Origin of the sequence: Sphingopyxis flava (assembly GCF_900168005.1) — a bacterium.
Classification (GTDB): Bacteria; Pseudomonadota; Alphaproteobacteria; order Sphingomonadales; family Sphingomonadaceae; genus Sphingopyxis; species Sphingopyxis flava.
Genome location: NZ_FUYP01000026.1, coordinates 1 through 50,361, shown reverse-complemented (window position 1 = coordinate 50,361; position 50,361 = coordinate 1). Strand labels below are relative to the sequence as shown.

At 64.7% G+C, this 50,361-nt stretch carries 55 protein-coding genes, 1 tRNA gene and 1 riboswitch; of the genes, 22 read left to right on the top strand and 34 right to left on the bottom strand.

From position 1 onward, the window contains the following. Window positions 1–149 precede the first annotated feature (149 nt). From B5X69_RS16605 to B5X69_RS16595, 3 genes are all read left to right on the top strand, one after another. Window positions 150–512 (top strand): Mpo1-like protein, encoded by a 363-nt coding sequence (locus B5X69_RS16605; protein ID WP_079639709.1) that lies wholly within the window; start codon window positions 150–152, stop codon window positions 510–512. Beyond that, entirely contained in the window at window positions 509–937 is a 429-nt protein-coding gene (locus tag B5X69_RS16600) for an OsmC family protein (protein ID WP_079639708.1), read from the top strand. Before B5X69_RS16605 ends, B5X69_RS16600 begins: the two co-directional genes overlap by 4 nt. A gap of 158 nt (window positions 938–1,095) precedes the next feature. Then, complete coding sequence (locus B5X69_RS16595; RefSeq protein WP_217699144.1) at window positions 1,096–1,641, top strand: hypothetical protein; 546 nt, start codon at window positions 1,096–1,098, stop codon at window positions 1,639–1,641. On the opposite strand, the gene B5X69_RS16590 is transcribed toward B5X69_RS16595, so the two are convergent. The 3 genes from B5X69_RS16590 to B5X69_RS16580 are packed head-to-tail and all read right to left on the bottom strand — an operon-like array spanning window position 1,635 to window position 2,989. Beyond that, window positions 1,635–1,973 (bottom strand): antibiotic biosynthesis monooxygenase family protein, encoded by a 339-nt coding sequence (locus B5X69_RS16590; RefSeq protein WP_079639707.1) that lies wholly within the window; start codon window positions 1,971–1,973, stop codon window positions 1,635–1,637. The two genes, B5X69_RS16595 and B5X69_RS16590, sit on opposite strands and share 7 nt — an antisense overlap. Beyond that, window positions 1,973–2,485, bottom strand: a complete 513-nt coding sequence (locus B5X69_RS16585) for a hypothetical protein (RefSeq protein WP_139375836.1) — start codon at window positions 2,483–2,485, stop codon at window positions 1,973–1,975. Before B5X69_RS16585 ends, B5X69_RS16590 begins: the two co-directional genes overlap by 1 nt. Window positions 2,486–2,539: 54 nt before the next feature. Continuing rightward, window positions 2,540–2,989 (bottom strand): glycine zipper 2TM domain-containing protein, encoded by a 450-nt coding sequence (locus B5X69_RS16580; protein ID WP_079639705.1) that lies wholly within the window; start codon window positions 2,987–2,989, stop codon window positions 2,540–2,542. Window positions 2,990–3,182: 193 nt separating this feature from the next. On the opposite strand from B5X69_RS16580, the gene B5X69_RS16575 reads away from it, so the two are divergent. Then, entirely contained in the window at window positions 3,183–4,052 is an 870-nt protein-coding gene (locus B5X69_RS16575; protein ID WP_079639704.1) for an arylamine N-acetyltransferase family protein, read from the top strand. Between the two features lie 51 nt (window positions 4,053–4,103). Here the strand turns inward: B5X69_RS16575 and arr are convergent, their stop codons facing one another. Then, window positions 4,104–4,538, bottom strand: a complete 435-nt coding sequence (gene arr / locus B5X69_RS16570; RefSeq protein WP_079639718.1) for an NAD(+)--rifampin ADP-ribosyltransferase — start codon at window positions 4,536–4,538, stop codon at window positions 4,104–4,106. Window positions 4,539–4,754: 216 nt separating this feature from the next. Here arr and B5X69_RS16565 point away from each other — a divergent pair, with 216 nt between their 5' ends. Continuing rightward, window positions 4,755–4,997, top strand: coding sequence for a DUF2061 domain-containing protein (locus B5X69_RS16565; protein WP_079639703.1), 243 nt, complete (start codon window positions 4,755–4,757; stop codon window positions 4,995–4,997). 270 nt (window positions 4,998–5,267) lie between these two features. On the opposite strand, the gene thiC is transcribed toward B5X69_RS16565, so the two are convergent. From thiC to B5X69_RS16550, 3 genes are all read right to left on the bottom strand, one after another. Next, on the bottom strand, window positions 5,268–7,154 hold the full coding sequence (gene thiC / locus B5X69_RS16560) for a phosphomethylpyrimidine synthase ThiC (RefSeq protein ID WP_079639702.1): 1,887 nt from the start codon (window positions 7,152–7,154) through the stop codon (window positions 5,268–5,270). A gap of 41 nt (window positions 7,155–7,195) precedes the next feature. Next, window positions 7,196–7,306, bottom strand: a riboswitch (TPP riboswitch). 1 nt (window position 7,307) lies between these two features. Further along, the gene (locus tag B5X69_RS16555) at window positions 7,308–7,628 is read right to left on the bottom strand and encodes a DMT family transporter (RefSeq protein WP_079639701.1); all 321 of its coding nucleotides are present in this window, start codon (window positions 7,626–7,628) and stop codon (window positions 7,308–7,310) included. A 146-nt stretch (window positions 7,629–7,774) separates the two neighbouring features. Next, entirely contained in the window at window positions 7,775–8,806 is a 1,032-nt protein-coding gene (locus B5X69_RS16550) for a MipA/OmpV family protein (protein WP_176141649.1), read from the bottom strand. A 169-nt stretch (window positions 8,807–8,975) separates the two neighbouring features. On the opposite strand from B5X69_RS16550, the gene B5X69_RS16545 reads away from it, so the two are divergent. Together B5X69_RS16545 and dxs are read left to right on the top strand one after the other, a co-directional pair. After that, window positions 8,976–9,221: a hypothetical protein gene (locus B5X69_RS16545; protein WP_079639699.1), complete on the top strand. Its 246-nt coding sequence runs from the start codon at window positions 8,976–8,978 to the stop codon at window positions 9,219–9,221. A 75-nt stretch (window positions 9,222–9,296) separates the two neighbouring features. Further along, a complete protein-coding gene (dxs, locus tag B5X69_RS16540; protein ID WP_079639698.1) occupies window positions 9,297–11,225 on the top strand; it encodes a 1-deoxy-D-xylulose-5-phosphate synthase in 1,929 nt (642 codons plus the stop codon). 125 nt (window positions 11,226–11,350) lie between these two features. On the opposite strand, the gene B5X69_RS16535 is transcribed toward dxs, so the two are convergent. The 9 genes from B5X69_RS16535 to purE form a co-directional block, all read right to left on the bottom strand. Then, window positions 11,351–11,770, bottom strand: coding sequence for a DUF3035 domain-containing protein (locus B5X69_RS16535; protein ID WP_053555399.1), 420 nt, complete (start codon window positions 11,768–11,770; stop codon window positions 11,351–11,353). 25 nt (window positions 11,771–11,795) lie between these two features. Continuing rightward, complete coding sequence (gene lspA / locus B5X69_RS16530) at window positions 11,796–12,329, bottom strand: signal peptidase II (RefSeq protein ID WP_079639697.1); 534 nt, start codon at window positions 12,327–12,329, stop codon at window positions 11,796–11,798. Further along, on the bottom strand, window positions 12,326–15,181 hold the full coding sequence (ileS, locus tag B5X69_RS16525) for an isoleucine--tRNA ligase (RefSeq protein WP_079639696.1): 2,856 nt from the start codon (window positions 15,179–15,181) through the stop codon (window positions 12,326–12,328). Before ileS ends, lspA begins: the two co-directional genes overlap by 4 nt. A 119-nt stretch (window positions 15,182–15,300) precedes the next feature. Further along, window positions 15,301–16,347, bottom strand: coding sequence for a glycerophosphodiester phosphodiesterase family protein (locus B5X69_RS16520; RefSeq protein WP_079639695.1), 1,047 nt, complete (start codon window positions 16,345–16,347; stop codon window positions 15,301–15,303). A 33-nt stretch (window positions 16,348–16,380) separates the two neighbouring features. Then, a complete protein-coding gene (locus tag B5X69_RS16515) occupies window positions 16,381–17,316 on the bottom strand; it encodes a bifunctional riboflavin kinase/FAD synthetase (RefSeq protein WP_079639694.1) in 936 nt (311 codons plus the stop codon). Continuing rightward, window positions 17,313–18,506 (bottom strand): dipeptidase, encoded by a 1,194-nt coding sequence (locus tag B5X69_RS16510; RefSeq protein WP_079639693.1) that lies wholly within the window; start codon window positions 18,504–18,506, stop codon window positions 17,313–17,315. The genes B5X69_RS16515 and B5X69_RS16510 overlap by 4 nt, the downstream gene beginning before the upstream one ends. Beyond that, window positions 18,506–19,015, bottom strand: coding sequence for a dihydrofolate reductase (locus B5X69_RS16505; protein ID WP_079639692.1), 510 nt, complete (start codon window positions 19,013–19,015; stop codon window positions 18,506–18,508). The genes B5X69_RS16510 and B5X69_RS16505 overlap by 1 nt, the downstream gene beginning before the upstream one ends. Then, complete coding sequence (locus tag B5X69_RS16500) at window positions 19,012–20,094, bottom strand: 5-(carboxyamino)imidazole ribonucleotide synthase (protein ID WP_079639691.1); 1,083 nt, start codon at window positions 20,092–20,094, stop codon at window positions 19,012–19,014. The genes B5X69_RS16505 and B5X69_RS16500 overlap by 4 nt, the downstream gene beginning before the upstream one ends. 6 nt (window positions 20,095–20,100) lie before the next feature. Next, window positions 20,101–20,598, bottom strand: coding sequence for a 5-(carboxyamino)imidazole ribonucleotide mutase (purE, locus tag B5X69_RS16495; RefSeq protein ID WP_079639690.1), 498 nt, complete (start codon window positions 20,596–20,598; stop codon window positions 20,101–20,103). A 187-nt stretch (window positions 20,599–20,785) separates the two neighbouring features. On the opposite strand from purE, the gene B5X69_RS16490 reads away from it, so the two are divergent. The 3 genes from B5X69_RS16490 to B5X69_RS16480 all read left to right on the top strand — a co-directional run bounded on the left by B5X69_RS16490 (window position 20,786) and on the right by B5X69_RS16480 (window position 22,610). Then, window positions 20,786–21,430 (top strand): GGDEF domain-containing protein, encoded by a 645-nt coding sequence (locus B5X69_RS16490; RefSeq protein WP_079639689.1) that lies wholly within the window; start codon window positions 20,786–20,788, stop codon window positions 21,428–21,430. Window positions 21,431–21,486: 56 nt separating this feature from the next. Further along, a complete protein-coding gene (locus tag B5X69_RS16485; protein ID WP_079639688.1) occupies window positions 21,487–22,050 on the top strand; it encodes a hypothetical protein in 564 nt (187 codons plus the stop codon). A gap of 101 nt (window positions 22,051–22,151) precedes the next feature. Continuing rightward, complete coding sequence (locus B5X69_RS16480) at window positions 22,152–22,610, top strand: Dps family protein (RefSeq protein ID WP_079639717.1); 459 nt, start codon at window positions 22,152–22,154, stop codon at window positions 22,608–22,610. 24 nt (window positions 22,611–22,634) lie between these two features. On the opposite strand, the gene B5X69_RS16475 is transcribed toward B5X69_RS16480, so the two are convergent. Continuing rightward, on the bottom strand, window positions 22,635–23,666 hold the full coding sequence (locus B5X69_RS16475; RefSeq protein ID WP_176141647.1) for a phytase: 1,032 nt from the start codon (window positions 23,664–23,666) through the stop codon (window positions 22,635–22,637). Between the two features lie 121 nt (window positions 23,667–23,787). Between B5X69_RS16475 and B5X69_RS16470 the strand changes: the two genes are divergently transcribed. The 6 genes from B5X69_RS16470 (at window position 23,788) to B5X69_RS16445 (ending at window position 30,981) form a co-directional block, all read left to right on the top strand. After that, entirely contained in the window at window positions 23,788–25,431 is a 1,644-nt protein-coding gene (locus B5X69_RS16470; RefSeq protein WP_079639686.1) for a cation:proton antiporter domain-containing protein, read from the top strand. A gap of 129 nt (window positions 25,432–25,560) precedes the next feature. Next, window positions 25,561–27,333, top strand: a complete 1,773-nt coding sequence (recQ, locus tag B5X69_RS16465; RefSeq protein ID WP_079639685.1) for a DNA helicase RecQ — start codon at window positions 25,561–25,563, stop codon at window positions 27,331–27,333. 92 nt (window positions 27,334–27,425) lie between these two features. After that, complete coding sequence (locus tag B5X69_RS16460; RefSeq protein WP_079639684.1) at window positions 27,426–27,860, top strand: protein tyrosine phosphatase family protein; 435 nt, start codon at window positions 27,426–27,428, stop codon at window positions 27,858–27,860. Further along, window positions 27,857–28,264 (top strand): hypothetical protein, encoded by a 408-nt coding sequence (locus tag B5X69_RS16455; protein ID WP_079639683.1) that lies wholly within the window; start codon window positions 27,857–27,859, stop codon window positions 28,262–28,264. Before B5X69_RS16460 ends, B5X69_RS16455 begins: the two co-directional genes overlap by 4 nt. A gap of 1 nt (window position 28,265) precedes the next feature. Further along, window positions 28,266–29,171, top strand: coding sequence for a sterol desaturase family protein (locus B5X69_RS16450; RefSeq protein ID WP_079639716.1), 906 nt, complete (start codon window positions 28,266–28,268; stop codon window positions 29,169–29,171). 223 nt (window positions 29,172–29,394) lie between these two features. Then, entirely contained in the window at window positions 29,395–30,981 is a 1,587-nt protein-coding gene (locus tag B5X69_RS16445; RefSeq protein ID WP_079639682.1) for a GMC family oxidoreductase, read from the top strand. Between the two features lie 30 nt (window positions 30,982–31,011). Here B5X69_RS16445 and B5X69_RS16440 read toward each other — a convergent pair whose 3' ends face one another. Beyond that, window positions 31,012–31,539, bottom strand: a complete 528-nt coding sequence (locus tag B5X69_RS16440; protein WP_176141646.1) for a winged helix-turn-helix transcriptional regulator — start codon at window positions 31,537–31,539, stop codon at window positions 31,012–31,014. A gap of 154 nt (window positions 31,540–31,693) precedes the next feature. Here B5X69_RS16440 and B5X69_RS16435 point away from each other — a divergent pair, with 154 nt between their 5' ends. Next, complete coding sequence (locus B5X69_RS16435; RefSeq protein ID WP_079639681.1) at window positions 31,694–32,068, top strand: VOC family protein; 375 nt, start codon at window positions 31,694–31,696, stop codon at window positions 32,066–32,068. Window positions 32,069–32,610: 542 nt separating this feature from the next. Here the strand turns inward: B5X69_RS16435 and B5X69_RS16430 are convergent. The 10 genes from B5X69_RS16430 to B5X69_RS16385 all read right to left on the bottom strand — a co-directional run bounded on the left by B5X69_RS16430 (window position 32,611) and on the right by B5X69_RS16385 (window position 40,241). Next, entirely contained in the window at window positions 32,611–33,921 is a 1,311-nt protein-coding gene (locus B5X69_RS16430) for an ammonium transporter (protein WP_079639714.1), read from the bottom strand. A gap of 14 nt (window positions 33,922–33,935) precedes the next feature. Further along, on the bottom strand, window positions 33,936–34,274 hold the full coding sequence (locus B5X69_RS16425) for a P-II family nitrogen regulator (RefSeq protein WP_003043080.1): 339 nt from the start codon (window positions 34,272–34,274) through the stop codon (window positions 33,936–33,938). Window positions 34,275–34,450: 176 nt separating this feature from the next. Beyond that, window positions 34,451–35,149, bottom strand: a complete 699-nt coding sequence (locus tag B5X69_RS16420) for an endonuclease/exonuclease/phosphatase family protein (RefSeq protein WP_079639680.1) — start codon at window positions 35,147–35,149, stop codon at window positions 34,451–34,453. Between the two features lie 64 nt (window positions 35,150–35,213). Further along, window positions 35,214–35,426, bottom strand: a complete 213-nt coding sequence (locus tag B5X69_RS16415; RefSeq protein WP_079639679.1) for a putative signal transducing protein — start codon at window positions 35,424–35,426, stop codon at window positions 35,214–35,216. Further along, window positions 35,426–35,989, bottom strand: a complete 564-nt coding sequence (locus B5X69_RS16410) for a pyridoxamine 5'-phosphate oxidase family protein (protein ID WP_079639678.1) — start codon at window positions 35,987–35,989, stop codon at window positions 35,426–35,428. Before B5X69_RS16410 ends, B5X69_RS16415 begins: the two co-directional genes overlap by 1 nt. A gap of 44 nt (window positions 35,990–36,033) precedes the next feature. Beyond that, entirely contained in the window at window positions 36,034–36,609 is a 576-nt protein-coding gene (locus tag B5X69_RS16405) for a DUF924 family protein (protein ID WP_079639677.1), read from the bottom strand. Between the two features lie 4 nt (window positions 36,610–36,613). After that, entirely contained in the window at window positions 36,614–37,018 is a 405-nt protein-coding gene (locus tag B5X69_RS16400) for a hypothetical protein (RefSeq protein WP_079639676.1), read from the bottom strand. 163 nt (window positions 37,019–37,181) lie between these two features. Beyond that, window positions 37,182–38,393, bottom strand: coding sequence for a hypothetical protein (locus tag B5X69_RS16395; protein ID WP_079639675.1), 1,212 nt, complete (start codon window positions 38,391–38,393; stop codon window positions 37,182–37,184). A 129-nt stretch (window positions 38,394–38,522) separates the two neighbouring features. Then, window positions 38,523–39,965 (bottom strand): metalloprotease TldD, encoded by a 1,443-nt coding sequence (gene tldD / locus B5X69_RS16390; protein ID WP_079639674.1) that lies wholly within the window; start codon window positions 39,963–39,965, stop codon window positions 38,523–38,525. A 66-nt stretch (window positions 39,966–40,031) separates the two neighbouring features. Beyond that, on the bottom strand, window positions 40,032–40,241 hold the full coding sequence (locus tag B5X69_RS16385) for a zinc-finger domain-containing protein (RefSeq protein ID WP_079639673.1): 210 nt from the start codon (window positions 40,239–40,241) through the stop codon (window positions 40,032–40,034). Between the two features lie 94 nt (window positions 40,242–40,335). Between B5X69_RS16385 and B5X69_RS16380 the strand changes: the two genes are divergently transcribed. Continuing rightward, window positions 40,336–41,259, top strand: coding sequence for an ABC transporter ATP-binding protein (locus B5X69_RS16380; protein ID WP_079639713.1), 924 nt, complete (start codon window positions 40,336–40,338; stop codon window positions 41,257–41,259). Between the two features lie 98 nt (window positions 41,260–41,357). Beyond that, window positions 41,358–42,944 carry an L-aspartate oxidase gene (gene nadB, locus B5X69_RS16375; RefSeq protein WP_079639672.1) on the top strand — a complete coding sequence of 529 codons (1,587 nt, stop codon included), beginning with the start codon at window positions 41,358–41,360 and terminating at the stop codon, window positions 42,942–42,944. Between the two features lie 14 nt (window positions 42,945–42,958). On the opposite strand, the gene B5X69_RS16370 is transcribed toward nadB, so the two are convergent. Both B5X69_RS16370 and B5X69_RS16365 read right to left on the bottom strand, forming a co-directional pair. Next, complete coding sequence (locus B5X69_RS16370) at window positions 42,959–44,161, bottom strand: M20 metallopeptidase family protein (RefSeq protein ID WP_079639671.1); 1,203 nt, start codon at window positions 44,159–44,161, stop codon at window positions 42,959–42,961. Beyond that, entirely contained in the window at window positions 44,142–45,101 is a 960-nt protein-coding gene (locus B5X69_RS16365; RefSeq protein ID WP_139375834.1) for an acyl-CoA desaturase, read from the bottom strand. Before B5X69_RS16365 ends, B5X69_RS16370 begins: the two co-directional genes overlap by 20 nt. A gap of 84 nt (window positions 45,102–45,185) precedes the next feature. Between B5X69_RS16365 and B5X69_RS16360 the strand changes: the two genes are divergently transcribed. Beyond that, the gene (locus B5X69_RS16360; RefSeq protein ID WP_079639711.1) at window positions 45,186–45,485 is read left to right on the top strand and encodes a metalloregulator ArsR/SmtB family transcription factor; all 300 of its coding nucleotides are present in this window, start codon (window positions 45,186–45,188) and stop codon (window positions 45,483–45,485) included. Between the two features lie 20 nt (window positions 45,486–45,505). Here the strand turns inward: B5X69_RS16360 and B5X69_RS16355 are convergent, their stop codons facing one another. After that, window positions 45,506–46,678, bottom strand: a complete 1,173-nt coding sequence (locus tag B5X69_RS16355; protein WP_079639712.1) for an acyl-CoA dehydrogenase family protein — start codon at window positions 46,676–46,678, stop codon at window positions 45,506–45,508. Window positions 46,679–46,814: 136 nt separating this feature from the next. Between B5X69_RS16355 and B5X69_RS16350 the strand changes: the two genes are divergently transcribed. Next, complete coding sequence (locus B5X69_RS16350; protein WP_079639670.1) at window positions 46,815–48,086, top strand: dipeptidase; 1,272 nt, start codon at window positions 46,815–46,817, stop codon at window positions 48,084–48,086. 8 nt (window positions 48,087–48,094) lie between these two features. On the opposite strand, the gene B5X69_RS16345 is transcribed toward B5X69_RS16350, so the two are convergent. Next, a complete protein-coding gene (locus tag B5X69_RS16345; RefSeq protein ID WP_281250950.1) occupies window positions 48,095–48,532 on the bottom strand; it encodes a DoxX family protein in 438 nt (145 codons plus the stop codon). A gap of 11 nt (window positions 48,533–48,543) precedes the next feature. Beyond that, window positions 48,544–49,836 (bottom strand): FAD-dependent oxidoreductase, encoded by a 1,293-nt coding sequence (locus tag B5X69_RS16340; protein WP_079639669.1) that lies wholly within the window; start codon window positions 49,834–49,836, stop codon window positions 48,544–48,546. A 155-nt stretch (window positions 49,837–49,991) separates the two neighbouring features. On the opposite strand from B5X69_RS16340, the gene B5X69_RS16335 reads away from it, so the two are divergent. After that, window positions 49,992–50,065, top strand: a tRNA-Gln gene (locus tag B5X69_RS16335). Between the two features lie 41 nt (window positions 50,066–50,106). Here B5X69_RS16335 and B5X69_RS16330 read toward each other — a convergent pair. Then, window positions 50,107–50,361 (bottom strand): transposase (locus B5X69_RS16330; protein WP_217699080.1); only part of this gene is annotated, 255 nt, incomplete at its 5' end.

Here is a 50,361-nt window from a genome sequence, read left to right as displayed (position 1 = left end):
GCAAGACCCGATATCTCCATCAGGAGAAAACGCAAACGCTCCGGATGGTCCAACGCCTTCGCCAAAACCATCCTCGGTCAAATGCGATAGCCCTGTCCCCTTCGCCCAATACTCTTGACCCCGCCTCCTCATGTCCGCATGCTTGCCGCATGGCGCGAACCTACACGAGCTTCGCCGATTTCTGGCCTTTCTACCTGCGCGAGCATAGCAAGCCTTCGACACGGGCGCTGCACTATGCCGGGACGAGTCTCGTCGCGATGATCGCGCTCGCGGCCGTCTTGACAGCGAGCTGGTGGTGGCTCGCGGCTCTTCCCGTCGCGGGTTATTTCTTTGCCTGGCTTGCGCACTTCGCGGTCGAAAAGAACCGGCCCGCGACATTCACCTATCCGCTCTGGAGCCTCGCGGCCGATTTTCGCATGTGGCGACTGTGGCTGGCGGGGCGGCTGGGCCCCGAACTCGATCGTGCGGGCGTGACGCGGGTTTCGCGCCGAACCGGAGGAGATGAGGAATGACCGTGAACAGCGCAAGCGCCCGCTACGAAGGCTTCGGCAAGGATGGCAAGGGGCATCTCTGGACCAAGCGCGGTGCGCTCGACGGCGAACCTTATGGCTTTGCATCGCGCTTCGAGGATGGGCCTGGCACCAACCCCGAGGAACTGATCGCGGCGGCACACGCTGCCTGCTTCACCATGGCCCTCTCCTTCGCTCTGGCGCGAGCCGGCCATTCGCATGGCCAGCTGGACACGCGCGCGGACGTGACACTCGAGCGCGACGGAGATGGTTTCCAGGTGACGAAATCGGCGCTGACGCTGACCGCGACCATCCCGGGGATCGCGGCGGAAGAATTTGCAAGCCTCGCTGCGGATGCGGAGGCGACCTGCCCGATCTCGAAACTCCTCAATTGCAAGATCACTCTCACGCATAGTCTCTCCGACTAGGCGCAGGCCGCAAGGCGCGGGCAGCGCTTCCCAGTCCATCCGCGCGCGCTCCGGCGCCTGCGCGGCACCGGGCTTTCGATCTCGCCGTTCGGAAATTGGACTCGGCCGCGCGTTTCGCCCAGGATGACATCGGTTACCCCAATGGCAGGAGATCGACGATGCGCAGGCAATTGGCAGCGACGCTGGCGATTCTCTTGACGGCGGCGTGCGGCGCACCCTCCGACCAGTCCGAGGCCCGGGGCGAGGCGAGTGCGGTGCTGCCCTCAGGTCCCGAGGCCCAGATTGACGCGGTCGCGGCAGCGAATCTGCCCGCTGGCGTACGCGAGGCGGTGCTCAGCCGCGTGCCGGGCATGACAATCACGGGCGCCGAACGCAAGCAGCGCGACGGAATGATCTTCTACGATGTCGAAGGTACGCGACCGGACGGCAGCGAAGTTGAGCTTGACCTCCTCGAAGACAAGGGGCGCTTCACTATCGTCGAGGTGCAGCGCGACATCCGCTGGGCGGAGGCGCCGGCACCCGTCATCGCCGCAGCGCGCGCTGCGCCCGATGCGTTCGAGCCGGTGCGGGTTATCGAAAGCATGCAGGAGGATGGCACCGTCATCTACGAGCTGTTTGCTGCCGGAAATCCCGAAGAACCCGCGTCGGAGATCGACTGGAAGGACGGCAGGGCGGCCGTGCGGCGCGAGCGCGCGATCTATTGATCCTTTACCGCAGGGTCGGTGAGATCATCGGTGACCTCGAGCAGCAGCAGCGGCGCATCGCCTGCCTCGGCGATCGCGTCGAGGAAGGCCGCGCGCGTGGCGGGTTCGTCATAGGCCATCTTGGCATCGTACGCCGCTTTCCACGTGGCGTGGTCCGGCCACTCGGCAATGCCGATGAAGCGCGCTGTTTCCGCGGGCCCCACCTCGCGGTGGAGGCGCGAGCCGAGCGAGCCATATTTCGCGCGGATAAGCTCTGTTCCGCGGCGCCAAGCGGCGCGGAACTGATCCTCTTTGCCCGGATGCACTTTCCACCAATAGGCAGCGACGAACATCAATCCTCCCCAAACTGGCAGTTCCCGTCGCGCCATTGCTCGGTTCCGGCGGCGAAGAACCAGTGCGCGCGGGACCCGTTGACGCTCTCGTTATAATAGCAGACGTCCGTCGCGCCGTTCGATGGATCGATGAGCACCGACCACTGGTGTGGGCCGCAATTATGCGCCTCACACGCCCAGGACATGAGCTTGCCTTCATGCCTTTCAATCGGTGCCGAGGGTCCCGCAAGCGTTTCGATTGTGCGGCGTATCTCGGCATTGGTGACGGTCTTCGCAAGGCCGGCTTTGACCGCCGGATGGTCGTTCCAGGCGACCCCGTTCACGACATCGAACGGGAAATGGTCGACATAGGCTTGAAGGCCCGTGTCGGCTTGCGGCGCAGAGGACGGCGCTGCGGCTTTGCTCTTGGCGGCCGGGGTTTCGGATGCATCGGCCCTTCTCCGGCCATCTCCGCATGCGGCGAGCGTCAGGGTGGTCAGGGCGGCGAGAGTGAACAGGCGGCGGTGGGTCATGGCGATCATCTCCCTTTTGGTGATTATGCCATCGCGTCGCCGCCGCCGGAAGGCTTAGCGACAGCGCACGTCCTTGTTGCCGCCGCGATCAATCGCTCGGCCGGCAACCGCGCCGCCGATCGCGCCAAGTACGGTCCCCAGCGTCTTGGAATCGCCGGGCGCGATGACGTTGCCGAGCGCCCCGCCGGCAATCCCGCCGACGATCAGACCGGTGGTACCGTCAGAACGGCGGCAATAGTAACGGCCGTCGCGCCCGCGATAGACACGGTCGGCATTATTCAGCCGGCGCTCGCGGTAGCGACGGTCGCTGCGATAGTAGTTGTCCGCATAATAGCCGCCGTAGCGAGGGTCGGGGTTGTTGTAATCATACCGCCCGTAGCGGTCGTAATAGGCGCTGTCGTAATAGCCGTAGCCGCCATCGTCATATCCATATCCGCCTGTCGAGGCGCAGCCGCCGGCGAGCGCTGTCGCGGCGGCGAGCGAGAGGAGGGGGAGCAATTTCATGAAAAGGTCTCTCCTGTCTTCGCCGGTGTGCAATGCCCAGAGGAGGGGCAAGCCGGCAATGGACCCCGGTGAATAGACCCGCCAGTCGGTCGGGAGTTCCGTCTCCCCGCGTCCGCAAGGGGGCGCTTGACCTCAAGCGCCGTTGAGCTTTCATAAGGGTGGGCAGTGATTCGCGAGACGGAGCTCCCCGCTTATGCTATACCGCCCTCTGACGAACGAGAGCGACGCCGTTCCGGCGCCCGCAACCGACCCTTTCCTACGCCGCTATCTGGCGCGCATCGACTATGCCGGTCCGATCGCGCCGACGCTGGATGTGCTGCAGGCGCTTCAGGCGGCGCATCTTGCCGCGATCCCCTTCGAGGCCTTCGACGCGCTGGTCGACGGCGCGGTCGACATCGACCCCGACGCGGTCGATGCGAAGCTCATCGATTGCGGGCGCGGCGGCTATTGCTTCGAGCAGAACGGCCTGTTCCTCCGCGCGCTCCGCGCGATCGGCTTCGATGCCGAGGGGCTGCTCGGCCGGGTGCGCTGGATGCAGCCTTCCGGCGCCCCGCCAGCGCCGCGCAGCCATATGGTGCTGCGCGTGCGAATCAGCGGACGGCCGTGGCTTGCTGACGTGGGCTTCGGGTCGGCGGTGCCCCCTTCGCCGCTTGCCATGGACAGCGAGGCGCCGCAGCCGACGCCGCACGAGAGCTACCGCATCGTGCGGCGCGGTGATCAATGGAGCGTGCGCCTCGCGGCCGGCGGCGATTGGCTTCCGGTCTATGTCATCGACGAGGCGGTGCCGCCCGCGATCGATTACACCGTCGCCAACTGGTACACCTCGACTCATCCTGACTCGCATTTTCGCCATCAACTGATCGTGGCGCGGACGACGGCTGAGGCACGCTATGCGCTGCGCGATAACCGGCTGACGATCCGCCGCGCCAACGGCGCCACCGAGCGGCGATTTCTCGCCGCCGACGCAATTGAGGTCGCGCTCGGCGAGCTATTCGGCCTGCCCGCACGCCCGCATTGGCGCGGCGCGATCGAGCGCGCGGCGGCGGCCGAGGTGGAGATATAGCAAATTCGTGGCGCCAGAGCAGTTGTCCGGGCAAGCGGGAAAGGGAATCGGTCAGTCGATGATGACGTTCTTTCCCTCCGCGCGCAGCCGGGCGATGCCCTCTTTCATCGCCGCAAGCGCCTCGGGCGGGTGCGAAGTCCAGCTTTCGACCTCTCCCACGATTCGTAGCGGCGCACGGCTGCGATAGCTGCGGGTCGGGTTACCAGGAAATTTCTTGTCGGTGAGGTTCGGATCGTCGAACCAATCGCCGGTCGGCTCGACGATATAGATGCGCTCGCGGCCGTCGCCCGACGCGAGCTCGCAGCCCCAGACCGCCGATTCGAGCGCGGCGGAAAAATAGATCCACGAGAGCGGGGCGCCGTCGGCATAATTGCTCGCGCGCCCCGGGGCGAGCAGGTCGCCGACGGATAGGTCAGCGCGGGTGCCGTGATAGAAGACCGCGCCGGCGTCTGGACCGGTTGCGGCGGGGGTGTCGGAGTCTGTCATGCGGAGCCTCGCTTTCATGGGGGGCATTTATTCGTCGCCCTACCCTTAGCATCTTGCAACGAGCGCGGCCGGCCGGGGCGCCTGGGAGGAAAGCAATCTGCGACAACCGGCGTGCCGACGGCTGGAGATTGCGCGACGCCCTTCATCGCTCGCATCGATCACACACAGGGGCACTTTCAAATAGTATTGCGTAGCATTTGCAATAAAGTCCCGTTCATGCCACACGTCTATTCCCGAGAGGTCGCCAAGACACTCAGTTTTCTCGTGCTTCACCTCTCGGTGGGATTCACGGTGGCGTATCTGCTGACCGGGTCTTTCGCCGTTGCCAGCGGAATCGCGCTGATCGAACCCATGGTCAACGCGGTGGCGTTTTTCTTCCATGAGCGCGCCTGGCGCGGTGAATCCTCGTTCGAGCATTTGCGGGACCGTCGGCCCGAACCGTTCGGCGCGGCGCATTGAAGCTGGCCGCTCGGCCTCCATTTGAACTGTGACGGCAGCGCATCAACCTTGAAGCTGCGATCAGTCCAAGTCGGGGGCGCGGCCATATTCCGCGTAAAGTTCCGGCAGCCGCTCGGGGATGACATGGCGGGCCTTGCCCCAATAGTCCGGCGCGGGCGAGCCGAAGCCGAACTTGGCTTCATGCTCGACATCGCATGGCGCGCATTTCCAGCGGGCGGATTGAAGGATTTTCGAGCGTGGACGGCCCCCCCACCAAGCCCTCAGCGGCCCTCAATCATGCTCCCGGCCACCCGCGCCCATATACAGCTCGCGGCCCGTCTCCTCATAGACCTCGCTCATTTGCGCCATGCCCTTTTCGGCCTCTTCAGCCGCGATGAAGCCCGCGCTGTCCTGATTTTGCAGCTTGGCGAACTCGCGGACTTCCTGGCTGATCTTCATCGAGCAGAATTTGGGGCCGCACATACTGCAGAAGTGGGCGGTCTTGGCACCTTCCGCGGGAAGGGTCTGGTCATGATATTGCTCGGCCGTGTCGGGGTCGAGGCTGAGATTGAACTGGTCGCGCCAGCGGAATTCGAACCGCGCTTTCGATAGCGCGTCGTCGCGGACCTTGGCGGCGGGATGGCCCTTGGCGAGGTCGGCGGCGTGGGCGGCAAGCTTGTAGGTGACCACACCGACCTTCACATCGTCGCGGTCGGGCAGCCCCAAATGCTCCTTGGGGGTGACATAACAGAGCATCGCCGTCCCGTACCAGCCGATCATCGCGGCGCCGATGCCGCTGGTGATATGGTCATAACCCGGCGCGATGTCGGTGGTGAGGGGGCCAAGCGTATAGAAAGGCGCCTCGCCGCACGCTTCGAGTTGCTTGTCCATATTCTCCTTGATCTTGTGCATCGGGACATGGCCCGGCCCCTCGATCATCACCTGGACATCCTGATCCCACGCGCGCTTGGTGAGCTCGCCCAGTGTGTAAAGCTCGGCGAACTGCGCCTCGTCGTTCGCGTCGGCGATACTTCCGGGGCGCAGGCCGTCGCCGAGTGAATAGGCGATGTCATAGGCCTTCATGATCTCGGTAATCTCGTCGAAGCGTTCGTAGAGGAAGCTTTCCTTGTGATGCGCAAGACACCATTTCGCCATGATGCTGCCGCCCCGGCTGACGATGCCGGTGACGCGCTTTGCGGCAAGCGGGACGTAGGGCAGACGGACGCCAGCATGGATGGTAAAATAGTCGACGCCCTGTTCGGCCTGTTCAATGAGCGTGTCGCGGAAGATTTCCCACGTCAGTTCCTCGGCGATGCCGCCGACCTTTTCGAGCGCCTGATAGATGGGGACGGTGCCGATCGGGACGGGCGAGTTGCGGATGATCCATTCGCGCGTATCGTGGATGTTGCGTCCCGTCGAGAGGTCCATGACGGTGTCGGCGCCCCAACGGATCGACCAGACCATCTTGTCGACTTCGGAGGCGACGTCCGAGGCGACCGCGCTGTTGCCGATATTCGCGTTGATCTTCACGAGGAAATTTCGGCCGATCGCCATCGGCTCGCTTTCGGGGTGGTTGATGTTCGACGGAATGATCGCGCGGCCACGGGCAACTTCTTCTCGTACGAATTCGGGGGTGACATAGTCGGGGATGCTCGCGCCCCAGTCCTGGCCATCGCGAATATATTCAGCGAGGCGCTCGCGGCCGAGATTCTCGCGCGTTGCGACATATTCCATCTCGGGCGTGATGATGCCGCGGCGGGCATAGTGCATCTGGCTGACGTTTGCGCCGGGCCTGGCGCGAAGAACTTTCTTGCGGACATTGGGAAAGGCGGGGACGCCGCCCGAACGGTCGGGGCCGAGCTGGCCGTTGTCCTCGGGCCGCACCTCGCGCTGGGTCACTTCCTCGACGTCGCCGCGCGCCCGGATCCACGCCGCGCGCAGTTCAGAAAGCCCCTTAGCGATGTCGATGCTTGCATTAGGGTCGGTGTAGGGGCCGCTCGTATCGTAGACGCGCACTGGGGACTCGCCCGACGAGGGTTCGAGTAGTATTTCGCGCATCGCGACACGGATGCCGCTGCCCGTGGGTGAGGCGACATGGATCTTGCGGCTGCCCCGAATCGGGCCAGTCGTTACGCCGATCGGATCAGCGGCTTCAATGCGGGAATCGATGTCGGCCATGTCTCTCTCCAAGGGCTTCGGAGCGAGAATGGGGATTCCGCGTTCGGAACACCGACCCTCCCTCCGCCGGTATTACCCGGATCAGGTTCAACGGGTCGCGGCTTGTTCCGCTCTCAACCTGTTTCTGCACACAGGCTCCCCGGGGATGGGGCCTTATAGGACGCCCGCGATACGCTGTCCATGCGCGTCGGCGGGGTCTGCATTTCCGGGCCGAAAGGCCCCGAAGCGCGGGGTAATGAAGGTCACCGCGATCACATAGAAGACGACGAAGAATCCGCCGAAGTAAATTGCGGCGGCGCAGTCGCCGACAGCCGAACGGCGCCGAGCGATGCCGTCGCCGCGGCACCTGCAGGTGCCCTGAGCAGCGCGGTTGCGAAGAGGATGACAAAAGGCCGCCATTGGACTGCCGAGCCGTGTCCCAAGCCCTCCGTTCAGGGCGGCGAGGACCGGGATGCCGACTCCGGCCAGAAACATGATGAAGGCAAAGGCGCGGGGCGTTGTTGGCTGTTAATGACGCTCTGCTGCGGGCACGCGCGCTTGTCCCCGCTTGCGCTGGTCGCCGAAAGAAGCTTCTGATTGGAAGGTCTTGCAAAAAGCCGCGCAGCCCTCGCTCACGCTCGCTAGAATTGATAGGCGATGCCCGCGCCTCCGATCCACTGATCGGCATCACCTGCAATACGAACGATCGGCGAGGCGGCGTAGCGGCTTGCCACGCGTCCATATTGAACGCCGCCGATCAGCACGAAGCCTTTGCGCAGGTCGCCCGAAAGCGAATAGGCGCCCGCCGCGCCGATCGTATATTTGCCAGCGGTCGCCTTGCGACCAGCGCCATCATAGACCGGCAGCCCGCTCACATCGCTGCCCGCCTGGTCGATGTCGAAATAATAGTCCCCGAAGCCCTTGCCGTAGACGTTCACCGACGCCGACAGTCCGACATAGGCCCGCTTTGAAATGGGGGTGCCATATTCGATTGTCGGCGAGGCGAGCCAGCTGCCGTGGCGCCCGGAGATATCCTTGAGTGCGACAACCCGAAAGCCGATCTGATCATATTTGCTCGTGATCAGGCCTGAATAGGTGACCCCCGCCGAAATGCCTGCCTCTACCGCCAGTTTGCGCTCGCCGAGCGCTTCCACCTGCGGATCCTTGATGCGCCCGGTACGGTCGCTCCGGAGATTGATGATCGGGCCGAGCTTCCAGTCGACACGTTGGCCGCGCCGCTGGCGGATCAGGTCGACCTGCAAATTGGTGCCCCGGGTCGAGAAGGAAAAGCCCGACAGCCGGCCGCGCAGGTAAAATCCAGGAATCACGGCGCGCTGGTCCGACCCCAAATAGCTCGGGACGGTGACGACGCCGGCCGCGAGGGCGAGATAGTCGCGTGACCATTTGCGGTCCGGGTCGTCATCCTGCGGCCGCGCCGGGGGCAGCAATATGTCCTGATCGACCTCGCTATCCTGAAAATGACTGGCGGGCGCAGGGATCACCGGCACCAGCGCGGGTGCGGCCCCAGCGGCGTCTGGCACTGAAAGATCGGTGTCGGGGCCGCTGTCCCTCGCGTGTGCCGTCGCCGCGGCGGCGAGGGCTGCGGCGCAGAGTATCGCGGTGAGAAGAGCAGGAGCAGGGCGGCGGTCGGCGTGGGAGACGGGGGTGTCCATCGGCAATTGCGGTCCTATGTTATTGCCCCTTTGTACAGGGGTGTAAGAGATCGTCCGGCCGATGCAAAGGCCGCGCCTTGCGGCCGCGTACTTTTCCCGCCATCGTGGCTTTCGTGCACCAATACAGACTCTTCGCCTCTCTATGCCGCGACACGGCATTCGGTTCCGAATGAACCGCACGCCGCGCCTTGCCGGCTATGCGCTAATGGCCTCCGCTGCGCTGCTGGCGCTCGCGATGCGGCGCGGTGCGATCCTGACGTTGGGCCCGTTTCCTGTGGCCGCGGTGGCACTGCTCGTCGGCATGCTCGGGGTCATGCTGGTGTTCACTGACCTCATGGTGCGCGGGCTTTATGCGCAGGTCGAGGCGACAAAGCGGGGCAAGGAGGCGAGCGAACCCAATGAGGGCGAGGACTGATCCTCTGGGCTGAAACGAAGAGCCCAGGACGGCTTTTCGTTCGACAGTATCTGCCGTTACCGGTATGAGCTGCGGATGACCGACGTTCCGCATACGCCGCTGCTCGACACGGTGGATGTCCCCGCAGACCTCCGCAAACTGAAACCCGAACAGCTCCGCTCCTTCGCTGACGAGCTGCGCGCCGAGATGATCAGCGCGGTCGGCACGACCGGGGGGCACCTGGGGTCGGGGCTGGGCGTCGTCGAGCTGACGGTAGCCATCCATTATGTGTTCGACACGCCGCGCGACAAGCTGGTGTGGGACGTCGGGCACCAATGCTATCCCCACAAGATCATTACCGGGCGCCGCGACCGCATTCGCACCTTGCGGCAGGGCGGCGGGCTTTCAGGCTTCACCAAGCGCAGCGAGAGCGAATATGACCCGTTCGGCGCTGCGCATTCGTCGACCTCGATCAGTGCCGCGCTGGGCTTTGCGATCGCAAGCAAGCTGAAGGACGAACCCGGTCGTGCGATCGCGGTGATTGGCGACGGGTCCATGTCGGCGGGCATGGCCTATGAAGCGATGAACAATGCGCAGCAGGCGGGCAACCGGCTGATTGTCATCCTCAACGACAATGATATGTCGATCGCGCCGCCGGTGGGCGGTCTTTCAGCCTATCTGGCGCGGCTGGTCTCGTCTCGGCCTTTTCTCGAACTGCGCGAGATCGCGCGGCGCTTTGCGCGAAAACTCCCGGAACCACTGCACAAGGCGGCGCGCAGGACCGATGAGTTCGCGCGCGGCATGGCAATGGGAGGGACGCTGTTCGAGGAGCTGGGGTTCTATTACGTCGGGCCGATTGACGGGCATAATCTCGATCATCTGATCCCGGTGCTCGAAAATGTGCGCGACAGCGAACACGGCCCGGTGCTGATCCATGCGGTGACCAAGAAGGGCAAGGGCTATGCTCCCGCCGAAGCCGCCGCAGACAAATATCACGGCGTCCAGAAGTTCGACGTGATCACCGGCGAGCAGGCGAAATCGCCCCCGGGCCCGCCCGCCTATCAAAATGTCTTCGGTGAGACCCTGGCGAAGCTCGCCCAGACCGACAAGCGTATCGTCGCGATCACGGCAGCGATGCCGTCGGGGACCGGAGTCGACAAATTTGCAAAGCTTCACCCTGAGCGGACATTCGACGTCGGCATCGCCGAGCAGCATGCCGTGACCTTCGCCGCGGGGCTCGCTGCGCAGGGGATGCGGCCGTTCGCGGCGATTTATTCGACCTTCCTTCAGCGCGCCTACGACCAGGTCGTGCACGATGTGGCGATTCAGAACCTTCCCGTTCGCTTTGCAATCGACCGTGCGGGCCTTGTCGGTGCTGACGGGGCGACGCATGCCGGCTCGTTCGACATCACCTATCTCGCAACGCTCCCCAATATGGTCGTCATGGCTGCGGCCGACGAGGCCGAACTCGTGCATATGACCTATACGGCGGCTGAATATGACGACGGGCCAATCGCCTTTCGCTATCCGCGCGGGGGAGGCACCGGGGTGTCGCTGCCGGAGGTTCCGCAAAAGCTCGAGATCGGGAAAGGCCGCGTGGTGCGGCACGGCAAGGCGGTTGCGATCCTGTCGCTTGGTACGCGGCTTGCCGAGGCGCTGAAGGCGGCCGACACGCTCGAAGCGCGCGGGCTTTCGACGAGCGTGATCGATTTGCGCTACGCCAAACCGCTCGACGAGGAGCTGATCCGCAAGACGCTCGCGAGCCACGAGATATGCGTGACCATCGAGGAGGGCAGCATCGGTGGGCTCGGCGCCCATGTGCTGACGCTGGCGAGTGACGAGGGACTGATCGACGCAGGGCTGAAGCTGCGCACGATGCGGCTGCCCGACATCTTCCAGGACCAGGACAAGCCCGAGGCGCAATATGAGGCCGCGGGTCTCAACGCGCCGCAGATTGTCGACACGGTGCTTAAGGCGCTACGGCACAACAGCGCAGGTGTGGAAGAGGCTGGGGCGCGGGCTTAGGTCGGTTGGATAGCGATAGCCCAAGCTTCGCCATGTTCGTGAGACGAAGGGAAGCCCCCGCGGTATAGTCCGCTCGCCATGAGCGTGCGGGAAGGCTAACGCGAGCCACGACCTCAAGAAGAGGTTCAAGTCCCTGGAATGGCAGCCGAGGCGTCGCGGCCGTCGCCTTCGGGGGCGGCGATGATGTCGCGGGTGGCGAGGCCCTTGTCGACGACCTGGGTTTCGGGGCTTCCTACCTCGCTGCGGATGCCGGGCGCGGCGCGCCCGCCGTCAGCGGCGCCGATAATCGAGGTTTCGGTCGCGCTGCGCGGCGAGGCGCCGCCGAAGAGCGCGCGGAGCGTCTGCTCGGCGGTCGAATCATTGCCAGGGCGTGCTGCGCCGGGCGCGGGCGGGACAAGCGCGAAGTCGGGCGGCACGACGAGCGGCGCCTGGCGCGACACCGCGAATTCGTCGGGGCGGTCGCGACTGAAGAGGCTGTTCGATCCGCAGGCCGACAGGGTCGTCGCGGCGAGGGCAGCGGATAGGATAGCGGTGGTCCGGTTCACGTAAAAACTCTCCTGATGCGCCCCGTTAGTCGGTGGCGGCCGCATCGCTGGGCGAAGCGGGCGTCGCTGGCGCCTTTTCGCGCAAGAGCAGCGCTCGCGCAACCAGCAAAAGCACGCCGATTGTGATGCACGCATCGGCGACGTTGAAAATGAGGAAGGGGCGGAAGGTGCCGAAATGAAGGTCAGCGAAGTCGACGACAAAGCCGTGGCGGATGCGGTCGAGAATGTTGCCGAGTGCGCCGCCGAGGATCAGCGCGAGCGCGAACACGTCGCCACGCGCCTTCTCGCGCATCATCCACACCGCGACTGCAATCGCGACAAGCGCGGTCACCGCGACGAGGGTCCAGCGCTGGGTGTCATCGCAGCGCGAGAACATCGACAGCGAGATGCCGCAATTCTCTGCCCAGGTCAGATTGAAGAAAGGCAGCAGCTCCATCACGCGCTTGGGCTCGAGTGACAGCGGGACGATCACGATCCATTTGCTGATCTGGTCGGCGAGAAAGGCGAGCGCGGCGACGATAAGGCCGAAGCGCAGGTGCGGGGAGCGTTTGCCGGTCATTGTCCGTCCAATACCGTGTCACAGCGATTGCACAAGGCACCGTCGTCCTCGACCTCGGGCAGGTGGCGCCAGCAGCGGCCGCATTTGTGGCTTTCGGTGCGCCTTACGTCCCAGTCTCCCTTGTGAACAGTCGAGGTGATGAACACTTCTTCAAGGTCGACGTCGCCGGCATCGTCAGGCAGCCAGACTTCGGCTTCGAGGCTGGAGCGGATGATCTTCTCGCGGCGCAGCGGTTCGATGCGCTCGGTCACGAGCGCGCGAACGGCGCGCACCTGGGTCCACTTTTCGACAAGCCCCCCGGTCGCGCCCGCGAGCGCTGGAAGTTCGGGCCATTCGAGAAGATGGACGCTGCCCGCATCGGGATAGCGCGTACCCCATACTTCCTCGCTGGTGAATACCAGCGCCGGCGCGGCATAGCGCACGAGGGCGTGGAAGAGAGTGTCAAGGACGGTTCGGTAGGCCGCGCGCTCCAGGGTTTGTACGCCAGTCGCGGGGTTGATGTCGCAATAGAGCCGGTCCTTGCGGATGTCGAAATAGAAGGCCGACAGATCCTCGTTGCAGAAATCGGCGAGGAGGCGGGTGTAGGCGTTGAAGTCGAAATCATCGACCGCGCGCGCCAGCTTCGCGTCGAGATCGGCGAGGAGAGCGAGCATGTATCGCTCAAGCTCAGGCATCGCGGCGACGTCGGTGACGCGCTCAGCGTCAGTAAAGCCGTCGAGCGCACCCAGAAGGTAACGGAACGTGTTTCTGAGCTTTCGATACTGGTCGGCCACACCGGCGAGAATCTCCTTGCCGATGCGGTGATCCTCGGTGAAATCGACCGAGAGCGCCCACAGGCGGAGGATATCGGCGCCATAGTCGCGCATCAGGTCGACCGGGCTGATCGTATTGCCGAGCGACTTCGACATTTTCATGCCCTTGGCGTCCATGGTGAAGCCGTGGGTCAGCACGGATTTATAGGGCGCGCGGCCGCGCGTGCCGCAGCTTTCGAGCAGCGACGACTGGAACCAGCCGCGATGCTGATCCGACCCTTCAAGATAGAGGTCGGCGGGGTGTGTTGAACCATCGCGGCGGACGAGCGCGGGCCATTTGCCGCTTTCGAGCACAAACGCGTGAGTCGAACCTGAATCGAACCAGACGTCCAGAATGTCGGTGATCCGCTCAAAATCGGCGGCGTCATATTGATCGCCGAGATACTCCTGCGCGCGTGCGTCGCTCCATGCGTCGACCCCGCCCGCGCGAATCGCGGCAACGATGCGGTCGTTGACCGCAGGATCATTCAGATACTGGCCTGTCTTGCGGTTCACAAACAGGGTGATCGGCACGCCCCAGGCGCGCTGGCGGCTCAAGACCCAGTCGGGGCGCGTTTCGACCATCGAGCCGATGCGGTTGCGCCCCTTGGCGGGCACGAAGCGCGTATCGGCGATCGCGCGCATCGCCGTTTCGCGCAGCGTCTCGCCATCGCCCTGATGGGCACGGATTTGTGCCTCGGCAGCGCAACGCGGTGTGTCGTGATCGACGCGCTTGTCCATCGGCACGAACCATTGCGGGGTGCAGCGATAGATGACCTTGGCCTTGGAACGCCAGCTGTGCGGATAGCTATGCGTATAGTCCGCCGACGCCGCGAGGAGCGCACCAGCCTTGCGCAGGTCGCTGCAGATCGGGCCATCGGGGGCGTTGAACTTCGGGTTGATCACGCTGCCTTGTCCGCCGAGCCATTCCCAGTCGGCGCGATATTTGCCGTCGCCCTCGACCGCGAACACGGGATCGAGCCCGTTCGCCTTGCAGAGGTCGAAGTCATCCTCGCCGTGGTCGGGCGACATATGGACAAGGCCCGTGCCGCTGTCGGTGGTGACGAAATCGCCTGCGAGGAAGGGGCGCGGACGTGCGAAAAAGCCGCCGAGGGCGTACATCGGATGGCGGGCGATGGTGCCAGCAAGGTCACGGCCATACCAGCTGGCGATCTGGTGTGCATCTTCGAGCCAGCGGTCGCTGACGTGATTTTTCAGCTCGGCCGACAGCAGATATCTTCGTCCGTCCTGATGTTCATAGAGGCCGTAGAGAACGTCCGGACCATAGGCCAAAGCCTGGTTGACGGGGATGGTCCACGGCGTCGTGGTCCAGATGACGGCACGCGCGCCGACCAGTTCGGCGATCGGGCTCTCCGTGATCTCGAACGCGACGTCGATCTGGGTTGAGGTGATGTCTTCATATTCGACTTCGGCCTCAGCGAGCGCGGTCTTTTCGACCGGAGACCACATCACCGGCTTCGCGCCGCGGTAGAGCTGACCGCTTTCGGCGAATTTGAGAAGCTCGCGGACGATCGTCGCCTCTGCGTCGAAATCCATCGTAAGGTAGGGATGGCTCCAATCGCCGCCGATTCCGAGGCGCTTCAGCTGCTCACGCTGAACGTCGACCCAATGCTGCGCGTAGGCGCGGCACTCGGCGCGGAATTCCTCGACGGGCACTTCGTCCTTGTTGAGCTTCTTCTTGCGATACTGCTCCTCGACCTTCCACTCGATCGGAAGACCGTGGCAGTCCCAGCCGGGGACATAGGGCGCGTCTTTGCCCTTCAGCGTCTGGGTGCGGACGACCATGTCCTTGAGGATGTGGTTAAGCGCATGGCCGATGTGCATGTCGCCATTGGCGTAGGGCGGGCCGTCATGGAGGATGAACTGTGCCCGGTCCTTGCGACTTTCGCGGATCTGTCCTTCAAGATTCTGCTCGAGCCATTTGGCGAGAATCGCCGGCTCCTTCTGCGGGAGTCCGGCCTTCATCGGAAAGCCGGTCTTGGGCAGGAAGACGGTGTCGCGATAATCTCGCGTCTCTTGGGCGGGTGCGCTGTCAGTCATGGTGCGCGGCGCTTAGCGCAGTTTCGCGTGCGAGCAAAGAAATTGGGAGCGGTCCGAAAGCGGCTTCGTCGCGGCAGCCCCGGTCCCGGGGAAAAGAGATGGTCCGCGCAGCGGACGCCCTATTTCTGCCGCGGGCGAAGGGCAGGGCCGAGGTTGAAGATGTCGTCGATCCAGACATAGCCGGTAAAGCTTGCAGGGATGCGGGTGAGCTGCCCGACCCGCGACAGACCCATGCCCGCATGCTTGTCACCGCGCGGACCGACGAGGAGAAGGCGGGCGCCATGTTCGGCGGCGCGCGCCTGCAGGCGGTCAGGCCATCCCCAAAAGGCCCATTGGCGGTCCAGCGGCACGACGATGGTCCCGCCCGCGCAACTGGCCGGGAACCAGCCTGACCAGCCGAACTTGATATAGTCGCTGGTGCAGCGCCTGGCGCTTGCAGGGTCCATTGCCCACGCCTTCGGGGCTTTCGTACGGATCGGCCCGAGCACGCGCGCGTTGCCAAAGAAGGCGAAGCGCGGCTGGTTCGCTTCGATGCCGGCACGCGCGAAGGCGGCGAGCGCGAGTTCGGCTTCCCTCGGATCGCGTGACCTGAAACGGATCACCATCGGCAGGTGGCCAAGGTCGTCGAGGATCTCATCTAGGCTCGGCATCAGGCCGACACCAGTCCCGCGCAGCGGAAAGGTCCTGCCGCCATCGGCGGTGTAGCCATAGCCGATGTCGAGCGCCTTGAGCTCAGCCATCGTGCGATTGCGAATCGACCCCTTGCCATCGGTGCGGCAATCGAGCGTCCGGTCGTGAAAGACAGCGAGCCGCCCGTCCTTCGTTGCGGCCACGTCGAACTGGATCATCCCAGCGTCGCGGCCGACCGCTGCGCGCAGCGATCGCAGGCTGCTTTCGATATAGGGATGCTCGGGCGGATAGATGCGCGCTGCAGTGCAGGTCGTGTCGGTGACGCCCGCATGATCGAAGAGCTGCGACACGCCGCGATGCGCAATCAGGGTGCGCTTGCCGGTGGGATCGGGGGCGAGCCAGCTCGCATTGGAGAGCGTGAGCCATGCGACGAGGAGACCAAAGAGCCAGAGCAGGAATTTCGCGGTGCGCGTGAGCGGCTTTTTCTTCGGGCCTTCAAGGCCGGCCGCCCAATCGTCGCTCGTGGTCTCGCTCATGCCGTCCCCCCGTTTGCAGCCCTTCGCCGAAGGTCAAATATCCGCGAGCAAAGCCCGTGCAGCATTGCAATCGGCCGCAATCTGCGCGGTCAGCGCGTCCATATTGTCGAATTTTTCTTCGCCGCGAATGAAAGCGTGGAAGGCGACGTCGACCACCTGCCCGTAAAGGTCGCACGAAAAATCGAAAAAATGGGGTTCGAGCAACTCCTTCGGTGGATCGAAGCTTGGGCGGATGCCGAGGTTCGCCGCGCCTTTGAGAAGGCGGCCGCCTGGAAGGCGCCCGGTGACCGCATAGATGCCATAGCGAGGACGAAGATAATTGCCCATGTCGATGTTCGCGGTTGGAAACCCGAGCAGGCGGCCGTTCTTGTCGCCGTGCTGGACAATTCCCCGCACGGTGAAGGGGCGGGTGAGGAGGCGCTCTGCGGTCGCGCAGTCACCGGCCTGAAGCGCCTCGCGAATGCGGCTCGACGAGATGGTCTCCCCGCCCTCGTCGACGGGAGCGACCATTTCGGTGAAGAAGCCGTGGCGGCGGGCATGGTCGGCCAACGTTACGACATCGCCGCCGCGCCCTTTACCGAAGACGAAATCGGCGCCGGTGACCACCCCTGCGGCGCCGTAGCGATCGAGGAGGATGTCGGTGATGAAGTCTTCAGCTCTCGTGCCTGCCATCGCGGCGTCGAAGGGGAGGACCAACATCGCATCGGCGCCGGCTGCGCCGAAGAGCTCCTGCCTCTGGTCGAGCGTCGTCAGACGGAAAGGGGGAGTGCCGGGTTTGAAGAAGCGTACCGGATGCGGATCAAAGGTCGCGACAATACACGGGCGCCCGTCATCCTGCGCATGATGGACGGCGCGGCCGACGACCGCCTGATGCCCGGCGTGGAAGCCATCGAAATTACCGAGCGCGATGACGCCGCCGCGCAAGGGCCCGGCGATCCGGTCATGGCCGTCGAGGCGGGTCGCGGTCATTGCGTCGCTGCGCCTCGGCTATCCAACGGTGCGATCCCTGCGCGCAGGACACGGATCGCGTTGCCCCCCATTGCGGAGCGAATTTCATTGTCGGTAAAGCCCGCGTCGATGAGCGCCTGCGTCACCTGTACCAGCTTGGACGTGTCGAAGCGGACGGTAGTCGCGCCATCATAGTCGCTGCCGAGCGCGACATGCTCGACGCCGACGAGATCGCGGACATGTTTCATCGCCTTTGCGATTCCGGCAGGCGAGGTGTCGCACACCGCGGCGTCCCAATAGCCGATACCGATGAGGCCGCCGGTTGCGGCGACTCCGCGAATCTCGGCGTCGCTAAGGTTGCGGTTGACGCGGCACGTGCCCTGCACGCCGCCATGGCTTGAAACCACGGGCCGGCGCGCCATCTTCAGCACCTCTGCGACCCCCGCGTGGCTGAGGTGGGCAAGATCGATGATCATCCCCTTTGCCTCCATCGCGCGTACCACGCGGCGGCCGAGCGGGGTAAGTCCGCCCTTCTGGATCCCGTGCATCGAGCCGGCGAGTTCATTGTCGAAAAAATGGGTGAGCCCCGCCATCCGAAAACCCGCAGCGTAAAGCTTGTCCAGATTGGCGATGTCCCCTTCAAGATCCTGCAGCCCTTCGATACTGAGCAGCGCGCCGACCGGGGCGGCCTTTCCCCCTCGGCGAGCAGCGAGCAGCGCGTTCAAATCGACGGGATTTGCGACGACACGGAGTTGGCCGCCTGATTTTGTAGCAGCGCGGTCGAGCTTCTCGGCATGCCACAGCGAGCGTTCGAGCAGCGAGTTCCAGGTCCGCAGGGGTTGCAGCTGGGCGATCACGAGCCCCGTGATATTGTCCCCGTCTGCGCTGTTGGCGTCGTAATTCTGGTTCTTCGGGGTCTTGGTGACGCTCGAGAAGATCTGGAGGGCGACATGGCCCTCCTCGAGCCGCGGAAGGTCGACATGGCCCTGGCCCGAGCGCGCAAGGAGACCGCGTTTCCACATCAAGGTGTCGCTGTGCAGGTCCACGATCGTCAAGCTGCGGTGGAGTTCATGCGCGCGATCGCTGACCGGAGGCAGCGACCCTTCCTCGACCTTGTTCATGCTCCGCTCCACCATGCCGGGGGCGAGGAGGAAGAAGGCGGCGGCCGCGATGGCAAGCAGCGCGATGATGGCGATTACCCACCGGCGCATCAGCGAAGCCTTCCCCCGCTTGCGCGCGCCAGCGTGACGAAAGCATAGGCGGGACGTCCCCCCTCATCGGCGGGATGCTCCTCGCGCGAAACCTCGCGCCATTCCGCCGGATCGGGGACGTCGATAATGGTGTCGCCCCGAGGCTCGAGCTCAACCTCGGTGAGCTCGAGGCGGTCGGCGAGCGGCAGGAAGAGGCGGTAGATTTCGGCGCCGCCAATCACCATCACTTGCGGCGCATTTGCGAGGCGCAGCGCTTCCTCGACACTATGGGCAACCTCGGCATGGTCATCCTGCCACTCGTGGTCGCGGGTGAGAACGATGTGCCGGCGGCCCTCGAGCACTGCGGGCAGGCTGTCGAACGTCTTGCGCCCCATGATCATCGGCCGGCCCATGGTAAGCTGTTTGAAGCGGCGAAGGTCGGCAGGGAGGTGCCAGGGCATTTTTCCATCGGCGCCGATCACGCCGTTGGCGGCCCGGGCGAGGATCAACGTAATTTCGGGATGGTTCATAAAGGCCCTTCGGGAGCGGTTCCGACCCAGGTGACGTGACCGAGCTTGCGGCCATCGCGAACCACGGACTTGCCATAGTGATGGACGCGTGCGGCATCGTCAGCGAGCAGCGCGGGAATGTCATCGATAGCGCGGCCGATCAGGTTGCGCATCGTGACGGGGAGCGCAAGCGTCGCGGTATCGCCGAGCGGGAGACCCGCGACGGCGCGGATGTGGTTCGCGAACTGGCTCGTAGTCGCGCCCTCGATCGTCCAGTGGCCGCTGTTGTGAACGCGCGGCGCCATTTCGTTGAAGACGGGACCCTCGTCTGTGGCGAAAAATTCCCCTGTGAGAACGCCGACGTAATCGAGCGCGTCGGCGATGCGGGTCATGAGCGCGCGCGCGGCATCTTGCTGGTCGAGAACGGAGCGTGGCGGCGGCAGGCTCGAGGTGGCGAGGATGCCGCCTTCATGGACGTTGACGGGCGAATCCCAGAAGCGCGTTTCGCCGTCGATCCCGCGCGCAAGAAGTACCGAAAATTCGTGCGCGAAGGTGACAAAGCCTTCGAGGATTGCGGGATGTCGGCCGATCGCTTCCCACGCGGCATCGGCGTCGGCGGGGGCGGCGATACGCGCCTGGCCCTTGCCATCATAGCCCATGCGGGCGGTCTTGAGGATCGCAGGAGCACCAATCTGAGCCAGCGCCGCATCAAGTGCGCCGCGGTCGGGGACCGCGGCGAAGGGCGCGGTGCGGCCCCCAAGCCCCGCAACAAAGCGCTTCTCGGCGAGACGATCCTGCGCGACCTCGAGCGCGGCCGCGCCGGGGCGCACTGCGACATGGCCGGAGAGAAAGCGCACCGTATCAACGGGGACATTCTCGAACTCGATCGTCACCGCGTCGCAAGCGGCCGCAAAGGCGGCCAGACGCGGCTCATCGTCCCACGCCGCCTGGCTGTGCTGGGCTGCGACTTCGGCCGCGACGCTTTCCCGGTCGGGCGCGTAGACATGTGTTTTGTAGCCGAGCGGCGCTGCAGCAAGCGCGAGCATGCGGCCGAGCTGGCCTCCGCCGAGGATGCCGATCGTCGAACCGGGTGGCAGCACCTGCGATCAGCCCTCGCGAACCGGGATGGGAGCGACGCCTTCGGTCTGCGCGGCGCGCCAGGCGTCGAGCCTTTGCGCAAGATCGGGATCCGCATTCGCGAGGAGCGCTGCTGCGAAAAGGCCCGCGTTGGTCGCACCCGCCTTGCCAATCGCAAAGGTCGCCACAGGGATGCCGCCGGGCATCTGGACGATCGAGAGCAGACTGTCCATGCCGCTCAAGGCGGCCGACTGGACGGGAACGCCGAGCACCGGCACGCGCGTCATCGATGCGACCATACCCGGCAGGTGCGCCGCGCCGCCCGCGCCGGCGATGATCGCCTGGAGCCCGCGATCCGCGGCCTCCTTCGCATAGTCGACCAGCCGGTCGGGGGTGCGGTGAGCGGAGACGATCCGTACCTCATGTGCAATGCCGAACTGTTCGAGGATCTGGACCGCGTGCGCCATGGTCGGCCAGTCCGACTGGCTGCCCATGATCACGCCGACGCGTGGCGCCGTGTCGTCCATTCAAAACCCTCCTGCCCCGGCGATTCCGTCGCCGCCCCACCCCCTAGCGAGTCGAGGACGGCGGGGCAACGCCATCCGATTCCTCCCCCGTTTACCGATTAGTATGAAGTCGCGGCTATCGTCGCGGGCTAAACAAGATCGTCGGCATCCGGCCGGCGGCACTTTGGGCACGCATCGGGGGCGTCGAATGGACAGCATGGGGGGAGCGCGGATCGCGGTCGACCAGATCGACTTCGCACCCGTCGACTCCGTCGAGGACCAGCTTCGCGAGCTGCGCCGTGAACGCGATGCGCTGCGCCGCGAGAACCGTATCCTGAAGATCGCCGTCGCCGAACTCGAACGCGTGTCCGAACGCGACACGCTGACCCCGCTGTTCAACCGCCGCTATTTCTTGACCGCGATCCATCAGCGCATCGCCCGCTTCGAGCGCCGCGCAGAGACGGCGGCGATCGTTTTTGCCGACGTCAATCAATTGAAATTCATCAACGATAGCTTCGGTCATGCCGCGGGCGACTTCGCGCTGCTTGAAATTGCGAACAGGCTTCTCGGCGCGATTCGCTCGGTTGACGTCGCGGCGCGCATTGGCGGCGACGAATTCGGACTGATCCTCGATCAGTCGAGCGAGGCCGGCGCACGGGCGCAGGTCGAACGGTTGTCGCACCTTCTGAGCGCCGCCCCGGCGATCTACGATGGACGCGAAATATCGCTCTCGGCATGTTTTGGGGTTGCGATGTTGCAGCCGAATATGAGCGAATCGGATATTCTCGCAGCCGCCGACCGCGACATGTATCTTTGCAAACTGGGGCAGGAGCGCCCCGCCGGGCATCGCTAGTTCAAAGCGAACCCCCGCGGGCCTGACACGGCTCGGACGCGGGATGGAGGCACCCGATGGACGCGATCATGGTGACGCTGGTGGCAGTGCTGCTCGCCAACGCCGACGGGCGCAGCGGCCGCTTTCTTTCGCGCCTGCTTGGCGCGCGCAGCGACCGGCGCGCGGTGATCGGTATCGCAATCGGCAGTTTTGTCGCCAACGCGCTGGTTGCCGCGCTCGCCGGATCGTTCGCCAACCGGGTGATCGGACAGGGCATGATCGCGCTACTCGTGGCATTCGCTCTTCTGACCGCCGCTGCCGCGCTGCTCTGGCGCGGGCAGCTGACCCTGGCCGACGATCGGGCGATGACTGCGCCCGCGCCCGTGCTTGCGGTGCGGTTGCTGCTCGTCCAGCTTGCCGACCGCAGCCATTTTCTCATCGGCGCGCTCGCTGCGACCAGCGGGGCGGGCCTGTGGGCGGCGGCGGGCGGGCTTGCCGGGTGGATATTTGCAGCCGTGCCCTTTCTTGCCTTCGGTCCTGCACTCGCACAGCGCCCAGCGGCGAAGTTTGTACGCTGGGCAAGCGCCGCGCTGCTCACGCTTTGGGGGCTGCGCGCCGCGATGAACGCGTTTGGTCTATGAAAAGGGGCGGTTTGATTGATTTATTCAATTAGGGCGTCCAAGACTAGTCATGGGCGTTAGGAAAGGCGAAAGCCTATATGGAACATCGAAAGGAGCTTCCCATGCCGGACAAGAAAAATCAGCCTGCCGTCGCCGATGCGCTCAATGCCCTCCTCGCCGACAGCTTCGCGCTTTACCTCAAGACCAAAAATTATCATTGGCACGTCGAGGGGCCGCGCTTTCGCGAGCTCCATCTTCTGTTCGATGAGCAGGCCGCCCAGATTCTGGCGACAACCGACCTGATTGCCGAACGTGTGCGCAAGAATGGAGCGACGACCCTGCGTTCGATCGGCGAGATTGGCCGCCGCCAGTCGATCAAGGACGATGACAAGGCCAAGGTCGATGACGAGGCGATGATCGCACAGCTCGCCGCGGACAACGAGGCCCTGCTTGCTCAGATCAAGGAGACCAAGGCTGCGGCCGAGGCTGAAGGCGATATCGCCACCAGCGGCCTCGTCGACAGCTGGGCCGACGAGACGCAGCAGCGGATCTGGTTCTTGAAGGCGACGCTCGGCGCTTAGGCCGGGCGGGCGGGATCGCCCGCTCTAATCCTGGCCCAGCGCGCGCAATATTTCGCCGAGCGGCACCAGCTTGAAATTCTGCGGGGCGCGCTTGCCCGCGCCATCGCGGTTCTTTCCGTCCTGCGCGGCGAATAGGCCGCCAGACCAATCAGAACCGAAATCGCGCGGGTCAAGGGCAATGCCGTCGGTATCCTCGGTCCCGTCGATGGCGCCGCCCCGAATGCGAAAGCCGCCCGCATAGGCACCATCTGGCAGCCGGAACACTGCGAAGCTGTCGTCGTCCTGGCTCGCGGCGAAAAGGAGGCCGCCCTCCTTGCCGCGCGGCAGGACCGCGAGACCCTCCACATCGTCGTGAAGATGAACTCCGTCGACAGCGGCAAAGCGCTCCGGCGCCATGGCGCGGGCGGGATCGGTGTCGATGCGCCAGATCGCCACCTTGTCCTCGGCAACATAGAGCGTACCCGTGCGATCATCGGCAGCGCATCCCTCTGCGCGGCTGCCAAGGTCATGTCGGCGTAGGATGTGTCCCTCTGGTGCGGGACCCGAAAGATCGAGCGCGATCTGTTCGACCACCCCCTCTTCATAGACCATGAAGGCGTCGATGCCGCCGGCGCGGCGGTGGAGGCAGAGCCCATAGCCCTCCCCCTCGGGCGGATCGACGCTCCCGATCTCGACGAGGCGCGGCGTGTTGGCGTCGAGGCGGAAGAGACGCAGGCGCGGACGATCCCGATCGCTGCGATCCGACGCGGCGACGAGCGTCGCTTTCTGGCCTCGGATCGTCACGTCGGAACGCAGGTCGACATTGTTGAGATCGCCGAGCGACTGGAAGCGCAATAGGCGGCCTTCAAGGTCGTGAATCGCGATCCCCGCCTTTTTATCCGTCGAAAGAATCAGGCTTTTCGCCGGGGCCTCAGGATTGCGCCAGATCGCCGGATCGTCGGCGCGATCGCCCGCGCTCGTCGTTGCAGGCGCGGTTTCGATGCGCGCGGGAATTTCGGGAAGCGGCAGCGGCTCGGCGACAATCAGCAGCGCAGCGAAGAGCGGGGGGTAGAGCATGGGGCGGCCTTCCGATCTTGGAAGGATAACGAGCGTTGCCCCGAGCGGTTCCTGACCCGCAATCGCAACAAAAACGATTGAGTTACTTGACCATGCGCGCTCCTGCCTCTTACGCAGGCTTATGCCGCATGACACCAGCCTGATCGGAACCGTGGTCGCCGGGCTTGGCGTAGCCTTCATCATGGGGGCGCTCGCGCACCGGCTGAAGATTTCGCCGATTGCGGGCTATCTGCTTGCCGGGGTTCTGGTTGGGCCTTTCACCCCCGGAATCGTTGCCGACACCGCGCTCGCGCTCCAGCTCGCGGAGATCGGCGTGATCCTGCTGATGTTCGGGGTGGGGCTCCATTTCTCGCTCAAGGACCTGCTCGCGGTGCGGAATATCGCGGTACCGGGCGCTATCGCACAGATTGCGGTGGCGAGCGGGCTCGGCATCGCGCTCGGTCTGTCGCTCGGCTGGTCGGTGGCAGGAAGCGCGATCTTCGGGCTTGCGCTGTCGGTTGCGAGCACGGTGGTACTTCTGCGCGCCCTGCAGGCGCGCGACATGGTCGAGACCGAAAAGGGGCGCATCGCCGTCGGCTGGCTGATCGTCGAAGATCTGGCGATGGTGCTGGCGCTCGTCCTCCTGCCGGCGATGTTCGGCGGGCGCGGCGATGAAGCAAATGGTACAGGGCTCCTTCAATCTGCGGGCATCGTCGCGCTCAAGGTGATCGGTTTCGTTGCCTTCATGCTGATCGTTGCGCGGCGGATCCTGCCTGCGCTGCTGCATTGGGTGGCACATACCGGCTCGCGCGAGTTGTTCCGGCTCGCGGTCCTCGCGATCGCGCTCGGCGTTGCTTTCGGCGCGGCGCTGGTGTTCGATGTGAGCTTCGCGCTAGGCGCCTTCTTTGCCGGGATGATCCTCGGCGAGACGCAATTGAGCCGCCGGGCGGCTGAAGAAACGCTGCCGCTGCGCGACGCCTTCGCGGTGCTCTTCTTTGTGTCGGTCGGCATGCTCTTTGACCCCAAAGTCCTCACCGAACATCCCGGTCCATTGGTCGCAACGGTAGCGATCATCGTCGTCGGAAAGGCGCTCGCCGCCTATGCGATCGTGCGCGCCTTTGGCCACGGGCCGCAGACCGCGATGACGATCGCCGCGAGCCTCGCGCAGATTGGTGAATTCTCCTTCATCCTCGCCGGGCTCGGCGTCGCATTGAAGGTGATGCCCGAAGAAGCACGCGACCTGATCCTCGCCGGATCGATCCTCTCGATCCTCCTCAATCCGCTTTTCTTCACGATTGCGGTACGGCGGATACGCACCGACGAGGCGCCCGAAGTCGAGGCGGCAGTCGTGCCCGCGCCCCGCCCCGCGCCCGCTCCTGCGCGCACCGTGCTGATCGGCTATGGCCGCGTCGGCAGTCATGTCGGCGATCTGCTGTGCGGCAGGGGTGAGGCCCTGACGGTGATCGAAGACCAGAAGGACCGCGCCGCCGCCGCGGGCGAGGCAGGGGCGAAGGTGATCATCGGCAATGCCGCGAGCGAAAGCGTGCTGCGTCAGGCGGGGCTCGACAGCGCCTCGACCCTCCTCATTGCGATTCCCGAAGGGGTCGAGGCGGGGGCGATCGTGCGGCGCGCGCGGGCGATCAATCCGAGGCTGGTGATCGTCGCGCGCGCGCACTCGGATGAGGAGGTGACCGACATTGCCCGTCACGGCGCCGACCATGTCGTGATGGCCGAACGCGAAACCGCGGCCCGGATGGCGGAGCGGGCACTGCTGGCACGGGCGTGAGCGGCGCCCCGGCGATAGCCGGGGCGGCGGCCTTGCGCCTCCCATTTCCCCGGTTTCGCCTCGCGGGGGCACGCCGGAGGCACGTCAGGGCTTTTCCCGCATCATCTTCGGCCCTATCGCCCGTCCGCAATGAGCGCCGACATCCTCCTTCCTCTCCTCAAATCAACCTTTGGCTTCGACGATTTCCGCGGCAGGCAGGCCGAGGTCGTTGGCCGGGTCATGGCGGGCGAGCATACGCTTGCCGTGATGCCGACGGGGGCGGGCAAGTCGCTGACCTATCAGCTTCCTGCCGTAGCGCTTGCCGGCTGCGTAGTGGTGGTCTCGCCGCTCATCGCGCTGATGCACGACCAGCTTCGCGGGGCGCGCGCGGCAGGAATTCGGGCCGCGTCGCTGACCAGCGTCGATGCCGATTTCGCCGATACGCGCCAAGCGTATCGCGATGGTCAGCTCGACCTTTTGTACATCGCGCCGGAGCGTGCAACGGGGGAAGGTTTCCGTGCGCTGATGGAAGCGCGCGCGCCCGCGTTGTTCGCGATCGACGAGGCGCATTGCGTCTCCGAATGGGGACATGATTTCCGACCCGATTACCGCCTTCTGCGGCCCCTGCTCGATGCCTTTCCGGGCGTCCCGCGGCTTGCGCTGACGGCAACCGCAGACAAGCACACGCGCGAGGATATTCTGGTCCAGCTCGGCATTCCGTCTAAGGGTCTGGTGCTTGCAGGCTTCGACCGGCCGAACATCCGCTACCGAGTGAACCCGCGCATTGGCGCTGCAAGGCAGCTGAGCGCGTTCATCGCAGCCAACCCCGGGCCGGGCATCGTCTATTGCCCGACCCGGGACGGCACTGAGCGGATGGCGGACAGGCTCGCCGCTGCGACGGGACGTCCGGTTGCAGCCTATCACGCGGGGCTCGACGCCGAGCGGCGCGCGCAGGTGCAGCATGATTTCGTGGCCTCAGAGGATGGGATCGTCACGGCGACGGTGGCCTTCGGCATGGGGATTGACAAGCCCGACGTGCGCTTTGTCGCGCATGCAGGGCTGCCTAAGTCGATCGAAAGCTATTATCAGGAAACCGGGCGGGCGGGGCGCGACGGCGATCCTGCCGAGGTGCTGATGCTGTGGGGCGCTGAGGATTTTGCGCGCGCGCGGATGCGGCTGGGCGAGCTTCCCGAGGCGCGCCTCGCCGGCGAGCGCGCGCGCCTCGATGCACTCGCAGCGCTTGTCGAGACGGTCGAGTGCCGCCGCGCGCTACTGCTTCGCCATTTCGGCGAGGCCCCGCCTGAAAATTGCGGCAATTGCGACAATTGCCTTGATCCCCCGAAGCAGGTCGATGCGACAGTGCTCGCGCAGAAGCTGCTCTCGGCCATCTATCGCACCGGACAGACCTATGGTGCTGCGCACATCGAGGCGGTCCTGACTGGGCGCCGCGACGACCGGATCGTGAGCCGCAGCCACGACAAATTGTCCGTCTTCGGCCTCGTCGAAGGCGAGGAGGCGCGGCTGATCAAGCCGCTGGTGCGCACGCTGATGGCGCGCGAGGCGCTGGCGATCACCGAGCATGGCGGGCTGATGTTCGGCCCGGCGGGACGCGCGGTGATGAAGGGCGAGGTACCGGTCATGATCGCCGAGCCGCCCGCGCGGCGGGGGAAACGCGCGGCGCGCGGCGGGCAGGCAACGAACCCCGTCGGCGATCCGCTCTTTGAGGCGCTGCGCGCGACCAGGCGCGAGCTGGCGGCGGAAGCCGGAGTGCCGCCCTATGTGGTCTTCCACGACGCGGCGCTGCGCGCGATGGCGAGCGAGCGGCCGTCGACACGCGCCCAGCTGGCGCAGATTCCGGGCGTCGGCGCGCGCAAGCTGGAGTCGTGGGGCGATGCTTTCCTCGCGGTGATCCGGCAGTTCTAGTATCGCCTGGGCTCGATCGGGGTCGGGGAGTCCTCGGGGAAAGGGCAGCTTCATGCTTGTCAGCAAATACGGCTGGCCTATACATCGCGGGCATGAGCGATTTTCGTCCCCTGAGCCCCGACTATAGCGTCGCACCGCAAATTGCCCTTGAGGATGTCGCGGAGGCGAAGGGCGCCGGGTTCGCGATGATCATCAACAATCGCCCTGATGGCGAAGATCCGTCGGCGCCGCAGGGGGGCGACATCGCGTCGGCCGCCGCGGCCGAAGGACTTGCCTATGCGGCGATACCGGTGGGCCACGCGGGGTTCAGCCATGCGCAGCTTGACGCGCTCGACACGCTGCTGGCCGATGCGACGGGGCCGGTGCTCGCCTATTGCCGCTCGGGAACGCGCTCGACGCATCTTTGGGCGCTGGCGCGCGCGCGCGCCGGGGAAGACGTCGATGCGCTTTGCGCGGCTGCGGCCAGGGCTGGCTACGATCTTTCGGGGCTGCGGCCGATGATGGACGCGCTCGCGGGGGAAAAGTGACCGCGGCGGTCTGGATTCAGCTCGGCGCATCGCTCGCGGCGGTGCTCCTCATCGCCTGGCTGGTGAGGGCGATGGGGCTGGGCGCTGACCCGCGCATCGCGGATGCGGCGCATGCGATCCGCCTCGCCGACGAAGCCGAGGCGGGGTTTGGCGGCGTCGAGGTCGCGCGCGATCGCGCGGGCTTTGCTGCGATCGTTCGCAATGCCGAGGGCCGAATGCTGCTGATCCGTGCGCATGGCAATCATTTTGCGGCGCGCCCGGTCGACGCCAGCGTGATAGGGCGGCTCGACAAGGATTTCCTGACGCTCACCACGCCTGAACGGACCTTCGGCGCCGTGACACTGCAGCTCGGGAAAGAAGCAGGTGTATGGGCGTCGCGCATGCGGGAGGTGGTGCGTGGATAATCTGCCCGATCCCGTCGTCTATGCGGTCCCCGCCTTCATCCTGCTGTTGATCGTCGAGATGCTTGTCTCCCTTCGGCGCGACAAAAGACGCTACGAGGCGCGCGACACGCTGACCTCGCTGATGCTCGGTACCGTGAGCCAGGTCGCGGGGGCATTGGTCGGCGCGGCGGTGGTCGGCGTGTCGCTGTGGGCCCATCAGTTCCGCCTGTTCGACATCGGGATGGAGCTTCAGACCTGGTGGTGGGCGTGGATTCTCTGCTTCGTCCTCGACGATCTTGCCTATTATGTCTTCCACCGGAGCGCGCACCGCGTGCGCTGGTTCTGGGCCAGCCATGTCATCCACCACAGCTCGCAGCACTATAATCTCTCGACCGCGCTCCGGCAGACGTGGACAGGTTTTTTCAGCCTGAGCTTCCTTTTCCGTATGCCCTTGTTCCTGATCGGCTTTCCGCCCGCCATGGTCTTCTTCTGCGCGGGGCTCAACCTGATCTACCAGTTCTGGATCCACACCGAGGCGATCGGGCGTATGCCCAAATGGTTCGAGGCGGTGATGAATACCCCGTCGCATCACCGCGTCCATCATGGTGTGAACCCGCGCTATCTCGACGCCAATTATGCCGGGATCTTCATCATCTGGGACAAGTTGTTCGGCAGCTTCGTCCCCGAGCGCGACGACGAGCCTGTGCGCTACGGGATCGTCAAGCAATTGGGGAGCTTCAACATTCTCTGGGCGGCGTTTCACGAGTGGGTCGGGATCGCGAAGGATGTCTGGAACGCGCCCTGGCAGCACAAGCTCAGCTATATGTGGCGCGAACCGGGCTGGAGCCACGACGGCAGCCGGATGACCAGCGACATGATCAAGGCGCGCTGGATGGCCGGCAGACGGGTTGAAGAAGACGCAGAGTAACCGCTGCCGAATGCGGGCGGGACGGATGAAGCCCGTCGCCAACATACCGAAGAATTCGCCGTGACGGCAGGCGGATTCAAGGGCCGGCAGCGCGATGCGGGGCGCTCAAACCTTCTTCCCAAGAGGCAGGGCCTCGACGATGGCTAGGGGCTTGTCACCCGGACTAATGACATTCATGTAAGCATCCGGGACCGCCCGAAAGGCGGCGCGAGGGAGGGCCTGAATGGATCAGTTCGACATCATTGTCATCGGCGGCGGCAGCGCGGGGAGTGCGGCGGCGGGCCGGCTTGCCGGGGACGGAACGCGGCGCGTGTGCCTCGTTGAGGCGGGTGGGACGAACGACCTCATCCGGGTGAAGACGCCGGGGTTCATGCCCTTCATTCCCAAGGCATCGAACTATCGATATGAGACGGTGCCGCAGGCGGGGCTCGGCGGCCGGATCGGCTACCAGCCGCGCGGGCGAGGCCTGGGCGGGTCGAGCGCGATCAATGCGATGGTTTATATCCGCGGCCACCAGTTCGATTACGACCAGTGGGCCGAGCTCGGCGCGACGGGGTGGACCTACGCCGACGTACTCCCCTATTTCAAGCGGAGCGAGCGCAACGAGCGCGGCGGCGACGACTTTCACGGCGCAGACGGGCCGCTGAACGTGATGGACCAGCGTTGGCCCAATGTGACGAGCCGGCGCTTCGTCGAAAGCGCCGCGGCGCTTCAACTCGCGCGCACAGGCGACTTCAACCGACCGAATAACGAGGGCTTTGGCCTTTATCAGGTGACGCAGAAGGCAGGCGAGCGCTGGTCGGCGGCGCGGGCCTATGTCGAACCGCTGCGCGGTCGCGCAAATTTTGCGATCCGCACCGGGGCGCTCGTTGAAAGAATTATGATCGAGAACGGCCGAGCGACCGGCGTGGTCATTCGCCGCGGCACGGCACGCGAGACGCTGCGCGCGGCGGGCGGCGTCATCCTGTCGGCCGGAGCATTCGGCAGCCCGCAGATCCTGATGCTGTCGGGCATCGGGCCGGCCGCGCATCTTCGTGACCATGGCATCGAGGTGGCCGCTGATCGCGCTGGGGTCGGTTCGAATTTGCAGGACCATATCGATTATGTGTCAAGCTGGGAGACGCGCTCAACCGAGCCGTTTGGCAACAGCCTCGGCGGTACATGGCGGATGGTGAAGGCGATTTTCGAGCATCGAAGAAAGCGCACCGGTATTATGACGACCTGCTTTGCCGAAGCGGGCGGCTTCTGGAAATCGCGCCCCGATTTGCCCGCGCCGGACATTCAGTATCATTTTGTCCCCGCGATGCTCGAGGATCATGGGCGCACCAAGGTGAATGGGCACGGCTTTTCATGCCATGCCTGCGTGCTCAGGCCCGAAAGCCGGGGCAGCGTCACGCTCGCCTCGGGCGATGCCGCCGCGGCGCCGCGCATCGACCCCGGCTTTCTGACAGATGCGCGCGACATCGCGACCTTGCGCGCCGGTGTGCGGATGATGCACCGCATTGTGGGCGCGCCGCCGCTCTCCGACTATGCGGGCGCCGACCGGCATCCCGTGAACCTTGACGATGATGATGCGCTCGACGCGCTGATCCGCAGCCGCGCCGATACCGTCTATCACCCGGTCGGGACGTGCCGGATGGGCAGCGACGACGATGCAGTGGTCGACCCGGCACTGAAGCTTCGGGGAGTCGACGCGCTGTGGGTCGCCGATGCGAGCATCATGCCCCGGCTCGTGTCGGGCAACACCAATGCGCCAAGCATCATGATCGGCGAGCGTGCGGCGGATTTCGTGGCCGCCGCGCTGGGCTGACGGCAATCCCCCGGCGTCAGCGGACGGGGATTAAAGACAGGCCTCCGCCAGCAACTCTCCGCGCCGCGTGAGGCCATAGCGGCTCACCGGTGGCCGCCGGTCGATCACGTCGCGCGTCACCAGCCCGTGGCGACCGAGCGCTGTCAACCCCTGCGAAAGCGCGCGCGGGCTGGCAGGGGCAAGGAGGCGGGAGAGAGCGTTGAAGCGGTTGTGACCCGTTCCAATTCCGGCGATGATCGGGAGGCCCCAGCGGGTCGCGGCGCCTGGAGGCAGGCCGAGTGCAGCCTGCGCCCCCGCAATCGTCGCGGCGCGCCTGGCCGCGTCGGCGCCTGCCTTGGTCAATATATATTCGGGACGAATCGGGTGCCCATGACCCGGGTTCCGCTGCACCCACCCGTTCCTCATCGCGGCCTCCAGCGTGCGCGTCAGGCTGTCGCGGGGCAGGCCAAGACGGTGGATCAGTTCGACGAAGCGCGCCCCTTTGTGACCTGCAAAATCAGCGAGCAGCGGCACCAGCCAGCGGTGGCCGGAAAGCTCCGCAAGCAGGGGATCGGGCATGATTGACGGCATCGTCAAGTAACTATACAAACCGGACCAAAGGAACAAGGGGATTCGGCTTCTCGTTGGCCGCACGGGACGATCAAGGTGCCGCCGTTGCCGAGGCGGGCGTTCGCAGACCCCGGGTTTCGATGGAAAGAGAGGAAGCAAGGCCATGACGCTCGAGATCGGATCCGAACTGACCTGTTCGATGGGTGTCACCGACATGAGCGCGTCGATCGCCTGGTACGAGCGGGTCATGGGGTGCACCTTGCTTTATCGCGTCGATGAGATCGGCTGGTGCGAGCTTGCAACGCCGATGGCGGGCGTAAATATCGGACTGAGCCAGCTGGAAACGGTGATGCAGGGAGGCGGGGCGACCAACGTCTTCGAGGTTGCCGACATAGAAGCGGCAAAAGCGCATCTCGACGCCGAAGGCGTTAGGCGGGACGGTGACATACAGCATGTCCCGGGGCTCGTGCGGCTGATCGCTTTCTATGATCCGGATGGCAATGCCTTCATGTTCTCGCAATCGGAAATGACGAGCTGAGCGTTACCAAGAAAGAGTAAGCCCCGTCACATTTCTGTGGCGGGGCTTCCCTAGGTTCCGTCCGAAGACGCGAACCAAATTCTACCTTTTCTTTCGATCCAGTAGGTTCATGAAACGCGGCTGAAGACGCATTGGTTCCCAACTGGCAAAAATTTTTTTCGTGGCGGCCGGGACCGATTCGCGCGCACGCCGCCTTCCTTGGGCGGAACGTGCGCTTTTGTAAAACGGACGGCTTTTCAAGGGAATATCTGCACCTCCCACAGCGAGGACAAAAAAAGAGGGCCGGGACTTTCGTCCCGGCCCAGCCTTTCAGGCTCTCCCCTCCTGAAACTGTTGACCCAATGAATGCCATATTAATGCCACCTTGGGAAGGCCTAAATTCGCGGCAACCCTGCTTCTATTTTGTGCAGCCGGCGGCGCGCACAAATTGCACAAAAAGAGGCCGGGACTGGTCGGTCCCGGCCACAAGTGGTTCGCAGGAGGAACCCCGTTGGACCCCGCCGCCCTTGAAAGAGGAGAACCGGCGGCGGGTGTCCAGTCCTTTAGTAATTGTAGGCGCGTTCGCCATGCTCGCCGAGGTCGAGACCTTCGCGTTCGACCTCTTCGGAGACGCGCAGCCCAGTGACGAGCTTGGCAACCGTGAAGGCGATGCCTGAGCCGACCGCTGCCCAGAGGACCGCAACGCCGGTCGCAAAGAGCTGGGTGCCGAGCTGCGCGCCGATCGCGTAGTCGGCGGCTCCAGGTCCGCCAAAACCCGGCGCGTTGGTGAAGGCGACGCCGATCGAGCCCACGATGCCGGCAACGCCGTGAATGCCGAAAACGTCTGCCGTATCGTCGAAGCCGAGTTTCGGCTTTGCGACTGTCACGAAGAGATAGGCGATGACCGAGGCGACAGCGCCGAGGACGATCGCCCCGAACGGTCCGGCGAAGCCCGCGGCCGGCGTGATGGCAACGAGGCCCGCGATGACGCCCGAGCAGCCGCCGAGCAGGCTCGGCTTGTGACCCGCAACCTTCTCCGCAACCATCCAGGCAACAGCCGCGGCGGCGGTGGCGGTGAGCGTGTTGATCATCGCCAAGCCGGCGCCGCTGCCGGCACCCAGCGCCGAACCCGCGTTGAAGCCGAACCAGCCCACCCACAGAAGGCCGGTACCGATGAAGGTCATCGTCAGCGAGTGGGGCGCCAGCACCTCCTTGAGATAGCCGATGCGCTTGCCCAGAATGAGGCAGCCGACGAGGCCCGACACGCCCGCGTTGATGTGAACGACGGTGCCGCCGGCAAAGTCGAGAGCACCTTTTTCAAAGAAGAAGCCGCCGGCCGACCATACCATGTGCGCGAGCGGGAAATAGACGATTGTCAGCCAGATCACGGCGAAGACCATCAGCCCCGCAAACTTCACGCGCTCCGCCAGCGACCCGACGACGAGGGCGCAGGTGATGGCGGCGAAAGTCATCTGGAAGCTGATGAAGACATATTCAGGAATGGTCCCCGAGATGCTGTCCGCGGTAACATTCTTCAAAAAGAGGTTCGAAAGATCGCCAAAGAAGGGCCCTGCCTCGGTAAAGGCGATCGAATAGCCCCAGCTGACCCAGACGAGCATCGCGACGCAGGTCACCGCAAGCACATGGGTGAGCATCGAGAGCATGTTCTTGGTGCGAAGAAGGCCGCCATAGAAAAGGGCAAGGCCCGGCAAGATCATCGCGAGCACCAGCACGGTCGAGGTGAGCATCCAGGCGGTATCGCCCGTGTCGATTGTTGGCGTCTCCGCCGCTTCCTGCGCCCAGGCGGGCAGTGCGGCGAACAGCGCGAGCCCCGCGGCCCCGGCGCTCGCCGCCAGCTTGTTTGCGAACGTCATATTATCCCCCTTCATTAGAGAGCGGCCTCGCCGGTCTCGCCGGTACGGATGCGCACGGCCTGACCCACGTCGAGAACGAAGATCTTGCCGTCTCCGATCGACCCGGTGCCGGCGCTTTGCTGGAGTGTTTCGACGACCCGCGGCGCGAGCGCGTCGTCGCAGACGAGTTCGATCTTCACCTTCGGCACCATATTGGTCGCATATTCGGCGCCGCGGTAGATTTCGGTCTGTCCCTTTTGCCGACCAAAGCCCTTGACCTCGGTCACGGTCATGCCGGCGATGCCCAGCCCGGTCAGTGCTTCGCGCACTTCGTCGAGCTTGAACGGTTTGATGATAGCCAGGATCAGCTTCATGATGCCCCCTTTTGCTAATGGCACCATGTTGCGCTGCAACGGTCGTGCCAAATTGCGCCGGCGCAGTTGTCAGCGATATTTTCTGAGGAAAACTGTCAAGCGAGGGCACGAAAGCTTCGCGGAATGGGCAAAAATGTTGCGATTATGCCTAAATTATAGGCAGGGCCCATATGCCGCTAATCGGCGCGCCTGAACCGTGCCCAGATCGGAAGATGGTCCGAGGCGCGCGCGGCGAGCGCGCTCTGGTGCACGCCGGCCTCCACTGCTTCAAGATCGGGCGAGGCGAAGATGCGGTCGAGCTTTGCGACCGGGCGGCGGCTGTGAAAGCTGTGCCCGGTGTCGACGAGCCGATGATGCTCGGCGAAATCGGCAAGGCAGCCCCCTCGATTGCGCCACTCATTGCAATCCCCCATCAATATAGTGGGGAGCGCCTCGCCGTCGGAGACATGGGCAAGGATGGCGCGTGCCTGCTGACGGCGGCGGAGCCCCGAAATGTCGAGGTGCATGCCCACTACGCGCAGCCGAATGTCGCCGATGCGCAGCGTCGCCGCGATCGCGCCGCGCGGCTCGAGCGTCGGCAGGTGCAGCGCGTGGCTTTCCTCCACCTCGACGCCTTTGCGGACAAGAAATGCGTTGCCGTGCCAGCCGATGGCATAGGGGCGGCCATCCAGAAGGTCGACCGGCACATAGTCGCTATGTTCCTCGAACATGTGTGGAGGGATGGCGCTCGCCCGCGTGCCGAAGCGGCGGTCGGCCTCCTGTAGCGCGATGACGTCCGCATCGAGCTCGCGAAGGACCGATAGCACGCGCGCGGGGTCGCGGCGGCGGTCGAGCCCGATACCCTTGCGCATATTATAGGAGGCGACCTTGATCATCGCTCGAGGCGGCTTTCTAGATATTATCGGGAGGAGGACGAACAAGAGCGGGGCCGGGTTGCACCTAGGAGACACCAAACTCCAGCATCAACGCCCGCGCGTTGTCGAGATCCTCGTCGAGGACCATGACCCGGACGGGGATCATCAAGCCCACGCTGTCGGCGATGTTCATGCCGGCGTCGAAGCACACGGCCGGCACGCCTGCCGATTCGAGCCGGCCGCGCAGCAGTTCTGCCTCGACGCCGCTTGGCAGGCGGACGAGCTCGACCAGCGGCATCAGGCGTCGCCCGCGATATAGCGGTCGGTGGGGCGCGTCGGCAGGCCATCGATACTTCGCGTTCGCCCCTCGAATTTCTCCAGCCATTCGGCCGGGTCAGCCTGGCGATGATATTTTTGGAGCGTGTCGCGCTCCTGCTGGAGTTCCATAACCGGCACGCCCCAACCGCAACTCGTCTGAACGCTCTCTACGCTGATATCGAAGATCTGCCGCGTTCCGGGCAACAAGGTGAAATTAGCAGCGAGTGCGTCCCAGCCCTCGTCCTGCGGGAGCACCGGGCGTCCACGGCCATAGATGCGCAAGATCCAGGCCGGACGATCGAAAGCGCAGAACATCAGGGTAATGCGCCCGTCAGCGGCGAGGTGCGCGTGCGTCTCGTTTCCGGAACCGCCGAGGTCGAGAAAGGCGACCCGTGACGAGGAGAGGATGCGAAAGCTGCCAGCATAACCCTTGGGCGACAGGTTGAGCCGTCCCTCCGCCGCCGCGGTCGCGACGAAGAACATCGGCTGCCGCTCGATGAAGGCGACATGCTTGTCGGTCAGCGCGTCGGTGAATTCAGCCATCAGGTCAGCCTAGCGGGCGACAGGGAGGCTTGTCACGCGATCCTTCACCACTGGCTGCCCTCGGCGATCGCGGTTTCTTCCTCCGGCCGGGTTGCCCGGCCGAGCGCGGCGTTGCGATGGGGGAAGCGGCCGAAGCGATCGATCATCTCGAAATGCTTCTGGGCATATTCGTGGAAGATGGGGTCGGCGAGTTGGTGGAACAGGCGCAGCGATTCGCGCTGGTCGTCGATGTCTTCGCTGTGCTGAAGGGGAAGATAGGCAAACTGGCGCCGTTCGTCGGGCCAATTCCGGTCCCACTCTTTTGCGGTGATGCCGCGCGTGATCGCACGGGCAAGGCTGTCGGTTGCGAAGGCCTCGGCGCTGCCCCGATATATGTTGCGCGGTACCTGGTCGAACAGGATCACCGCGGCAAGCGCCGTGTCGGGGTCGGTCAGGAAAGCAGCGGGCGGGAGCGCGCGGAGCACCTCGCGCCAGTCGGCGGCGAGATCGCGAACCGCAGCGTCAAAATCTGGTCCGCCGCCATACCAATTGTCCATGCCATGGTCGTCGAACCAGAAGGCGAGGAGGCGCGCCGCCCAGTCGGCGGGCGGCGCAGCCGTTTCGGTCCGCTCGTTCGTCACGCCGCTATTTCGCAGCCGTGTCGATCTTGCGATAGGGAACAAAATCACCGAGTGCGACGAACCCCGCGTACATATGGCTGTCGCGGTCGTGAAGCTGGATCGTATCGATCGAGCACAGCCGTGTGCCGGTCAATTTGGTCACGAGAATATTGTCGTCGTCGAGCGATTCGGCCCCGCCGCGCGGACGATTGACCCAAAGGGTGCTGCCGATCCGGTAGACGATCGCGGTTTTGTCAACGATCTGCGAACTCGTCGCCGAGGAAAGAGTGATGCAATCCTGCGGCTGGCCGGCGACGCGGCCTTCGAGTATCTTGGCGAGCTTTTCCTCGCCCGTCGGCTTTTCCTTGGCGGCAACGGGCGCGCCCGCGAGGATCGCGGCGGAAAGGATAGTGGCAATCAGCGCACGCATGGTTCGACTCCAGTTGATTCAGGTCTCACCCTGAGATCGCCGGTAGCACAAGGCGGGTGAACGGTCGCTGACTGATTTCCTGATATCGCGCAGCCAGGCCCGTGCCACTCCTTCAAGAAGGAAGAGGCACTCGGCTCCCGTCCGCGATGAGCCCGGGGTCCCCTCAGCACGCACCATCGGGAAGCGGGATGCCGAGCGGACCCTTGCACTTCTTCTTTTTCGGCTTTTCGGCGGGTGCGGAACCTCCCGTATCGTCCATGCCGCCCATCCCGCCGAAATCAGCCCCAACCATCAGCATTGTGTGCGAGCGGAAACGCACCTTTGCAGTCCAGTCGATATTCCAGGGCACATTGCCCGCGGGTTTCGGGGGGTAGGCAAAGTTCGCCTCGGGTCCGAAGGCGTTGAGGTTCCCGATCATCATCTCGCCCGAGGCCTTCTTGACGTCCGCCGGGATCTGGCAGCTCGTCTGGCTCGGCGGCATCACGATCTTCTGGGGGATGAGCTTGGCGACGGTCGCAGGGGGCAGCCAATCCCAAAGGCCGCCGCCAAACTCGCGCGACGCGCTGCTCGTCCACCAGATAATGTCCCCGCCGCTGCCGCCGCGGTCCATGCCGCCGATCGTCCAGGCGACATAGCCGGTGGCATTCTGCACCGGATTCCAGCGGATCATGACGGAGCCGTCACCCTGCGCCGCGGCCGAAGCCTGGAGCGGGGCCATATAATCCTGCGTGAGGGTGAAATTGATGTCCGACCCGATGTTGCTCGCAATGCGGTGCGCTCCGAGCAGCGAGCTGCCTCTCGGCGGCTGCTTGGCGTTCTTGCTGTTTGGCCAGTCGACGTAGGAACGACTGTTCGATTGCGAGACCTCGCGGGCGACGGGCACGGCGGAGGAGAAAAGGCCGGGAGGTATCTGTCCCGCCGCAACCTTGGCGAAATCGATCACAACCGGCTGACCCGGCCCCGCCTTGGCCCCGCAACCCCAATAGAGGAGGAGGCGACCCTTGGGACGCTCGAACTCGGTGGTGTAGCTGCCCTCGCGCCGCTCGGGGCTGATGAGCGGCACGGCTTTTCCAAGCTTCGCCTGCGGTTCGAAATAATGATCGCCCTTCGGAGGCGGTGCGCCCGGCGTCTGGTCGGATCCGAGGCGAAGAAGAAGCTGGTGCGCGACCGCCTTGTCTGGGCCACCGCCGAACATCATGCTCATCGCGCCGCCGACACCGCCCTTGCCGCCGCCCATCGCGGCAAAGCCGGACATGGTTGCCACGTCCATTTCGTAGCGCTCCTTGGGCCCCGACGCTTTCTGCGCCGAGCCGGGAACGGCGGCGAGCGCGGCGGCAAGAGCGGTCACGGAAAGCAGACGCAGAGTCGAGCGCATATAAATTCTCCCTGTTGCCGGAAAAGCCGGCTGACGGTGCGACCCGAATCTTGTCTTTCCAGCGCTATACGCCGACGTATCCCAAGCGCCAAGTGACCGAAATCACAGCGGCCGGCGCTCGGCGATTCCTCATGCGGTGCCGCCCACCGTCAGCCCGCTCACCAGCAAGCTCGGCTGACCGACGCCCGCCGGGACGCTCTGGCCGCCCTTGCCGCAGACGCCGATGCCTTCATCGAGCGCCATGTCGTTGCCGATGCCCGTAACCTTGGTGAGCACGCTCGGACCATCACCAATCAGCGTGGCGCCCTTGATCGAATCGCCAAGCTTGCCGTTTTCGATCTTGTAGGCCTCGGTGCAGCTGAAGACGAATTTGCCCGACACGATGTCGACCTGCCCGCCGCCGAAGCTCTTCGCGAAGATGCCGCTTTTCACCCGCGACAGGAGTTCGGCGGGATCGTCGTTGCCACCACGCATGAAGGTGTTGGTCATCCGCGGCATCGGGGCGTGCGCGAAACTCTCGCGGCGGCCATTGCCGGTCGGAGGAACGCCCATCAGTCGCGCGTTGAGCCGGTCCTGCATATATCCTTTGAGGATACCGTCCTCGATGAGGATATTTTCCTGCGTTGGCGTGCCCTCATCGTCGATGCTGAGCGAGCCGCGGCGCCCGCCCCCGACGGGGCTTGCAAGACTCCCGTCGTCGATCACGGTGACGCCCGGCGCCGCAACGCGCTGGCCGATCCGCCCGGAAAAGGCGCTCGTACCCTTGCGATTGAAATCGCCCTCAAGCCCGTGACCCACCGCCTCATGCAGCAGCACCCCGGGCCAACCGGGGCCGAGCAGCACGGTCATTTCGCCCGCCGGAGCGTCGACTGCGCGCAGGTTGACGAGTGCCTGCGTCAGCGCCTCGTCGATTGCACGGTTCCACTGCTGAGGCTCAAAAAGATGGTCGTACATATAGCGGCCGCCGAGACCGAAATAGCCCGATTCGCGGCGCCCATTCTCCTCGACCACGATCGAGACGTTGAGGCGGACGAGCGGACGCACGTCGGTCGCGAGAAAGCCATCGGCACGAACGATCTCGACGACCGACCAGCTTCCAGCCAGCGTGACCGACACCTGCGCAACGCGCGGGTCACGCGCGCGGGCTGCGGCGTCGACCTCCTGGCAGAGCGCAACTTTACGGGCGAAGGGAATGAGGTCGAGCGGGTTCGCCTCGTCATAAAGGTGGCGATTGGTGCGCTGGGGAGGGCCGGCCGGCGCCTGCTTTGCGGGGTCGAGCAGTGCCAGCGTCTCCGCGGCGCGGCGAATGGCGCCCGCACTGATGTCGCTCGCGTGCGCGAACCCCGTCATTTCGCCCGACACCGCACGCAAGCCAAAGCCCGCATCGGTCGAATAGTCGGCGGTCTTCAGCCGTCCATCGTCGAAACCGAAACTCTCGCTCGCGCGATATTGGAGATAAAGCTCTCCGTCATCGGCCTTCGCGAGCGCTTCGCGCGCCAGGCGCTGCGCCAATTGAGGGTCGAGCGCGTCGGCGCGGTAGAGGAAGCGGCGGGGGTCGGTGGGGCTTGTCATGCCGCTGATATAGGCGCGTGCGGCTGGTGCGCAAAGGCTGATGCGGATTTAAGCGCGCGCTTCGGCTCAACCCTTGTCGGCCACTCCGCCTGCAAGGATGAAACGGCGGTCGCAATAGCCGCAATCGACATAGCCTTCGTCGGGGTCGATCTCGAGCCACACGCGCGGATGGCCGAGCGCTGCGCTAGCAAGGCCGTCGCCCGTGCCGTCGCAGGCGATGCGCGTCTGTTGAACGCGGAGCGTTTCGGGGGCCGGGTCAGGTGCAGCGTTTGTCATGGAGGGCGCCCATAGCAAGCGTCTTGCGCCTCGGCAATCGGCTGCGCGCGCCAGCCCCTTTCGCACCTCCCGCGCCCCCGCTATGGAGACCGCCATGAGTGAAGCCGCCATCCGCATCGACGCCGTCTCGAAAATCTACGCCGGCGGCAAGCAAGCCCTCGACAATGTCAGCTTCGACGTGCCGCGCGGGGAGATTTTCGGACTTTTGGGCCCGAACGGGGCGGGCAAGTCGACGCTGATCAACATCCTTGCAGGCCTCGTCAACAAGACGAGCGGGTCGGCGAGCATCTGGGGGTTCGACATCGACGCCGACCCCCGCAATGCCAAATATTCGATCGGGATCGTGCCCCAGGAGATCGTCTTCGATCCCTTTTTCACGCCGTTCGAAACGCTGGAGAATCAGGCGGGGCTCTACGGCGTCCCCAAGAATCGGCGGATTTCGGAAGAGCTGCTCGCGGCCGTACATCTCTTGGACAAGCGCGACGCCTATGCGCGTACGCTCTCAGGAGGCATGAAGCGCCGCCTGCTTGTTGCCAAGGCAATGGTCCATTCGCCGCCGATCATCGTCCTCGACGAGCCGACCGCAGGGGTCGACATCGAACTGCGCCAGCAACTGTGGGAATATGTCCAAAGTCTCAACGATGGCGGCGTCACGGTGGTGCTGACGACGCATTATCTCGAGGAGGCCGAGGAGCTATGCGACCGCATAGCCATCATCAACCACGGCCGTCTGATCGCGAACAAGCCGACGCGTGAGCTGGTCGACATGGCGCGCGAGAAAATCGTGGTCGTGACGCTCGATCAGGATGTGACCGTGCTGCCGGCGCATCCCGCGTTCGACAAGGTCGAGCGTGAGGGCGAGCACGGCCTTGCGATCAGTTACAACAAGGACCGGATGAACGCGGGCGAGGTGCTCTCCGCGGTGAATGCGATGGGCCATGGCATCGTCGACGTCTCGACGCGCGAGGCTGATCTGGAAGATGTGTTCCTCAATCTGACGCGCGCGGCGAATGGGTAGGTTCTCCTCTCGCTTCGTATCGGGCGAAGCACGAGACCCCTCGGGCTTGCGCAAGATCGCGGGGGTGCCCGGCTTCGCGCGACACGAACGGAAATTCAATGACTGAAACTCTTTCCCATGACGTCATCGTCATCGGTTCCGGCGCCGCAGGTCTGACCGCTGCTATCGCGCTGGCGGATCATTGCCGCGTGCTCGTGCTCGCGAAGGGCGAGCTCACCGGCGGGTCGACCGCGTGGGCGCAGGGCGGAATAGCAGCCGTGCTCGACGCGGGCGATACGTTCGAAAATCATATCGAGGATACGATGGTCGCAGGCGCAGGGCTCAACCGGCGCGAGACGGTCGAGTTCGTGGTCGAGAATGCCCCAAATGCGATTCTGCGGCTGATCGAGATGGGGGTCGCCTTCAACAAGGAGGAAGGCGCGCTCCACCTGACGCGCGAGGGGGGGCATTCGCACCGCCGGATCGTCCATGTCGACGACGCGACGGGCTGGGCGGTGCAGGCAGCGCTGCTCCAGACCGCCCAGGCGCATCCGAACATCACTCTCATGCCGGGGCAGGCGTGCATCGACCTCATCACTGGTCGGCACGAGGAACGCTATTCGGGGTCGGGGCGCGTCTGGGGCGTCTATGCACTCGACGAGGCGACAGGGAAGGTCCACGCGCATGTCGGCCGCGCGACGATCCTTGCAAGCGGCGGGGCGGGGCGTGTCTACCAATTTTCCACCGCCCCGAGGGGCGCGACCGGCGACGGCATTGCCATGGCATGGCGCGCAGGGTGCCGCGTTTCCAACATGGAAATGATGCAGTTTCACCCCACCTGCCTCTACAATCTGGAGGTCAAGAATTTCCTGATCACCGAGGCGGTGCGCGGCGAGGGAGGGATTCTCAAGCATCCGGTCACCGGGCACCGGTACATGCCCGACTACGACCCGCGCGCCGAACTCGCGCCGCGCGACATTGTGGCGCGTGCGAACGACGACCAGATCAAGCGCTTCGGGCTCGACTATGTCCATCTCGACATCAGCGACAAGGATCCGGATTTCGTCGCCAAACATTTCCCGAACATCCACGAAAAGCTGCTGACGCTCGGTATCGACATGACAAGGCAGCCGATACCGGTGGTGCCCGCACAGCATTATACCTGCGGCGGAGTTCTCATCGACCTCGATGGGCGCACCGACCTTCCCGGCCTTTATGCGGCGGGTGAGGTAACCGAGAGCGGTCTTCACGGTGCGAACCGCCTCGCCTCGAACAGCCTGCTCGAATGCTTCGTCTTCGGCGAGGCCGCCGCGAAGCATATCATCGCGAATTGGGACGAGCTTGGCATGCCGCCCGCAATCCGTCCGTGGGACGAAAGCCGGGTCACCCACTCGGACGAAGAGGTGGTCATCAAGCAGAACTGGACCGAAATCCGCCGCTTCATGTGGAACTATGTGGGTATCGTGCGCACCACGAAACGGCTCGAGCGCGCGCAGCACCGCATCAACATGCTCTCAGGCGAGGTCGGTGAATATTACGGTCATTTCCGCGTCACGACCGACCTTATTGAACTGCGCAACCTGCTCCAATGCGCCGAGCTGATCGTACGGAGCGCGCTCCACCGCAAGGAAAGCCGGGGGCTTCATTACACGCTAGACTATCCCCAGCTGGCGGCGGAGGCGGTCGATACGGTGCTCGTGCCGTGAGGGGCGCGTAGGGGCTAGGCAAAGCCTTCGTTCAAGAAACGTTCTGCCAGCGCGGCATGAAGTGCCGCGCCGCGGGCCATGACCTTTTCATCGAGAACCATGCGATTTGAGTGGAGCCCGCAGCATTGCCGCCAGTCGCTGCCCTGCTCGCTCGCACCGAGCCAGAACATTGCTCCGGGAACCTTTTCGAGGACGTAAGAGAAATCCTCTGCGCCCATAACCGGATTGTCCATCGTCAGCCACGCTGCTTCGCCGAACGTTTCTTCGACCACCGACTGGCCGAAGGCAACAGCGCGGCTGTCGCAGATGGTGACCGGGAAGCCTTCCTCGATCGTCACCTCCGCGGTGCAGCCGTGCGCCTCGGCGATGGCTGGGGCGAGGCGCCTCAACTCCGCGGCCACCATCGAGCGGCGATGCGACGAGAGGGTGCGGATCGTGCCGAGCATCTCGGCGGTTTCGGGGATGATGTTGTTGGTTGTCCCGGCTGCGATCTTCGCGATGGTGATCACCGCAGGGTCGAAAACCGAGATGCGGCGCGTCACCATCGTCTGGATCGCGGTGACGATCGCGCAGGCGACAGGGATCGGATCGATACTGTCGTGCGGCATCGAGGCATGGCCGCCTGCGCCCTTGACGCTGATCGACACAACGTCCGACGAGGCGAGCAGCGGCCCGGCGCGGCCCGCGAAGATGCCGTGCGGCGCGTTGGGCATGATATGGAGCGCGAAGGCGGCATCGGGCAGCGGATCGATCAGCCCGTCCTCCAGCATGAAGCGTGCGCCGTGATGTCCTTCCTCGCCGGGCTGGAACATGAACATCACCGTGCCGGGAAGTCGGTCGCGCACGGCGCTAAGCAGCTTCGCCGCGCCGACGAGCATGGCGACATGCGTGTCGTGCCCGCAGGCATGCATCGCCCCTGGCGTCTCCGAGGAGAAGTCGAGCCCGGTATCCTCGAGAAGCGGCAGCGCATCCATGTCACCGCGCAGCAGAACGGTGCGTCCGTTCGAGGGTCCTCGCAGGATCGCGATGAGCCCCGTGGTCGAGGGCCCTTCGCGAAATTCGAGCGGCAATCCTGCGAGGGCCGCCTTGATCTTTGCGAGCGTCTTGGGGTTTTGAAGGCCGAGTTCGGGCTCGCGGTGAATCGCGCGGCGCAGGGCAATGAGGTCGGGAAGGAGCGTGTCGGCCTCGGCGGGCCAGCTATGTGTGAGCGTGTCCATCGCGCGAGTGTGCCGCGAAGCCGGGTTCCTGTCGAGGGACCTCGGTAAGACCAGGGCGCACCCCCATCGTCGTGGGCGTTCGCACGTCCCACACCAGGCCGAAGCGCTCGCACAGGCGAATGAAGGCATAGCCCCAGTCACTCTGGCAGGGATCAAGGCCGATGCGCGCCGAACCCGGGTAGGCGTGATGATTGTTGTGCCACGCCTCGCCCATCGTCGGGATCGCGGCCCATGGCACATCGAACGCCTGGACGCCGTGCGCGTCTATCGTCCAGCGCTGCGGGCCGCGGTTGTGCGCGAGATGGCCGACGAGCCAATGGCCGTGGTTCACGACGGCGATCCGGGCGGCGACGCCCCAGACGACCCATGCCCAACCGCCGATCGCATAGAATAGGAGCGCGACGGGCAATTGCTGCCACCGCCAGCTTGCTTCGAGGCGTCGATAGAAGGGATCCCGGTCGAGTTCGCGAAAGTCGAAGCGCGGCGGACGCTCGAGTTCGAGACGGCAGTATATCTGCCACCAGGCATCGCGGAGCATCGTCGTTCCGTGACGAAGAAAGGGGTGACAATTCGGCTGTCGCTGGGCCCAGTCGCGCGTATCGTGCGCTCGGATGATGCCGTAGGGCCCTGCCATGCCAACGTAGGCGCCGAGCCAGACCAGCGTGCGGGTCAGCCATCGGGGCGCCTTGAAGCTGCCGTGTATCATCATCCGGTGATAGCCGACGCTGTGACCGAGCAGGAGCGCGGCGCCAGTGGTGGCGAGAAAGAGCGCGGCGGCCGATGGAGCGAAGAAGAAAGGCCCCGCGATGATCGTCGCGGCGGCCATCCCGCCGTTCCAGACAATGCTGGGATAGTCGAGGCGGACGTGTCCAGGCACGGGATCGGGACCATCCTCGTCGATCAGATAATTGACGCCATGAGGATCCTCATCGCTCCGCATCGCCCGCCTCCTGCTAAGTAAATAAGAAATTACTTAACTAAATAATCTCTTGTCAAGATGGTCGATGATGCGCATTTGCGTCTTATGGAACGGGTCTTTCAGGCACTGGCATCGACGCCGCGGCGCAAGATTCTGGCATATCTGGCCCATGCGGAACTCAGCGCAGGCGACATTGCGGCGCGGTTCGAGATGAGCAAGCCTGCGGTGTCGCAGCATCTTTCGGTGCTGGAGAATGCGGGGCTGATCGCGAGCGAAAAGCGCGGCCAATATGTCTTCTATCGCCTGCTACCCGACACCCTCGCCAATGTACTCAACGGCTATGTGCAGGAAGTCTGTCCGGTGTCGCGCCCGCTGAAAGCCGAGTCGCGGACGATTGCCGAATAGCGAGCCAGGGGCAAGGAGGGCTAGCGCCCCCCGAACAGCTGCCGCCCTGCCAGATCGAGCATGATTTCCTCGCTGCCTCCCCCAATGGCATTGACGCGCACCTCGCGGTAGATGCGTTCGACCTTGCTGCCGGTGATGTAGCTTGCGCCGCCCAGTATCTGCGCCGCCTCGCGGGCGACAGCTTCGAGCATGCGGGTCGCCTGCACCTTCAGCATCGCAAAATCCGCCGGGCGGTCCTTTCCCTTCTTGACCTGCCAGGCGCAGAGGTCGACCCACGCCTGCGTCGTCTCGATCTGGCGCTCCATGTCGGCGAGCTTGATGCGGATCGATTGATGTCCGACGAGCGGCTTGCCGAAGGTCTCACGCTGCTTTGCCCACTCCGCGGCCTCGGCGAGCGCCACGCGGGCATAGGCGCAGCAGCCCATGGCCATGCCGAGCCGCTCGCTGTTGAAATTGCGCATGATGCCAATGAAACCGCCATTCACTGGGCCAATCAGATTCTCGGCCGGAACGCGCACGTCGCTGAAATGGATCGCGGCAGTGTCGCTGCAGCGCCAGCCCATCTTGTCGAGCCGTGTACGCTCGACGCCCGGAGCGTCCATGTCGATGAGCAGCAGCGAGATGCCCGCAGCGCCCTGCCCCCCGGTGCGCACCGCGCAGGTCAGCCAGTCGGCACGCATGCCGCTGGTGATGAACATCTTTCCGCCGTTGACGATGTAATGGTCGCCCTCCTTGACCGCTCTAGTCTTGAGGTTGGCAACGTCGCTGCCGCCGCCCGCTTCGGTGATACCGAGCGCGATGATCTTGTCGCCCGCGAGCACCGCCGGCGCGACGCGCCGCTTCAGTTCCTCGGAGCCCAGCGCGAGGATTGGGGGCAGGCCGATGCCGTGGGTCATCAGTGAGGCGCCGAGCCCGCCCGCGCCGACCGCGGCGAGCTCCTCGGTGACGACGAGGCTGTGGAAATTGTCGAAGCCTTCCGAATGGCCGCCATATTCTTCGGGATAGCGAAGGCCAAGAATGCCGGCCTCAGCTGCCTTCTTGTGCAGCTCGCGGGGAAGCTCACCCTCTGCTTCCCAGCGGTCGATGTGGGGCGCGATCTCGCGCTCCACGAACCGGCGCACGCTCCGTGCAAGCGCGTCGTGCGTGTCGTCATAGTAGGGCGAGCGGGCGCGCCAGTCGTCGAAAGCGGACATGGCGCGACGCTGGTCTCGATTGACGAGAGCGTCAAGTTCGGGCCGCGCGAAGCGCTTCATTCCCCCCGTTCTCGTGCACGAGTGAGCGGCCGAAATTTCAGCTCGATTTCCGTGTCGCGGCGCTTAATGTCGCCCCATGATGAAACCCTCCCTGCTTGCCGGCATTGCGGCGCTCGCCCTCCTCTCCTTTCCCGCGGCGGCACAGCAGTCGCCTGAAGCAGTTGCCGAGGCCGCGCTCAAGCGCGCGCCGGTTTTCGACGGACACAACGACGTCCCCTGGGCACTTCGCGGGCGGCTCGGCAACGTCATCAACAGCTTCGACTTTGTCGACACCACTGGCACGGCCGAGCCCGACCGCGACCCGCCGCGGATCGCGATGCACACCGACCTCACCCGGCTGCGCAAGGGGCATGTCGGGGCGCAGTTCTGGTCAGTCTACGTGCCTTCGAACGACAATGAGGACGAAGCAGTACGCCAGACCATCGAGCAGATCGACGTCATGAAGCGCCTGATCGCTCGCTACCCCAAGGACATGGCGTTCACGACCAGCGCGGCCGAACTAGAAATGGCGATGAAGGCGGGCAAGGTCGCCGGAATGCTGGGAATGGAGGGCGGGCAGTCGATCGGCTCGTCGCTCGCCGTCCTGCGCCAGATGTACGCCTTGGGCGCGCGCTACATGACGCTGACGCACGGGCGAAACACCCCATGGGCCGACAGCGCGACCGACGCACCCCAGCACGACGGACTCACCGATTTCGGTCGCCAGGTGGTCCGCGAGATGAACCGTCTCGGGATGATCGTCGATCTGAGCCACACGAGTCCCGCGACGATGAAGGATGCGCTCGCCGCATCGAAGGCACCCGTAATGTTCAGCCATTCGGGCGCGCGGTCGGTCAACGATCATCCGCGCAACGTTCCCGACGAGGTGTTGCCGCTCGTCAAGGCAAATGGCGGTATCGTGATGGTCGTCTTCCTTCCCGGTTTCCTCGATCCCGCAGTGCGCGCGCACGGACTCGACCGCGCCGCTGAGAAGGCGCGGCTCGACGGGCAGTATCTCGGCAATCCCGATGGCGCGGCGGCGGCGCTCAAAGCATGGGACGCTGCGCATCCCGTTCCGAAGACGCAGATTTCCAAGGTCGCCGACCATATTGATCATATCAAGGCTGCGATCGGGATCAACCATATCGGGCTCGGCGGCGATTATGACGGGATGGATTCCGCGCCGGTGGGAATGGACGATGTCGCGGGCTATCCCGCTCTGTTCACCGAACTCGCGCGGCGCGGCTATACGCAGGTCGAACTCGAAAAGATCGCGAGCGGGAACATGCTGCGAGTGCTGAAGGGCGTCGAGACCTATGCGGCGAGCCAGAAGAGCGAGCCACCCCTCGAAACGCCTGTCGCGAAATAGAGCGGCGGCTAGCCATCCCGCGCTTTTGTCCTGAATGGCCAGTCTACCGCGCCGCTCGCCCAGAGTGCCCACCAGACGATCAGTGGCTGCGCGGCAAGGCGCGGGGCGTGATAGCCCCAACCGAGCGTTGTGCTGCCGACCGTGACGTGGGCAAAAGCGTGGTAGAAATTCGCGGGCCACACGCAAAGCGCATAGAGCGCAAGCGCGCCGCCCGCGATCGTGCGGGTCGCGGGGACCAAGAGTCCGATCGCGCCGCATATTTCCGCTATGCCGGTTGCGGCGACGACCAAGGCAGGCTCGGGCACCCACGGCGGCGTGATTGCGAGAAAGGGCGCGGGGGTGGCGAGGTGGCGATAACCCGCATAGCCAAAAGCGAGCGAAAGCAGCCAGCGCAGGCCTGTTCGTAATGGATTGGCTGACCGCCGATCCGTTGCTCGCCAAAGCACCCTAAGCCTGCTTAGCGGCCGATCGCGGCGAGCATCGCGTCGATACTGGTAAATTTCTCGCGAGGGGCGCCGTCGATCGCCGCCTTGATCTCGGCCTCCTCGATGCGGCGCCAGTCGCGGAATGTCACGGGGCTTATGCCGCGGCTCGCGAGCAAAGAGTCGAGACCGGGGCGTCCGGCCTTTCCCCCGCCGCGGCCGATATCCTCGAGCAGCATCTCGGCGATGCGCGCCCCGTCGGGTTTGTTGGTGCCGATCGTCCCCGTCGGTCCGCGTCGCGCCCAGCCGACACAATAAAGGCCGGGGAGGATGCGGCCCTCGTCATTGGCGAAGCGGCCGCGGCCATGCTCATAGGGTACGCCGGGAATCGGAGGGGTCTGATAGCCGATGCAGCTCACTACCAGCCCCGCCTCGATCGCATAGGTTTCGCCGGTGCCGTGGCTGCGCAGATCCGCGTCGAGCCTGGTTCTTTCGACGATGACGCGCTGGACGCGGCCCTCTCCCTCGATTGCGACAGGCATGGCAAAGAAATCGAAGTCGATGGTCACCGGCTTGGCGACAGGATTGGCGGCGAAGCTCCTAAGGTGCGTGACCGACTTGCGCATGCCGGGCTCAAGCATTGCGTCGTCGCCTTCAGGTGGAAGATCGGCAGGGTCGACGCGCGGGCTGGCGCGTTCGAGATGCCCGAGTTCGCCGAGCTCCTTGGGCGTCATCGCAATCTGATGAGGACCGCGGCGGCCCAGAATCTGGATGTGGCGCACCCCGCTCTTCGCCAGCGCGTCGCGCGCATGGGCGACGATGTCGCTGCCGGCGAACTCGCCTGGCGTTTTGGCAAGAATGCGCGCGACGTCGAGGGCGACGTTGCCATTGCCGATCACCGTGACGCCGGGTGCATCGAGCGGTGGGTCGAGATGTGCGAAATCGGGGTGCCCGTTGTACCAGCCGACAAATGCGGCGCTGCCGATCACGCCCTTGAGACCGGCTCCGGGAATTTCGAGAGGGCGGTCGTTCGGCGCGCCGGTTGCGAGGATCACAGCGTCGTAGAGCTCAGTGAGTTCGTCGATCGTCACATCATCACCGACGGAAACATGTCCCACGAAGCGGACGTTGTCGGTGAGCGCGACGCCCTCATAGCGGCGTGACACGGCCTTGATCGACTGGTGGTCGGGCGCGACGCCGGTGCGAATCAGACCATAGGGAACGGGCAGGCGGTCGATGACGTCGATTGCTATCTCGTCGGCCTTCTGCAGCGTTTCGGCGGTGTAATAGCCCGCCGGGCCCGACCCGACGATCGCGACATGACGCATCAGCCCACTCCTTCGGGGGGTCCGGCGCGAGATACCGCCCCCTTCTTCGTTGACACCGATGCTAGCGGCGAAATGCGCAAGGGCAAGCGGGCTTGTGCACGAAGTCGCAGCGGCCTTGACAGGCGCGCCGCGCAATCATATTGCGCCCGCCTCATTGCCCCGTCGTCTAATGGTAAGACTACGGATTCTGATTCCGTCTATCGAGGTTCGAATCCTCGCGGGGCATCCAGATTTCCAGGCTCTTCCCCGTGAACGGGGGATGAGGGTGGATCAGACCCGATTGATGACGCCATTCCAACCGCAAAGAGCGAGCACGCGCAAGCGGTAGTTGTGAAAGTTTCGGAAGCCGAACGCGCGGCGCGAGATCATCTCCATCTTTGTGTGAAAGCCCTCGGTGATTCCATTGTTCCTGGAAAAGCGCCACATGCGGGCGACGGGCTCGAGCCAGCTGGTCAGGGTATCGGCGAGGGACTTGAGGGGGCTGGCGGCGAACTGATCGATCAGCCTGAGCAGGTCGGGGATAAG

Bases quoted from the DNA above. Each gene is read 5' to 3' on its own strand.
- B5X69_RS16550 (WP_176141649.1), bottom strand. From the start codon at position 8,806: ATGGACACCCCCGTCTCCCACGCCGACCGCCGCCCTGCTCCTGCTCTT.
- B5X69_RS16410 (WP_079639678.1), bottom strand. From the start codon at position 35,989: ATGGCTGAATTCACCGACGCGCTGACCGACAAGCATGTCGCCTTCATC.
- B5X69_RS16425 (WP_003043080.1), bottom strand. From the start codon at position 34,274: ATGAAGCTGATCCTGGCTATCATCAAACCGTTCAAGCTCGACGAAGTG.
- B5X69_RS16370 (WP_079639671.1), bottom strand. From the start codon at position 44,161: ATGGACACGCTCACACATAGCTGGCCCGCCGAGGCCGACACGCTCCTT.
- B5X69_RS16600 (WP_079639708.1), top strand. From the start codon at position 509: ATGACCGTGAACAGCGCAAGCGCCCGCTACGAAGGCTTCGGCAAGGAT.
- purE (WP_079639690.1), bottom strand. From the start codon at position 20,598: ATGGACGACACGGCGCCACGCGTCGGCGTGATCATGGGCAGCCAGTCG.
- B5X69_RS16480 (WP_079639717.1), top strand. From the start codon at position 22,152: ATGCCGGACAAGAAAAATCAGCCTGCCGTCGCCGATGCGCTCAATGCC.
- arr (WP_079639718.1), bottom strand. From the start codon at position 4,538: ATGACAGACTCCGACACCCCCGCCGCAACCGGTCCAGACGCCGGCGCG.
- B5X69_RS16420 (WP_079639680.1), bottom strand. From the start codon at position 35,149: ATGATCAAGGTCGCCTCCTATAATATGCGCAAGGGTATCGGGCTCGAC.
- B5X69_RS16575 (WP_079639704.1), top strand. From the start codon at position 3,183: ATGCTATACCGCCCTCTGACGAACGAGAGCGACGCCGTTCCGGCGCCC.
- B5X69_RS16395 (WP_079639675.1), bottom strand. From the start codon at position 38,393: ATGCGCTCGACTCTGCGTCTGCTTTCCGTGACCGCTCTTGCCGCCGCG.
- B5X69_RS16415 (WP_079639679.1), bottom strand. From the start codon at position 35,426: ATGCCGCTGGTCGAGCTCGTCCGCCTGCCAAGCGGCGTCGAGGCAGAA.
- B5X69_RS16520 (WP_079639695.1), bottom strand. From the start codon at position 16,347: ATGAGCGAGACCACGAGCGACGATTGGGCGGCCGGCCTTGAAGGCCCG.
- B5X69_RS16545 (WP_079639699.1), top strand. From the start codon at position 8,976: ATGAACCGCACGCCGCGCCTTGCCGGCTATGCGCTAATGGCCTCCGCT.
- lspA (WP_079639697.1), bottom strand. From the start codon at position 12,329: ATGACCGGCAAACGCTCCCCGCACCTGCGCTTCGGCCTTATCGTCGCC.
- B5X69_RS16485 (WP_079639688.1), top strand. From the start codon at position 21,487: ATGGACGCGATCATGGTGACGCTGGTGGCAGTGCTGCTCGCCAACGCC.
- B5X69_RS16470 (WP_079639686.1), top strand. From the start codon at position 23,788: ATGCCGCATGACACCAGCCTGATCGGAACCGTGGTCGCCGGGCTTGGC.
- B5X69_RS16580 (WP_079639705.1), bottom strand. From the start codon at position 2,989: ATGAAATTGCTCCCCCTCCTCTCGCTCGCCGCCGCGACAGCGCTCGCC.
- nadB (WP_079639672.1), top strand. From the start codon at position 41,358: ATGACTGAAACTCTTTCCCATGACGTCATCGTCATCGGTTCCGGCGCC.
- B5X69_RS16380 (WP_079639713.1), top strand. From the start codon at position 40,336: ATGAGTGAAGCCGCCATCCGCATCGACGCCGTCTCGAAAATCTACGCC.
- B5X69_RS16445 (WP_079639682.1), top strand. From the start codon at position 29,395: ATGGATCAGTTCGACATCATTGTCATCGGCGGCGGCAGCGCGGGGAGT.
- recQ (WP_079639685.1), top strand. From the start codon at position 25,561: ATGAGCGCCGACATCCTCCTTCCTCTCCTCAAATCAACCTTTGGCTTC.
- B5X69_RS16475 (WP_176141647.1), bottom strand. From the start codon at position 23,666: ATGCTCTACCCCCCGCTCTTCGCTGCGCTGCTGATTGTCGCCGAGCCG.
- B5X69_RS16510 (WP_079639693.1), bottom strand. From the start codon at position 18,506: ATGCGCCGGTGGGTAATCGCCATCATCGCGCTGCTTGCCATCGCGGCC.
- B5X69_RS16590 (WP_079639707.1), bottom strand. From the start codon at position 1,973: ATGTTCGTCGCTGCCTATTGGTGGAAAGTGCATCCGGGCAAAGAGGAT.
- B5X69_RS16595 (WP_217699144.1), top strand. From the start codon at position 1,096: ATGCGCAGGCAATTGGCAGCGACGCTGGCGATTCTCTTGACGGCGGCG.
- B5X69_RS16515 (WP_079639694.1), bottom strand. From the start codon at position 17,316: ATGACCGCGACCCGCCTCGACGGCCATGACCGGATCGCCGGGCCCTTG.
- dxs (WP_079639698.1), top strand. From the start codon at position 9,297: ATGACCGACGTTCCGCATACGCCGCTGCTCGACACGGTGGATGTCCCC.
- ileS (WP_079639696.1), bottom strand. From the start codon at position 15,181: ATGACTGACAGCGCACCCGCCCAAGAGACGCGAGATTATCGCGACACC.
- B5X69_RS16555 (WP_079639701.1), bottom strand. From the start codon at position 7,628: ATGTTTCTGGCCGGAGTCGGCATCCCGGTCCTCGCCGCCCTGAACGGA.
- B5X69_RS16460 (WP_079639684.1), top strand. From the start codon at position 27,426: ATGAGCGATTTTCGTCCCCTGAGCCCCGACTATAGCGTCGCACCGCAA.
- B5X69_RS16365 (WP_139375834.1), bottom strand. From the start codon at position 45,101: ATGCGGAGCGATGAGGATCCTCATGGCGTCAATTATCTGATCGACGAG.
- thiC (WP_079639702.1), bottom strand. From the start codon at position 7,154: ATGGCCGACATCGATTCCCGCATTGAAGCCGCTGATCCGATCGGCGTA.
- B5X69_RS16355 (WP_079639712.1), bottom strand. From the start codon at position 46,678: ATGTCCGCTTTCGACGACTGGCGCGCCCGCTCGCCCTACTATGACGAC.
- tldD (WP_079639674.1), bottom strand. From the start codon at position 39,965: ATGACAAGCCCCACCGACCCCCGCCGCTTCCTCTACCGCGCCGACGCG.
- B5X69_RS16505 (WP_079639692.1), bottom strand. From the start codon at position 19,015: ATGAACCATCCCGAAATTACGTTGATCCTCGCCCGGGCCGCCAACGGC.
- B5X69_RS16340 (WP_079639669.1), bottom strand. From the start codon at position 49,836: ATGCGTCATGTCGCGATCGTCGGGTCGGGCCCGGCGGGCTATTACACC.
- B5X69_RS16440 (WP_176141646.1), bottom strand. From the start codon at position 31,539: ATGCCCGATCCCCTGCTTGCGGAGCTTTCCGGCCACCGCTGGCTGGTG.
- B5X69_RS16385 (WP_079639673.1), bottom strand. From the start codon at position 40,241: ATGACAAACGCTGCACCTGACCCGGCCCCCGAAACGCTCCGCGTTCAA.
- B5X69_RS16490 (WP_079639689.1), top strand. From the start codon at position 20,786: ATGGACAGCATGGGGGGAGCGCGGATCGCGGTCGACCAGATCGACTTC.
- B5X69_RS16585 (WP_139375836.1), bottom strand. From the start codon at position 2,485: ATGACCCACCGCCGCCTGTTCACTCTCGCCGCCCTGACCACCCTGACG.
- B5X69_RS16430 (WP_079639714.1), bottom strand. From the start codon at position 33,921: ATGACGTTCGCAAACAAGCTGGCGGCGAGCGCCGGGGCCGCGGGGCTC.
- B5X69_RS16605 (WP_079639709.1), top strand. From the start codon at position 150: ATGGCGCGAACCTACACGAGCTTCGCCGATTTCTGGCCTTTCTACCTG.
- B5X69_RS16400 (WP_079639676.1), bottom strand. From the start codon at position 37,018: ATGCGTGCGCTGATTGCCACTATCCTTTCCGCCGCGATCCTCGCGGGC.
- B5X69_RS16350 (WP_079639670.1), top strand. From the start codon at position 46,815: ATGATGAAACCCTCCCTGCTTGCCGGCATTGCGGCGCTCGCCCTCCTC.
- B5X69_RS16435 (WP_079639681.1), top strand. From the start codon at position 31,694: ATGACGCTCGAGATCGGATCCGAACTGACCTGTTCGATGGGTGTCACC.
- B5X69_RS16360 (WP_079639711.1), top strand. From the start codon at position 45,186: ATGGAACGGGTCTTTCAGGCACTGGCATCGACGCCGCGGCGCAAGATT.
- B5X69_RS16565 (WP_079639703.1), top strand. From the start codon at position 4,755: ATGCCACACGTCTATTCCCGAGAGGTCGCCAAGACACTCAGTTTTCTC.